Below are 45,378 nucleotides of genomic sequence, written 5' to 3' on the forward strand. Positions count from 1 at the left end.
GGTCCGGGTCCACCGGGTGGCGCAGCGGCCGGCCCGCCAGCGCCAGGAGCACCTCGTCCACCGCGCACGCCCCCAGCCTGGCCAGCTCGTTGCCCAGCGCCCCGGCGACGTGCGGGGTGAGGATGACGTTGGGCAGGTCCCACAGCACCGAGTCGGCGGGGACGACCTCGGGCTCGGTCACGTCGAGCACCGCCGCCAGCCTGCCGGTGACCAGCTCGGTGACCAGCGCCCCGTGGTCCACCAGGGAGCCCCTGGCGGTGTTGATGAGCGTCGCGCCGTCGCGCATCGCGGCCAGGCGGGCCGCGGTGACCATCCCCCGCGTGTCGTCGGTGGCCGGGGCGTGCAGGGAGACGATGTCGGCGGCGGCGAACAGCTCGTCGATCCCGACCAGGCGGGCGCCGAGCGTCCGCGCGCCCCGGGCGTCCAGGTAGGGGTCGGCGATCAGCACGTCCAGGTCGAAGGGGGCGAGCAGCTCTGCGACCCTCCTGCCGATCCTGGAGGCCCCGACCAGTCCGACGGTCCTGCCGTAGTTGCCGTAGTCACCGCGGTCGCCGGCTCCCTGGAACAGGCGGAGATCCTCCTTCCTGGCCCGGTACTCGCGGGCGAGCGCGAGGACGGACTTGCCGGTGAGCAGGATCATCGCCACGGTGTACTCGGCGACCGGCAGGGCGTTGGCCGAGGCGGCCGAGCTCACCGGAATCCCCCGGGCGAACACGGCCTCGCCGACATGGCCCTTGACGCTTCCCGCCGCGTGCACGACGGCCCGCAGGCGCGGCGCGCGCCGCAGCACGGGCTCGTCGATGAGCGGGCAGCCCCAGCCGGTGATCAGGACCTCCGCCCGCTCCAGGCGGGCCAGCGCCTCACCGGACCCGAACTCGGTGAGCGGTGCCGCCAGGTCGGCCTCGGCGACCGCGCGGAGGCGGTCGCCGAGGGCCGGGGGGAACAGCCGGGCGGGCAGCTCCGGATACATCGCCAGCACCACCGACGGCGGACCGCCGGTCACCGGCCGGCCCAGATCAGGCCGCGCCGGGTGAGCTCGTACACGGTGGGGTGCCGCAGGTCCGCGAGCCGGTGGCCGACGGCGGAGAAGAAGACCTTCCCGCTCCCCCACCGGCGGGTCCAGACGACGGGCATGGGCGTCTTCGGGGAGACGAACCGCGTGGTGGCGAGGACCTCGTTGTGGGCGTCGGTGAGCATCCAGTACTGCTCGGTCTCGACGGTGAAGTCGTCCAGCCCGGCGACGATCGGGTGACCGGCGTGCGCGGGGTCGATGACGACGTCGTAGGTGAGGAAGTCCGCGAGGTGGTGCAGGAAGAGCCCGCCGACCATCCGCAGGTAGTCGTGGCTTCCGTCGAAGGTCGCCACCAGGCCGCCGTGCCATCCGGCGAAGCCGGTGCCCGCGCGGACCGCGGACACCAGTCCCGCCTCCTGCTCCGGCGTCAGGACACCGCCCGTCCAGCACTGCACGATCAGGTCGGTACCGGCCAGCAGCGGCCCGTCGGCGTAGACCTCCAGGTCGTCGGCGACGGTCACCTCGAAGCCCGCGGCGGCCAGGTCGGGGATGAACAGCTCGGTCGCCTCGACGGGGACGTGTCCCTCCCAGCCCCCGCGGACGACCAGCGCCTTCCTCATCGGCGGCCGGCCGGGTCGCTCGCCCAGTCGGGCAGGGTCAGCGGGGTGCGCTGGACCCCGATCCACTGTCGCCTGGTGAAGCCCGGCATCTGGTTCTCCGCCCCGTGGCGGGCGTGCGCGTCGTTGACGTGGACCTCGCCCGCCCGCAGCCGCTCGGCCACGTCCATGCCGCGCATCAGGTCGGCGGTGAACACCGAGTCCATCATCATGGGGTGCCGGTTGGCCAGCTCGACGGCCTCGTCCTCGGAGTCGACGACCGTCACCGGGATGACCGGCCCGAAGATCTCCTCGGTGAACGCGGGCATGTCCGTGGTCACGTCGGCCAGCACGGTGGGGCGGTAGAACAGCCCGTCGTAGGTGCCGCCGGTGACCAGCCTGGCGCCCTTGGCGATCGAGGGCGCGACGATCCGCTCGTGGAGCCGGTTCCGCTGGCCCTCGCTGATCAGCGGTCCCAGGTCGGTGTCCGGCGACATCGGGTCGCCCAGGCGCAGGGCCTCGACCCGCCTGGTCACGGCCTCCAGGTAGAGGTCGGCGACCTCGCGCACGACGATGTGCCGGCTGGAGCTGATGCACGTCTGCCCCTGGAACTCCAGCGAGGCGATCATCGCGTGGGAGGCGGCCAGCTCGACGTCGGCGTCCTCCAGGACGATGAAGGCGTTGTCGCCGCCCAGCTCCAGGCGGATCGCGCGCAGGTCGGTGGCGGCGGAGGCCGCGATGGCCAGGCCGACCTCACGGGAGCCGGTGAAGTCCAGCAGGTCCAGACCCCGGTGGTCGGCCAGCGCCCAGCCCGCTTCGGGACCGTCTCCGGTGACCACGTTGAAGACCCCGGCGGGCAGCCCGACGGCCTCGGCGGCCTCGGCCAGCACGTGGCCGCCGACCAGCGGGGTCAGCTCGGCGGGCTTGAGCACGATGGTGTTGCCGAACGCCAGGCCGGGCGCGACCATCCGCATGGCGAGGTTCATCGGGTAGTTCCACGGCGTGATGACGCCGATGACGCCCAGCGGCACCGCGCGCGACAGCGAGAGCTTGCCCGCCTTGTACGGGGGCAGGATGTCCCCGGCGTTCTCGGTGGCCTGGACGGAGGAGATGAGGAGCTGGCGGATGCTCGTGGTCACCTCGTCCTCGGCCTTGGCCCGCACCCCGCCCGTCTCGCGGATGCTCAGCTCGACCAGCTCTTCGTAGCGGCCCTGGAGATGCTCGGCGAGGCCCCGCAGGTATCCGGCCCGCTCGGGTGCCGAGAGGGCGGCCCAGGCGGGCTGCGCGGCGCGGGCGGCGGCGACGGCCCGATCGACGTCGGCGGAGCCTCCCAGCGCGTACGTGCCGATCTGCGCGCCGGTCGCCTTCTCGTGCACGGGGGCGGCGCGTCCTGAGGCGGCGTCCTGGAATGTTCCGTCGATGTACAACCTGCCCACAGCCATCCCCTACATCATTATTAGTCTTAGTACAGAATGCAAAATAAGTGCTGAACCGAGGCCGCGTCAACAGTCGCGGGGACGCGGCGCAGACGGGGCTCGACGCCTCGCCCACGAGGTCACGACGGGCGTGAGGCCCAGCGTGCCCGCGGCCGGGTGCGCGCGAGGCCAGGCGGGCGCGGAATCAGCCGGAATCAGGCGAAACCGGGGCCGGACGGACGCGAGATCAGACGGCCGAGGGATCGAACGGCCGGCGGATCGGGCGGCTGAGGGATCAGGCGGGCGCGTGCCCCGCCGGTGCCGGGGTCGCGACGCGGCCCGCCGGGCGCACCGCGTGGCTGCGCAACAGGAAGTCCTCGACGACCAGGGTGGCCGCGCCCAGGGCGACCGCCTCGGCGCCGAGCCTGCCCAGCTCGATCGACGCCTGCGAGAAGGGCAGGGGCAGGGCGTACCGGGCGGCGGCGGCGCGGATCTCGGGGAGGAACCTCCGCCCGAGGAGGGACCCGGCCCAGCCGCCGAGGATGACGCGCTCGGGGTTGAAGAGGTTGATGAGGTTGGCCAGCCCCGCGCCCAGGCAGCGGATGGCCTCGTCGAGCGCGGGCCGCGCCAGCGGGTCGGTGAGGAGCTCGGCGAAGACGCTCTCCTCGTCGTCACCCCCCAGGTCCCTGCCCGCGCCGGCGAGGATCGCCTCGGCGCCGATGTAGGCCTCCAGGCAGCCCTGGCTGCCGCATCGGCAGGGGCGCCCGTCGAGGACGATCTTCGTGTGGCCCCACTCGCCCGCGCCGCTCGCCGTTCCCCGGTAGGTGACGCCGCTGTTGATGATGCTCGCCCCGGCCCCCGTACCGATGAAGGTCATGACCAGGTGCTGGGCCCCCTTGCCCGCGCCGAACCAGAGCTCGGCCTGGCCCGTCGTCTTGACCCCGTTGTCGGCGAAGACCGGGAGGGAGGTGCCCTCGCGGATGAGCACGCCCAGGGGCACCCCGTCCCAGCCGAACGCGCGGGCGTGGATGAGCAGGTCGGAGCCCTGCTCGGCGACGCCGGGGACGCCCAGGCCCATGCCGAGCACCTGGGACTCCGTGGCTCCGGCGTCGGACAGGACCGCCTCGAGACCGTCGAGGATGTGACGGGCCACCACGGCCGGCTCGTGGTGGCTCGGGTCGAGGGCGAACTCCTTCCTCGCCCGCTCCTCCATCGCCAGGTCGTACAGCTCCACGCGGACGCGCGTCTCTCCGACGCCCACCCCGACCACGTATCCGTACGAGGGGTCGACCCTGAGCATGATCCGCGGCCGCCCGCCGTCGGAGTCGACGGAACCCGTCTCCACCACGATGCCGTCCGTGATGAGGTCACCGATCACGTTGCTGACCGTGGCGGCGCTGAGCCCGGTCAGCTGGGCCAGGTCGTGTCTGCTCAGCTCGCCGGCGAAGTACAGCGTCCACAGGACCACGGACCGGTTGCCCTTGCGCACGTCGCGAAGGGTCCCCCGCTGCGGACGGCTCATGCTTCTCCCCCGGGGAAGTAATTTCAGATGTTAGTACAACTACTCTAGTCACTGTCGGCCCAGGCTTCTCTGCCACGCTCCCACCTGGCCGGGAACGGCCGCCCGTGTCGCGCGTGAGGAGAGTTTCCCAGGTGACGCCGCGCATCGCCACGCCCCGCGGGTGAGAGCCCTCGGCCGCCTGGGCTTGGAGGGCTCCGGTTGTTAGGCTCGGCCACCAAGCAAGTGCTCACTTTAGGCGGACGCGAGGACGGGCGATGGCGGAAGACGGCGGGAACACGGGCCGGATGGACACCCACGGGCACTGCGACCCACGGTTCTCGCGGGTGCGGGAGGTCTTCGACGCCCACTTCGCCGACGGCCTGGAACTGGGCGCGGCGTTCGCGGTCTTTCTGGACGGCGAGCCGGTCGTGGACCTGTGGGGCGGGATCGCCGACCGCCGCGACGGGCGGGCCTGGGAGCGCGACACCCCCGTGCTGGCGTACTCGTGCACCAAGGCGGTGACCGCGACGGCCGCGCAGGTGCTGGCCGAGCGCGGCCTGCTCGACGTCGCCGCCCCGGTCGCGGACGTCTGGCCGGAGTTCGCGCGGCGCGGCAAGGAGCGCGTCACCGTCGAGCATCTCCTCACCCACCAGGCGGGACTGCCCGTGATCGAGGAGCAGGTCCCGGTCGAGGAGTTCGAGGACCAGGCCGCCATCGCGGACCGGCTGGCCGGGCAGGAGCCGATCTGGGAGCCGGGCACCGCGCACGGCTACCACGCGCTGACGTACGGGTTCCTGGTCGGCGAGGTGATCCGCAGGGTGTCGGGCAAGTCCGTGAGCGAGATCGTGACCGCCGAGATCTCCGGGCCCCTCGGCCTGGAGCTCTGGGTCGGCGCCCCGGACGACGTGGCGGCGCGGGCGGCCCGGCTGTCTGCCGGGGAACGCCCCAGGCCCCCCGCCGACGCGCCCGCCGACCCGGCCGCGGACCCGCCCGCGGAGCCCGTGGAGGCGGAGCTGCCGGGACAGGGGCCGGGAGACCCGGTCTACGAGATGGCCAGGGCCGCGCTCGACAGGAACAGCCTGATGAACCGGGCCCTGGGCAACCCCCCGATCCACAGGCTGCCGGGCGGCGCCAACAACCCGGTTGTACTGCGCGCGGGCTGGCCCGCGATGGGCGCCGTCACCACCGCGCGGGGCCTGGCCGGTTTCTACCGTGACCTGGTGGCCGGGCGGATCGTGCGCCCGGAGACCCTGCGCGAGGCGACGCGCAGGAGGGTGAACGGCCCGGACAGGGTCCTGTTCGTCGACAGTTCCTTCGGCCTGGGTTACATGCGCCCGGCGCTGACCTTCCTCACCCCCGCGAGAGGCGTGGAGTCCGCGTTCGGCCACACCGGTATGGGCGGGTCGCAGGGCCTCGGCGACGTCGAGCACGGCCTGGGCATGGCGTACACGATGAACAGGATGGCGGGCGCCGCGTCGGGAAACCTCCGCGCCCACCGCCTGGCCGAGGCCGTCTACGAGTCGCTCCCCCGGACCCACCCGTCCCATTGATCCCGGCTACCCGAGCGGGGCGGCTACCGAGCACGATTCCAGCGTCACCCTCCGCAAAAGTTGACCAATCGTGACAACCAACCGTATGGGTGAGACCGTCGAACAAGTCGACGGCACTCGGAAGGGGACGGGATGGTTCCGGGATACCGCGAGGTTCGGGAACTCGGGGTCGGCGGGGGTGGACGCGTGGTGCTGGCCACGTACGCCCCCACCGGCGCCTATGTGGCCATCAAATACCTCAACGCGACCCTCAAGGACGATCACCGCTTCCTGGCGCGCTTCCGCGCGGAGGCGCGCGTCATGGTGGAGTTGCAGGACCCGAACGTGGTCCAGCTCTACGAGTACTACGAGGACGTGCTCGAAGCCGCGATCGTGATGGAGCTGGTCGACGGGGTCGCGCTCAGGCGGATCCTGTCCGAGCACGGCAGCACCAGCCCGGAGGCGGCGCTGACCGTGCTCAAGGGCTCGCTGCTCGGCCTGGCCTTCGCGCACGCCGCCGGGGTCGTGCACCGCGACTACAAACCGGAGAACGTGCTGATCCAGGCCGACGGCGGCAGCAAGCTGGCCGACTTCGGCATCGCCGCCCACGTCGGGGAGGCGGGGATGACCGCCGGCACCCCGGCCTACATGGCGCCCGAGCAGTGGGAAGGGGCCGCGGCCAGCGCGGCGACCGACGTCTACGCGGCCACGTGCGTGTTCTTCGAGTGCCTCACCGGGCGCAGGCCCTACGTGGCCGACCACCGCGCCGTGCTGATGCACCGGCACCGGACCGCGCCGATCCCGGTGGAGGAGGTGCCCAGCTCGGTACGCGGACTGGTCGCGCGGGGCATGGCCAAGAATCCGATGGACCGGCCGCGGAGCGCGCGGGCGTTCCTGGACGAGCTGGAGACGGCGGCGCTGGCCGCGTACGGACCGGAGTGGGAGCAGCGCGGGCGGCGGCACCTGGCCGAGCTCGCCACGCTGCTGGCACTGGCGTTCCCGCTGGCCAAGCCCGCGCCGAAGGCCGGCTCCTCGGTCGCCCAGACGGTGCTCGGCCGGGTGGGGCGGGTACGCCGCCCCCGGCTGGGCCCCAGGACCCTGGCCGGACTGGGGGTGATCACCGTCGCGATGACCGCCGGCGTGATCGCGGCCAACCGGCCGCAGGACCGGCTCTCCGCCGACACGATCTTCACCCCGCCGCCCAGCTCCGCGATGATCGAGGAAACCCCCGCGCAGCGGCGGCGGAGCCAGGTGTCGGCACCGCCGGAGCCCTCCCCCGGGCCGGGCCGCCCCTCGGGGAGCGCCACCGCCAGGAAGCCCGCGTCCCCCTCGAACGGCGCGAACCCCGGCCAGGTCACCTCGCCCCCCTCATCGGTCCCGTCCCCCGGGCGGACGGTGGCCCCCTCGACTCCCCCGCCGCCCCCGCCTCCCCCTTCGCCTCCCTCACCGACCGGTTCGCAGCCGCCGCCCCCGCTGCCCACGCGCACACGGACCGCGGCCCCCACGCGCCCGCCGACACCGACGCCCCGCCCCACCTCCACCCGCCTGCCGACGCCCGACCCCACGGGGACGGGGGCACCGGGGGCCGTGCACACGGTCAGCGGCCTGAGGGTCGTGGGAATCGACGCGCACGGGACCACGGTCGGCTTCCGCGCCTCCACCGCGGGCAAGGTCGTGGTGACCGTCACCTTCGCCGAGGGACCCGACCCCGACCGTCTCGTCCGGGCGGCCCCGCACACCTCCGTGGTCGGCGGGCTGAGGACCTACTCCCACACCGTCCCGCACACCTTCACCGTCCCCGCCTGCGGGCAGACCCTCTACCGCCGGGTCACGGCCTCCACCTCGCCCCGCTCCTCCGGCGGGACGTCCAGCCGCACGGAGCGGGTCCGCGGCGAGCCGTGCGCGCCGCCCGCCGTCTCGATCACCTCCTTCGACGGCATCACGGTCGGCTTCCGGGTGAAGACCCCCAGCACCTCGGCGGTGACCGTACGGCTCGGGTTCGCCCAGCGACTCGGGGACACGCGCGCGCCTCTGGCCGGGGGCACGCGGGAGCTGGAGCTGTCCGGCGACACCGAATACGAGCGGGAGGTGACCGGGGAGTTTCCCGACCCGCCCCGGTGCGGGGGGTACGTCACCCGGACGGTGACGATCACCACCGTTCCCGGGGGCGACACGCCCTCCCGGACCGTCAGGCTCGACCTGCCCTCCTGCGCGCCCGACCCGGGCACGGACCCGTCCCCGTCCCCGGATACGGGCACGGACCCGGACACCGGCACCGACCCGGGTCCGCGTGAGCCGCGGGACTCGGAGCGGCCCGCCGAGGACGACCCGGGCCTGCTGAACCTCGACCTGGACCTCGACCTGGGCGGCATCCTGTGAGGTGACCGCGCCCACGTGGGAACACGAGGGAGCACGAGGGGAGCACGCGGGAACACGGGTAAAACGGCCTGCACATAATGTGGATGGTGCCGGCCGGATCCGGACATACAGCGATCCGCTCGCCGAAGCCGGCATGAGGCGCTGATGGATGAGGTGGCACCGGCCATCCCGAAGCGGTGGCAGGCGACGGGTCTGCCCCCCGAGGTGACCAGTTTCGTGGGGCGTCGGCACGAGATGGCCGAGGTCAAGCGCCTGCTGTCCGGGGCGCGCGTGGTGACCCTCACCGGCCCCGGCGGGGTCGGCAAGAGCCGGCTGGCCCTGCGCGTCGCCGCCGACGTCCAGCGGGCGTTTCCCGACGGGGTGTGGCTGGTCGAGCTCGCCGGGCTGGAGAGCCCGGAGCTGCTCGCCGGATCGGTGAACGAGGCCCTGGCGATCAGGGACGTCTCCCACCGGCCGCCCGTGGAGGTGCTCATGGATCACCTGCGGGACAAGCGGGCACTGCTGATCCTCGACAACTGCGAGCACCTCCTGCGGGCCTGCGCCGTACTGGCGGGAACCCTGGTGCGCTCGGCCCCCTCCCTGCGAATCCTCGCCACCAGCCGGCAGGCGCTGGGCATCGCCGGCGAGCAGACGATGGTCGTCCCCACGCTGCCGCTGCCGCCACCGCCGGGCCCCGGCGCCCTCAGGCCGTTCGCGGAGCCGCCCGCGCAGTCGGAGGCGGTGCGCCTGTTCACCGAGCGGGCCACCGCCGTCCTGCCGGACTTCACGCTCACCGAGGCCAACCGGCCCGCCGTGGAGCAGATCTGCCGCCGGCTGGACGGCATCCCGCTCGCGATCGAGCTGGCGGTGGTACGGCTGCGCGCCCTCTCCCCCGAGGAACTGCTGGCCCGGCTGGACGACCGGTTCCGGCTGCTCACCAGCGGCTCACCGGCGACGCTGCCCCGCCAGCAGACGCTGCGCGCGCTGATCGACTGGAGCTACGCCCTGTGCACCGAGAAGGAGCAGCTGCTGTGGGAGCGCATCTCGGTGTTCGCCGACGGCCTGGACCTTGAGGCCGCCGAGGCGGTCTGCTCGGGGGAGGGCATCGACCACGAGGAGGTGGTCGACCTGGTGATCGGGCTGGTGGGCAAGTCGGTCCTGATCCGGGAGGATCCTCCCTCGGCCTCCACGGCGACCCGCTACCGGCTGCTGGAGACGATCAGGCAGTACGGCAGGGAGAAACTCGTGGCCTCCGGGCAGGAGGGCACGCTACAGCGGCTGCACCTCGACCACTACCGGCGGCTGGCGGCGGAGGCGTACGCGCGGCGGTTCGGCCCGCTCCAGGTGGCCTGGCTCGGCAGGCTGAAGCTCGACCACGCCAACCTGCGCACCGCGCTGGAGTACTCCCTCACCGAGGCCGGGGACGCCTCCACCGCCCTGGGCATGGCCGCCGACCTGCTCTACCACTGGATCACGAGCCACTACCTCAGGGAGGGGCGCCACTGGCTGGACCTGAGCCTCCTCGGCGGCGCGGGACCGGACGAGGCCCGGGGCCGCGCGCTGTGGTCCAACAGCTGGCTGGCCGTCATCCAGGCCGACGTCGTGTCCGCCGCGACGATGCTGGAGGAGGCCGGGAAAATCGGGGGGCGTGCCGGGCACGAGCCGATCCAGGGCTACGTCGCGCTCTACTCGGGGATGATCGCCATGTTCCGGGGAGACGTCGATCTCGCGATCAGCCTGTACGAGGAGGCGGCGGAGTGCCACCGCGCCGACGACGACCCGGCGGGCCAGGCCCTGGCGCTCGTCCGGCTCTGCCTCGCCCACTCTTTCCGGGGCGACTGGTCGCGCTCCGTCTCGGCCGGCGAGACGTGCATCGCGCTGTGCGACGCCCACGAGGAGGGCTGGCACCGGGCGTACGCGATGATGGCGCTCGGCATCGGGGTCTGGTGCCAGGGGGACGCCCGGCGCGCGGCCGAGCTGGAGAAGGAGAGCCTGAGGTTCAATCGCTCGCTCGACGACCTTCTGGGCATCGGCGTCAACCTGGAGGTGCTGGCCTGGATCGCCGCCGCGGGCGACGACCACCGGCGGGCGGCCAGGTTGCTGGGGATCCTGGAGCCGGTCTGGCAGGTGATCGGGGCGCCGCTGTCCGGTTTCGGGCACCTGACGCGCTACCACGACGAGTGCGAGGACCGTACGCGTGAGGCTCTCGGAAAGCAGGCCTTCGAGACCCTGGTCAGGCAGGGTTCGAAGATGCGGTGCGACGAGGCGATCGCCTTCGCCCTTGAGGAGCGCGCGCCGCGCGGCGAGCCCTCCGGCGAGGCCGAGGAGCCGTCGCCGCTGACCCGCAGGGAGACGGAGATCGCCAGGCTCGTCGCCCAGGGACTGAGCAACAAGGAGATCGCGGCCTCGCTGACGATCGCCCAGCGCACCGCGGAGGGTCACGTCGAGCACATCATGACCAAGCTCGGCTTCCACTCGCGGGCCCAGATCGCCGTCTGGACCGGCGAGCACATCCGGAACGCGGACGGGGACCGCCCGACCGGCACCTGACCGGCGGGACGGAGAAGACGGAGAAGATGGGGCGCCGGAGCCGACGAGTGCGATGATCCCGTCGGCTCCGGCGCCCGGCCGAGGCCGAGACGGGGACTCGGCTCCAGCCCTCGGAGGTGGTACGTGCGCCCGGCCCCCGAAGAGGCCCCGCGGCCGGGGTTTCACGGCCGGGGCGGCGGTGCGCGGTCCTGTGGCTGTGTGACTGTGTGGCTGCGTGGCTGCGTGGTCGTGCTGTCGTGCTGTGGCCTGTGGTTGTCCTGTGGGCCGGTCTCGGGGCGGCGCGGTCGGGCTTCGCGGTGGCTCTCCGGGGCGGCGGATGCGGACGATCTCGCGGTCGGCTCTCGGCGTGTGCGTCCGGCCCTGTGGCCGGCCGTCGCGGAGGCGGCGCGTCAATCGGTCCGCGGTCAGGCCGCGGCGTTCGCCGTGAGCTCGAACCAGACGGCCTTGCCCTCGGAGGTGCGGGCGCTGCCCCAGCAGCAGGACAGGAGTTCGAGCAGGTGCAGTCCTCGTCCCCGCTCCTCGTCGTCGCGTGCCCGGCACGCGCGGGGCAGGAAGGGGTCGGCGTCCTCGACCTCGCAGCGCAGCAGACCGTCCTCGAAGGAGAGGGCCAGTTTGATGGTTCCCCGCGAGTGGCGCAGCGCGTTGGTAACCAGCTCGCTGACGAGCAGCTCGGCGACCGTGCTGTGCTCCTCGCGCAGTCCCCAGTCCGCCAGGTAGGCGCGGGTCAGGTGGCGCGCCTGGGGCACCGATGACAGCTCGGGTGCGAAGGAGTGCGACGTCTCCTGGCCGTACGACTCTTCGAAGAGGGAGTTCATGGCCGTCCACCTACGTGGTCGGCGGCCGTCTCGATCGGGCGCGGCTCGCGCACGCGTCCGCTGCCGGAGGCCGCGGGCCGCCGCGGAGCCATCTGGCCGCGTGGCGCGTTCGGTCCCGGTCCGGCGGGCGCGCGAAGCGAGATCATGCCGCCTGCACCAGGGAGGCTCGATGGAGAGGCATGCCGTGGACGGGAGTGCTGCGGCCGTCAGGCATTAGTGTTCCGGTGTCGTCGAAGACCACCACACCGTTGCAGAGCAGACCCCACCCCTGCTCGGGGTGGAAGGCCACGAGAGACGCGGCTTCGTGATCGGGTGCGCTTGCGAGTGGGCATCGCGGCTGGTGTTGACACATGGCTCGTACCTTTTAACCTTCTCTGGCTGCTGTTGAGCCTTTCGTTGTGTGACCAGCATCTCTCGCCAGCGGTACCCCCATAGCGGGATAAATACCTATATGTCTACCTATTTCGCCGAAAGGTAAAGAAACCGGGCGTCGACGCAAAGGACGATCGACAAGATCAATCGGGTGCGGTTACGGCGGTCCCGGCCGCGCTCCCGGCCGTCTGGTAGATCTTTTTCCCGGGCGTTTTACCAATGAAGATCACGTAGCGGCCTTCTGACATCGACTTTTGTCCGCATATGTGGCGCTGAGCGACTTGACGCGCTCTTTAGACTGTCGTGACCTGTCCTTGGGTGCGGGTAGCCTCCCTCGTCACGGAAGACAACTGGCCAGTGGTGCCGCCACACGCGTCCCTCCACACCTCCCGGTGGGCTCGCGTGAACGCGCCGTCGCTCAACCTCGTCTCCCGGTGGCCAGGTCGCGAGGCGGAGCGACCATGCCCGTACGGCCGCCGGGGGTCCCCCTTGAAATCCCCTATGACACCTGAGATGCGCAAGTTCATCGAACTACTGGAGAGCCAGCTCGGATACTCTGAGAAGAGCGGCGGCTACACCAAGTTCGGCGACTGGTACGGCGAGAACGTCGAGTTCGACGCCGACTACACCGCCGCCCCCTGGTGCGACATGTACCTGTCGTGGGCGGCGGAGAAGCTCGGCTACCAGGAGTGGGTCGGCCAGTTCGCCTACACCGTCTACCACGCCCAGTGGTTCCGGCAGCAGGACGCCTGGGGCACCGTCCCCAAGCCGGGGGCCATCGTCTTCTTCGACTGGAGCGGCTCGAACAGGGTCGACCACATCGACCACGTCGGGATCGTCACCCGGGTCGAGGGGGACAGGATCCACACGATCGAGGGCAACATCGACGGCGGGATCGCCAAGCGCAAGGAGCGCGACACCGGCAAGGTCGTCGGCTACGGGTATCCGGAGAAGATCAAGGCCCGGTTGGACCGGGAGGCCACCGAGAAGCAGACGATCGTCAGGCCCGCCGACGCGGCCGGGGACAACGCGGTGATGGTCGGCCCCGGACCCAACCTGATCGCGATGGTCCCCGCCCCCGCGCCCGCGCGGGAGCTCCGGACGTCCAAGGGAGCGGGCAGGGGCCCGAAGGAGGGGACGGGCAAGGCCAGACCGGCCCCCAAGCACGCCGCCACGACGGCGACCGGCAAGGACGGCGAGGCCGCCTCGGGAAACGGCGGCGAGACCGCGTCCGGGGGGAACACCTCCGTGAGCGACCGGGCGACCGCGGGGGCACCCGTCAGGCCCCAGGCGCAGGCCTCGCCCGGCCGTACCTCCCCCGGCAAGCACGCCAAGGCGTCCACCGCCGGCACCAGCGCGCTCGCCGTCACGCCCACCGCCACCGTCCGCGACCTCGCCGCGCCCGTCCCGGGGTTCGACTCCCCCGCCGTCCTCGCCCCGGTGCTGCTCGCCGCGGTCGCGATCCTCGCGCACGGCAAGGCCAGACAGTCGAGGGTGCGGCTCCTCGCGACCGCCTCGGGGCGTACCGCGCCGGCCCCCTCGCCCGCGTCCCGCAGGACCCCGGGCCGCCGCCGTGCCCCGGGCCGCCGCCGCATGCCCAGGAACGCCCCCGCCTCGGTACGCGCCTCCGGAGACACGTCCGTCTCCCGCGGATTCGCGGAGACGCCCGTCTCCCCCGATGTCACGAACGTCTTCGCCGTGGCTCCACGAGCCGGTTCCCGCGGCCTCGGGGACGCGCCCGTCCCGGCCAGGAAGGCCGTGAACCCTCAGGAACGCGTTCCCGAAAGCACGTTCGCCCCGGCCGAGACCGCGGGGTTCCCCTCGGTCACGACCTCCGTCGCCCACATCGAGGAGTCCCCCGTGCGGCCCTTCGCCCAGCCATCCGCGCCGGACCGTCACGACGACCGTCCCCGCGCTCCCTACCAGGGCAGGCGTCGCCTGCACGAGCAGGCCGTGGTGGAGTCGTCGACCCTGGTCCAGAACATCCCGCCGCGCGGCCGCCGCCACCGCCGGGCCGACCCCGTGATCACCACCACCGTCCCGGCCGTCCCGGCGCGTCCGGCCCGCCCCGCTCGCCCTACCCGTCCTGCTCGTCTCGCCGGGCCGAGAACGGCCGTCCCGGTCCCGATGCGCCAGACCGGGCAGGGTGGTTCCGCCATCCCGGCCGGCTCCGCCGCACTCCCCGCGGAGCCGGGCGACATCCTGGTCCACAGCGGCTACCGGGGACGCCGCCGGGCGGAGGCGCTGGTCTAGGCGCTCTCTCCCCGGAGGCAGGAGACGAGACCTCCGGAGGCAGGACCACCGAAGACACCGAAAACGAGACCGGAGGCCTGGCCGGGCCTCCGCGGGCCGGTCCGGCGCGCCGGCCGGGCGAGGGCGCTCAGCGCTGTTCGGGCGGGCGCTGCCCCATGTTGCGGCGCAACTGCTCCAGCTCCGCCTCCAGGCCCGCGATCCGGGTGTTGGCCCCCGGGCCTCCGGACCCACCGGGACCACCGGGGCCCCCGGGACCACCGTGGGGCTGCGGCGGACCGTAGGGCGAGTGCGGGCGGACCACCCGGGTGTCCTCGGGCGCGGCCGGGAGCGGATAGGGCGCCCGCTGCTGGTACTGCTGCGACGCGCCGTACGGCTGCCCCTGCTGCCCGTACTGCGGCTGGCCGTACTGGACGCCGCCGTGCACCTGCGCCGGATAGCCGGGCTGCGCCCCGTACGGAGCGGGCGGGAACGAGGACGGTCCCCTGGAACGGCGCTTGCCCCTGGCGACCGCGGCGATCGTACCGATCACGAACAGGACGACCAGGCCGCCGCCACCCCACAGCAGCCACGGCAGGATCGGCGTGCCGCTCTCGTCCTTGCCCGCGGTGATGGCCTGCTGGGAGTCGCTGATGTATCTGGCGACGTACGGGTGGTTCGGCTGCAGCGCCTGCACCTCGCGGAACCTGGGCAGGGCGTCGGAGTATTTGTTCTGGAAGAACAGGTCGAGCGCCTCGTTGTAGGCCTTCGTCGTCGTCGACTCGGCCGGCTTGATGTTCTTCTCGTTCAGCTTCTCCTTGACGATGCTGACCGGCAGCACGAAGCTCTCCCCCTCGGTGGAGCCGCCGTCCTGCTGGATCAGGCCGCCGACGAGGATGCCGATGACCTTGCCGTCCTTGCTGAACACCGGACCGCCCGAGTTGCCCGGATAGGAGGGTGCCTGGGTCTGGATGTACGGCACCCCCTCGGGGGTCTGGCGGGCGGCGTTGTAGGGGCCCTCGGTGAACGCCGGGTCGAGCTTGGACTCCAGGTTGAAGATCGAGGTCTGCGTCACCGTGCCGGGGAACCCGCTGATGTAGAGGGTGTCGCCGACGCGCACGTCGGAGTCCTCGCCCAGCGGCACGGTCGGCAGGTTGCTCTGCCCGTTGGCCTTGAGGATCGCGACGTCCTTGCCCGGGTAGACCGTGCCCTTGGCGACCAGCTCGATCGGCACCGTCTTGGTGGTCTTGTCGACGCCACCGCCCGGCAGGCTCTGCAGCAGCGAGAGCGAGCTCTTGACGTTGCGGATCTTGATGTTGTCCGCGTTCCAGACCTGGAAGATCTTCGTCGCCGTCCTGAGGATCTCCTCGTCGGAGGCGATGTCCCCGAGGTCCGCGACCAGGTCGGCGGCGTCCTTCTCGTTGATCTTCGTGAGGGCCTGGGCCGCGAAGGTCTGCGCCAGCTCGGCGTCCTCCTGGCCGACGCAGTGCGCCGCGGTCACCATGTAGCCGTCCGGCGTGACCCACCAGCCGGTGCACAGCCCGCCCGCCGTCGCCTCGACGACCCGCTCCTGCCCGCCGGGCGAGAAGTAGCGGCCCGGGTCCTTGGCCATCTGCTGGACGACCCAGCGGTAGATGCTGTTCTCGTCAGAGGAGATCTTGCCGCTCTGCACGGCGTTGACCCCCTGCTGGGTCAGGGTCCTGATCGCCTCCAGGTTCGCCTCGGGCGTCGGCACGGCCACGTCGGCCGTGTAGGACACCGAGGTCAGCTGGACGGCCGGATGCGTCCTGGCCGCCAGCCACGTCCCGACGGGGACGTCGACCTCCTTGGGTTTCGCCACCGCGGTGCCCGGCAGGGCCAGTGTGCTCGCCAGCGCCAGGCCGGCGACGGCGCTGATTCTTCCCCACATCTTCGTACTCCCCAAAACTCGCTTCCCGAGGCGAGAGCATGGCGGAGGCTACTTGGGGAGGACTTGGAAGCGACTGGGACGTCGGCCGGTGTCACGGCCGACGTCCGGGGCGGGCCCCCGTCCCTCAGCCGTGACCGGCGCCGACGAGCTCCCTGCGCGGCTCCTCGGGCCTCTCCGTCTCCTCGTCCTCCTCGTGGCCCTCGACGGACAGGTCGGGCAGGATGCGGTCCAGCCAGGCGGGGCACCACCAGTTGGCCCTGCCGAGCAGGGCCATGGTCGCCGGGACCAGCAGGCCCCGGATGATCGTGGCGTCCACCGCGATGGCCACCGCCAGGCCGACACCGAAGATCTTGACCATGGGGTCGGGGTAGGCGACGAACGCGACGAAGACCGCGACCATGATCAGGGCGGCGGAGGTGATGACCCTGCCGGTCGACCCCAGTCCCTCGGCCACCGCCCTGCGGTTGTCGCCGTGTTTCAGATACGCCTGCCGCACCGCGGTGAGCAGGAAGACCTCGTAGTCCATCGACAGGCCGAACAGGATCGCGAACAGCATCAGCGGGATGTAGCTGTCGATCGGCACCGTGAAGAACACCGTGTTCAGATAGGAGCCGTCCGTGCTGACCGGCGCGTCCATGCCGACCAGGCCGCTGCCCAGCCCCAGGGAGAAGACCAGCGAGAGCGCGCCGAACGCGGCACCGAGGGAGACCAGGTTCATCAGCGCGGCCTTGATCGCGACGACCGGCGAGCGGAACGCCAGGAGCAGCAACAGCGCGCTGAGCAGGACCACGACGCCGACGACCAGGGGCGTACGCCCGGAGATCCTCTCGCCGGCGTCGGCCATGCCGGCGACCTGCCCGCCCACGTGCACCTGGGCCCCCTCGACGTCGAGCGCGCGCACCGCCCTGACCACGTCGAGCGCCCGGGGGTCGCTGGGAGCGTAGGCGGGGATCGCCTGCACCAGCGCCGCCGTGCCGCCCCGGTTGAGGATCGGGTCGCCGACGTGGACTACTCCCTCGACGTCCGCGACGCGGTCCTTCAGGTTCTGCAGCACGGCCGGGCCCGGCTCCCGGTCGACGACCCTCGTGTCCAGGTCCGCCACCACGACGAGCGGGCCGTTCATGCCGGGCCCGAACCCGGCCTCCAGGAGCTCGTAGGAGCGCCGCGTGTCGGTGCCGCGGTCGGCGTAGCCGTTGTCGAGCGGGCCCAGCTTGAGGGCCAGGGCGGGTGCGGCCAGCGCGGCCAGGAGCGCGACGCTGAGCGCGAGCACGCTCCACGGCCGCCGGGCCACCCAGTTGCCCAGCGAGGCCCAGCCGGAGGAGCCGTGGCTGCCCTTGCGTCCCATGAACGGCAGGCGCAACGCGTTGATCCGGTGTCCCAGCAGGCCGAGCAGCGCGGGGACCAGCGTGACCGAGGTGAACACCGCGCAGACGACCGAGATGCCGGTGATCCAGCCGAGCGTCTGCAACAGGGGGAAGCCCGCGAGCATGAGCGCGCTGAGCGCGATGATCACCGTGCCGCCGGCGAACACCACCGCCCCGCCCGAGCTGGCGACCACCCGGCGGACCGCCTCGCGGACCGGCAGGCCGTCGGCCAGCAGCTTGCGGTGCCTGCTGAGCAGGAAGAGCGCGTAGTCGATGCCGACACCGAGACCGATCATCGTCGCCATGATCGACGCCTGCTTGGGCACGTCCACGACGTGGCCGAGCAGGCTGACCACGCCGAGCCCGGTCGCGATGCTGACCAGCGCGGTGAAGATCGGGATCATCGCGGCGACCAGGGTGCCGAACGCGAGCAGCAGGACCAGCAACGCGCAGATCACGCCGATGATCTCGCTGGTCCCGGTCTTGATCTCCTTGTCCGCCGGGCTGGCCGAGGCCGCGGGCACCGCCTCGATGCCCGCGGCCCGTGCGGGCTCGGCCGCCTCGGAGAGAAGCTTGGTGGTCTCGGCCAGCTTGGCGGTGTCGTTCCCCTCCAGCTTCACCGCGATGATGCCGATCTCCAGGCTGGGGGCGAGCCCGCCCATCGTGTAGGGGGATTTCACCTCCTTCACGTGCGGCACCTCGCGGACCAGGTCCATGGCGCGCTCCACCGCGCGCTTCCTGCTGTCGGAGATGAGAGGGCCGTCGGGCGAGTAGAGGACGATCTGGGCCGAGCCGCCCGCGCCGTACCCGGGGCCGAATCCGTCCTTCATCAAATCGACGGCCCGCTGGGCGTCGGTCCCGGGAATGCTGACGTCGTTGCTGACCGGGCCGGGGAAGAACACCGATCCCGCCGTCAGCAGCACCGCCGCGACCACCCACAGGGCCAGTACGGCCTTACCGTGCCGCGCGCACCAGCTTCCCAGCCGCCCCAGCAAACCAGACATCGGTGACCGCCCCGTTTTGGTATCAAACGTCCTGAAAGGTCGTACTGTACGCTCGTACAGAACCTACGATATGAGAGTAGGGGGACAAATCCGGAAATGCTCTAGAAGGCGTGGGAGTGAGACGATGACCACACTCGAGCACGGGCACGACACGCGCGAACGAATCCTCGACGCCGCCCGCCTGCTGTTCGCCGAGCGCGGCTACGCGGCGACCTCGCTGGCCGACATCGCCTCCGCCGTCGGCCTGACGAAGACGGCCGTCGCCTACCACTTCCACCCCAAGGACCGCCTGGCCACGGAGCTGGCCGCCCCCGCCATCGAGGACATCCTGGCCCTGCTCGAAAGGGATTTCGACGACGACCGCGCCCTCGTCGAGGCCCTGGTGACCTTCGCGGTCAGGCACCGGGCGATCATCCGGCTGATCATGGAGGACATCAACTGCGCCGACGACGCGCCCCCCGGCTCCCCCGGCGAGGCCATCCGCGTCTTCCGCGACGAGATCTACCGCCGCCTGGCCGGACCCGACCCCGACCCCGCCCACCGGGTCTGGGCCTGGGCCACGCTGGGCTCGCTCCAGTACGCGGTGGTCAAGACGATCGACCTCCCCCAGGAAGACGTCAGGAAGACCCTCCTGGCCACCGTCCTGGCCTCCCTCTGAGCCTTCCGCGCCCCCGCCGCCCCCGCCGCCTCGGGCGCCTCACCCTGAAGGAGCGGCCTCCCCGGGAACGGGCACCGGCGGGACCGTGGGGTCGGGAGGCTCGCCGGTCTCCCCCGGCCCCGGTCCAGGGTCCGGCCCGGGACCGCTCTGGCCCTCGACGCCAACCGTGATCACGATCGTCGCGCCGGGCCTGGCGCAGGTGCCGGGCACCATGCTCTGCGCAAGCACCACCCCGTCCTGGGCCTCGTTGGTGACCAGCCGCGCCCGCGTCCGTACGGCGAAACCCGCCCCGGCCAGGGTGTTGGAGGCGTCGGTCGCGCCCTGTCCGGTGACCGGCGGCACCGGGACGCCTCGTCTGGAGACGACGAGCGCCACCGCGCTCCCGGGGGAGACGCGCCTGCCCGCGCCGGGCGTGCTCGCCAGCACCCGTCCCGCCGGCTGGTCCGAGCAGCGCGTGCTGACCGCGCCGGCGACCAGCCCGGCCTGGGTCAGCGCCGCCTGGGCACCTCTCCTGGCGAGGCCGACCAGCGTGGGAACCCGGGTCCCTCCGGAGACCTGCAGATCGACCCTGCCCTTCTTCGGCAGCGCGGTCCCCGGTGCCGGGCTGCTCGCGAGCACCTCCCCGAGCGGCCGGTCGGAGTCGACCTCCTTGACGGCCCCGGCGACCAGTCCGGCCCGTTTGATCAGGCGCGCGGCCTCGGAACGGTCCAGCCCGACGAGCGCGGGCACGACCACCGTGGCGGCGGGGGGCGGCAGGGGGGAGGATTTGACGCCCTCCGCGCGCGGGGGCCTGGCCGGGACCGTCGGCAGGACCGGGAGAGGTTTGATCGGGGCGCTCGTCCTGCCCGCGTGCGGCCTGGTGTCGCCCTGGGGGGTGGCCTCCACCGCCGGGACGACCGGCGGGGCGGGCGCGGCTCCCGGCGCCACACCGCTCAGCGCCGGGACCAGCACCCCCACCAGCACGGCGGCGCTGATGAGCAGCGCGCCGGAGACCGCGACCGAGGCCCTGGTGGCGGCCCGCCCGGGGTGGGTCCGCGGCTCGTCGAAGTCCTCGCCCCCGGTGAGGAACGCGCGCCCGCCGGACCTCGCGCCCGCCGCGGGCGCGCCGCCCGGCTCACCGGACCCGCCTGACCCGCCTGGCCCGCCTGAGCTGGACCGCCAGGCGGCCCCCGGCGCGCCCCGCCGGCCGGAAAGGCCCGGGGCACCGGGATCGCCCAAGAAGACCGAGGGGCCGAAGACGTCGGATCCGCCGGGCGCGGGCGGGAATCCCGGCACCGGCGAGGACCGGGACTCGGCCACCGACCGGCCACCGTCGTCGCCGAGCAGCGCGAGCAGCAGCTCCCGGCTGGTGGGGCGGTTGCGGGGGTTCTTGTCCAGGCAGTCGACCACCAGCGCGCCGAGCAGCCCGTCGAGACGGCCCAGCTGCGGGGCCGCGGTGAGGATCCGGTTCAGGACGGCGGCGATCGAGTCCTGCCCGAAGGGCGCCTGGGCGTTGGCGGCGAAGCACATCGTGGCGCCCCAGGCGAAGACGTCGGCCGCCGGGTTGATCTCGGCGCCCTCCACCTGCTCGGGCGCCATGTAGGCGGGGGTGCCCGCGCCGCGCCCGCTCTGGGTGGCCGCGGCGTCCAGCGCCCTGGCCAGCCCGAAGTCGATGACCCTCGGCCCGTCGGGACCGAGCAGCACGTTCTGCGGCTTGAAGTCGCGGTGCACGATCCCGGCCCGGTGGATGGCCGCCAGGGCGGTGGCCGTACCGATGGCCAGGCGCTCCAGCCTGCCTCCCTCGCGGGGCCCGCTGACCGCGACCTCGCGGTGGAGCGACGGGCCGTCGACGTACTCGCTGACGATGTAGGGCCGGTCGCCGTCCAGCCCCGCGTCGATCACCTGGGCCGTGCAGAAGCGGGCCACCTGCTTGGCCAGCTCGACCTCGCGCAGGAAGACCTCGGGGTCCTCGCCCACCGAACCGTGCAGAAGCTTGACCGCGTAGGGCTCGGAGCCGGTGTCGGGGCGCACCCCGACGTAGACCACCCCCTGCCCACCTTCTCCGAGACGCCCGATGATCTCGTACTCACCGAGCCCCGCCGGATCCCCCGTTCTGAGCGGCTGCGCATACGGCACGCGAGCCTCCCCTCGCCGCCACCCTTCTCACTCAAGAAGAAGCATCGCCGACAGTCAACGGGGATGAAGGTCTTGTCTCCCTCACCGTGACACTCATGTGATGCCCAAGCCAGGGCAAGACACGACACAACCACTCGAATCGCGTCCGTCTTCTCCCCCGATCCGACGAGGACGGGACCGCGGGCCGACCGGGTAGCCTGGCGAGGTGCTTGAAGCGATCAAAGCCACCCGTTACGTGACACCTCTGCGCGAGGGCGGCTCGCTGCCCGGGGTGATGGAGGCGGACGACCTCGGCACCCACGTGGTGAAGTTCCGCGGCGCCGGGCAGGGTCGCCGGGTCCTGGTCGCGGAGATCGTGTCCGCGGGGCTGGCCCGGCGTCTGGGGTTCCGCACACCCGAGCTGAAGGTGATCGACGTCGATCCGCAGCTCGGCGCCCGCGAGCCCGACGAGGAGATCCAGGACCTGCTCAAGGCCAGCGAGGGCAACAACCTGGCGGTCGACTTCCTGCCGGGCGCGCTGGGCTTCGAGCCGCTGGCCTGGCCCCCCGAGCCCGGGTTCGCCTCCCGCCTGCTCTGGTTCGACGCGCTGATCCACAACGTCGACCGGAGCTGGCGCAACCCGAACCTGCTCCTGTGGCACGGTGACACCTGGCTGATCGACCACGGCGCCGCGCTCTGGTTCCACCACAACTGGTCCTCGGCCAACCCGTCGCGCGACTTCGACGCGAGCGACCACGTGATGGCGCCCTTCGCCACCCGGGTGCCCGAGGCCGACGCCGAGTTCAGCGAGATGATCACCAGAGACCTGCTCGACGGGGTGGTCGACGAGGTCCCCGACGAGTGGCTGGAGGACGAGCCGGGGTTCGACGGGGCGCAGGCCGTGCGGCAGGCGTACGTCGAGCACCTGCTGGCCCGAGCCCAGGGGCCGCGCACCTGGCTGCCGCGGCCGCCGGGCCAGGAGCCCCGTCAGGACCAGGAGAGGAAGACCGGCTCGGTGGGCGCGTTCTGGAAGGACAACCGGTGAAGGACGTCTACGAGTACGCGATCATCCGGGTCGTCCCCCGCGTGGAGCGCGGCGAGCTCATCAACGCCGGCGTGCTGCTCTACTGCCAGCCCCGCGGTTACCTGTGCGCCCGCGTGGAGCTGGACGAGGCGCGCCTGCGCGCCCTCGACGCCGGCGTGGACCTCGACGGGGTACGGCACGCGCTCGGCGCCTACCAGCGCACCTGCGACAGCGACTCGGGGCCCCTGACCAAGGAACCGCTGGGCAGCCGCTTCCGCTGGCTGACCGCCCCGCGCAGCACGATCGTGCAGACCGGCCCGGTCCACGCCGGACTCACCGCGGACCCGGAGACGGAGCTGGAGCACCTCGTGACCCGGCTGGTCCGCAGCCCCTGACCAGGCACCCGAGGGGCCCCGGCCTCAGAAGAGCACCGACATGAAGGTGCCGACCTCGACGAAACCGGCCCTGCGGTAGGCGGCCCTGGCGGGGGCGTTGTAGTCGTTGACGTACAGCGAGACCACCGGCGCGAAGTAGTCGAGCGCGTGCTTGATCACCGCGGCCATCCCCGCCACCGCGTGGCCGCGGCCGCGCAGGTCGGGGTGGACCCAGACGCCCTGGATCTGGCAGGCGTGCGGCGTCACCGCGCCGATCTCGGCCTTGAAGACGACCCTGCCGCCCTCGATGCGGGCGTAGGACCTGCCGATCCTGATCAGCTCGGCGACCCTGGACCGGTAGAGGGCGCCGCCGTCGCCGGCCTCCGGGGAGACGCCCACCTCCTCGGTGAACATCGCCACGCAGGCCGGAAGCAGGATGTCGAACTCGTCGGGCCGGACGCGCCGCACCAGCGGGTCGGCGGGGACGGGCGACGGCTCGGCGATCACCATGACCGGCTGCGCCCAGCGGATCGCGCGGGCGGCCCCCCAGTACGGCTCCAGCCGCTCCCAGAGCACCTCCACCGCGTCCGCGGGGCCGACGATCGAGGAGCAGCGGCGGCCCTGCTTGCGCGCGCGATCGGCGAAGGCGTAGACGGCGTCCGTACCGGCGTTGACCGGAACCAGGTTCGCCCCGGCGTAACAGACGGAGGTCAGGCCGCCGCGCGGCCCGAACCCCCACATCTGGCCACCGAGCCTGGCCGGATTGAGCCCGACCGAACGGACCCTGGAGGCGACGAAGACATTGCCGACGGGGTCGGTGTCGAGAAGCGCCAGGACCTCGTCTCGATCGTTGTCGTCGAGCACGCGCGACGCCGTTGTGCGCAGCATCACGTGCTCAGCCTACGCGACCCCCTCGAATTTGGCAGGAACCAACACAGAGCCGCTCATCTACCTGCTTTGGTCACCTCATCCTGCCGTGTGCCCGGCGGGCACACGGACGGTCGCGGGGGCGACCACCGGTACGGGCGCGGGGACTCCCGGGCACCGGGCGTCCGGGGCGGCGGAGTCCTGGCGAGCACCACCGGCACCGGGAAGGGTGCCCTCCCTGAGATAGGCGGCCAGGCGCCGGTCGACACAGGCGTTCCCGTTGAGCGCGACCCCGTGGTTGCCGCCGGGCACGGCCAGCAGCCGGGAGCGGTGGAACAGGGCGCGCATCCGCACCGCCCCGGCGTACGGGGTGGCGGCGTCGCGCTCGCCCTGGATCAGCAGGACCGGCGGCAGCCTGTCGTCGTCCTGGATCCGCACGGGGGTCCCGGCCGGCTGGGGCCAGAACGCGCACGGCGCGTTGTACCAGGCGTTGGGCCAGGTGAGGAAGGGCGCCCTGGCGTTGGCCCTGGTCATGTCGGTCCGCCAGCGCGCCCAGTCGCGCGGCCAGGCGGCGTCGCGGCACTGCACCGCGAGATAGACCGCGTAGCTGTTCTCGTCCTTGGCGTCGATCACCGCGTGCTTGCGGTAGATGTTGACCAGAGGGGTCGCCTCCCCCCTCTTGACGTAGGCGGAGAAGGCCTTGGCCAGCTGCGGCCAGACGGCGTCGGAATAGCCGCCCAGGGTGTAGACGTCGTCGAGCTCGCTCGGGCCGACCACCCCTTCGGCCGGGCGGTCACCCAGCCGGTCCCGCATGGCGTTCCAGGCGAAGGAGACCGCCCTCTCGGTGGCGCCGAGCCGGTAGACCTGGTTGTGGCGGGCGATCCACCTCAGGAAGTCCTCGTGCCTGTCCTGGAAGGCGATGCTCTGGTCGAGGTTCGAGCGGTACCAGATGCCGCGCGGGTCGACCACGCTGTCCATGACGAGCCGCTTGAGCCGGTCGGGGAAGAGCGTCGCGTAGACCGCGCCGAGGTAGGTCCCGTACGAGTAACCCAGGAAGCTGATCTTCGACTCGCCAAGCGCCGCCCTGATCATGTCCATGTCCCTGGCGGAGTTCTCGGTGGTCATGTGAGGCAGCATCCAGCTCCACCGCTCGCCGCACGCCTGGGCGTACTTGCGGGCCCTGCCGATCAGCACGCTCTCGTCGTGCCGGGTGACCGGCACCTGGTCGGGGCGGGGCGCCTGGTAGTACCTCTTCGGATCGACGCATTTCAGGGCGGGCTGGCTGGACCCCACCCCGCGCGGGTCGAAGCCGATCACGTCGAACCGGTCGGCCAGGCCGTCGGGAAGCCCCGCCGCGACGCCCTTGACCAGCTCGCGGCCGGACGCCCCGGGGCCACCCGGGTTGACCAGCAGCGCGCCGAGGCGATCGTGGGTGGCCCTCCCCTTGATCCGGTTCAGGGCGATGCCGATGGTCTGGTACGGGTTGGCGTAGTCGAGCGGCACCCTCAGGGTGGCGCACTCCATCGGGTTGTCCACCCGCCCGGCGGGAGCGGGCACCGCCCCGGTCACCGGGGCTTCGCCCTCGCAGGGCCCCCAGTCCAGCCCCTCCCGCTCCTGGGCCACCGCCCCCTGCGGCACCCCCAACGCCGCGGCCAGCATCGCGATGCTCGCGGCGATCCCGACGACCCTCTTCTTCACTGTGTGATCCCCCTACTCGTACGGCAGAGGCGATGGTCTCCCGGGGGCGGCGCGATCACCCGGAACACAGCCGGATGTCTAGCAAAGTGTAGTCAGATGATTGCTAAGTGTAATGACACCAGGTCGGGCGGCGGCACGACGGGAAGCCGTGAGCGCCCTCCGGAGGTCCCGGCGCCCTGCCCACGTCTCGGTACGGGCGGCGCGGAGCTCGGCACGGGAGGGACTTGGGAGTACGGCCCCACCCCGCCGGGCGCGGGAGGGACGCGCGGGTGCAGACGCGAAGGCGCGCGGATACAGACGCGGGAGAGACGCGCGGGTACGGGCGCGCCCGCGCCTCGACGCGATCCCGCGCGGGGAAGACCACCCTAAGAACGAACCCGCCCGCCCCCGGGCGCGGCACGGCGCGATCCCGGAAGCGGGCGGAAAGACTTTTCGGCCGGAGTGCCGGGCGGCCCGGCCGTCGAGCGCTCGGCTAGCCGACGACGACCTGGGGACCGGGGGCGTCGTCGTCGAGATCGACCTCAACGCCCATCTTCTCGGCGAGGATCAGGGCCTCCTCGATCAGGGTCTCCACGATCTGCGACTCGGGGACGGTCTTGATGACCTCGCCCTTGACGAAGATCTGGCCCTTGCCGTTGCCGCTCGCGACGCCGAGGTCGGCCTCGCGGGCCTCGCCGGGACCGTTGACGACGCACCCCATCACCGCGACGCGCAGCGGGACCTTCAGTCCTTCGAGCCCCGCCTGGACCTGCTCGGCCAGGGTGTAGACGTCGACCTGGGCGCGCCCGCAGGAGGGGCAGGAGACGATCTCCAGGCCGCGCTCGCGCAGGTTGAGCGACTCCAGGATCTGGTTGCCGACCTTGACCTCCTCGACCGGAGGGGCGGACAGCGACACGCGGATGGTGTCGCCGATGCCCTCGGCGAGCAGGGCGCCGAACGCGACCGCGGACTTGATCGTGCCCTGGAAGGCCGGGCCCGCCTCGGTGACGCCGAGGTGGAGCGGGTAGTCGCACCGGGCGGCGAGCAGGCGGTAGGCCTGGACCATCACGACCGGGTCGTTGTGCTTGACGGAGATCTTGATGTCGCGGAAGCCGTGCTCCTCGAAGAGCGAGCACTCCCAGAGCGCCGACTCCACCAGTGCCTCGGGGGTGGCCTTGCCGTACTTCTGGAGCAGGCGGGGGTCGAGCGAGCCGGCGTTGACGCCGATCCGGATCGGCACGCCGCGCTCGCCGGCGGCGCGCGCGATCTCACCGACCTTGTCGTCGAATTTCTTGATATTGCCGGGATTGACCCGGACCGCCGCGCAGCCCGCCTCGATCGCGGCGAAGACGTACTTCGGCTGGAAGTGGATGTCGGCGATCACCGGGATCTGCGACTTCTTGGCGATGATCGGCAATGCGTCGGCGTCGTCCTGGGAGGGGACGGCGACCCGGACGATCTGGCAGCCCGAGGCGGTCAGCTCGGCGATCTGCTGGAGTGTGGCGTTGATGTCGGCGGTGACCGTGGTGGTCATCGACTGGACGGAGACCGGCGCGTCCCCGCCCACGGGGACGGAGCCGACCATGATTTGACGGGATACGCGTCGCTCGGCGATCGGCCTGGTCCTTACGGACGGGATTCCGAGAGCAACAGAAGTCATTTTCAGCCCTTGAAGAGTCGACGACACTCATCAGTCTAGGCAGTCCCAGTGAGCTCGCGTGCCCGTATCCGCGCCCAGGAGTCGGCGTCGAGCACCTCGGCGACCGAACCGGCCTCGGTCACGGTGTGCTCGGAGACCACCGCCGCCACGGTGTCGACGATGCCGGGGAACGGGAGGCGCCCGGCCATGAAGGCCTCGACACAGACCTCGTTGGCGGCGTTGTAGACGGCCGGGGCCGTGCCGCCGGCCTCGCCGACGTGGCGGGCCAGCGCGACGGCGGGGAAGGCCTCGTCGTCGAGCGGCTCGAACGTCCAGGTGTGGGCGGTGGTCCAGTCGACCGCGGGGGAGGCGTCGGCGACCCGCTCGGGCCAGCCGAGGGCCAGCGCGATGGGCAGGCGCATGTCCGGCGGGCTGGCCTGGGCGATGGTCGAGCCGTCGACGAACTCGACCATCGAGTGGATGACCGACTGCGGGTGGACGACGACCTCGATGCGGTCGAAGCCGATGTCGAAGAGCAGGTGGGCCTCGATGACCTCGAGGCCCTTGTTGACGAGTGTGGCGGAATTCACCGTGATGACCGGCCCCATCGACCAGGTGGGGTGGGCGAGGGCCTGCTCGGGGGTGACGTCCGCGAGGTCCGCGCGCGACCTGCCGCGGAAGGGGCCGCCGCTCGCGGTGACGACCAGGCGGCGCACGGCGGAGGCGTCGGGGCCGGTGGGACCCGCGGCCCACAGGCACTGGGCCAGCGCGGCGTGCTCGGAGTCGACCGGGATCAGCTGGCCGGGTTTGGCCAGGCGCTTCACCAGCGGCCCGCCGACGATCAGCGACTCCTTGTTGGCGAGCGCGAGCACCCGGCCGGCCTCCAGCGCGGCCAGCGTGGAGGTCAGTCCCAGCGCCCCGGTGATGCCGTTGAGGACGACGTCGGCGGGCCAGGCCGCGGCCTCCGCCACCCCCTCCGGCCCGGCCAGCACCCGCGCGCCCACCCCGTACGCGGCCAGGGCCTCGCGCAGCTCCGGCACGGCGGAGGGGTCGGCGACGGCGACCACGTCGGGCCGGAACTCGGCCGCCTGCCTGGCCAGGAGGTCGATCCGGCCACCGTAGGCGGCCAGCGCGACCACCCGGAACCTGCCGGGGTTGCGGGCGATGACGTCGAGGGACTGGGTCCCGATGGACCCGGTCGAGCCGAGCAGGACGACGGAACGGACGGTGTCTGGCTGCACCGCCCCATTCTCCCGGCTCGGACCGCGCTGTCGAATCGGCCGTAGCGGGCCTGGCCGGTCTGGATCAGGGCTGATCATGGCGAAAATCTGTTAGGCGTGGAACAGGCGATAAAAGGCGTTATTTAAGTCCGAATTTAGTCATATCAATAGTTGTAAAGCCTGGGAAATGCGCACGTACGGCGCACTAGCTTCCCGGAACAGCAAGCAGCCCCTCGGGAGGTACATATGCGGCGCACGGCACGGCTCGTCCCTATTCTCACCGCCATCGCGGGAAGCACCCTGCTCCCCGCGACGATCGCGCACGGCGCCACGGCGGACACCGCGGCGAAGGCGAACGCTGCGGCGAACACCGTCGCGGGCGCCACAGCGGGCGCGGCGGGCGCGAGCGGGGGCGGCGTCACCGCGGCGCGGGCCGTTCCCCAGCCGGTCGAGAAGGAGGCGGCCGACACCAGGAAGGAGCAGCAGACCGTCCAGCGCTACTGGACCGAGGAGAGGATGGAGACGGCCCGGCCGCTCGCCGCCCTCGTCCCCGAGAAGGACGGCGCCCGGCTCACCGCCGGGGCGATCGCGGCCCAGACCGCGGCCGACCCCGTCTCCGTTCCCGCGACCGAGCCCGACGGCGACGCCGTCATGGCCACCAGCGGCTCGGCGGCGGCCCGCGCCTCCACCGGCGCGGCGTGGACCCGCGGCGGGGCGATCGTCAAGACCGCGGGACGCGTGTTCTTCACCTACCAGGGCCGCAACGCCTCGTGCTCGGCGAGCGCGGTGACCAGCGAGAACAAGAGCACCGTGATCACAGCGGGGCACTGCGTGAGGATGGGCGGCGCCTTCCACGGCAACTGGGTGTTCGTGCCGGGGTACGAGAACGGCGAGCGGCCCCACGGCACGTGGGTGGCGACCACCCTCTACACGACCCCGCAGTGGAACAACTCCGAGGACGTCAACTACGACGTGGCCTCGGCGGTGGTGGCCCCGCTGAACGGCAAATCCCTGACCGACGTGGTCGGCGGCCAGGGCGTCTCCTTCAACCAGGCGCGCCGCCGGCAGATGCACTCCTTCGGCTACCCCGCGGCCGCCCCCTACAACGGCTCCAAGCTGATCTACTGCGCCGGGCGGGCGTTCGACGACTTCCTGATGTCCCGCGACATCGGGCTGAACTGCAACATGACCGGCGGATCGAGCGGCGGGCCCTGGTTCCTCAACTTCAACGAGAGCACCGGCCTGGGCACCCTGAACTCGGTGAACAGCTTCAAGTACGGCTTCGCCACCGGCTGGATGTTCGGCCCCTACTTCGGGACCGAGGCACAGGCCGTCTACGAGGCCGCCCAGACCACCGGCACCCCCTGATATTCACCAAAAGTAATCACAACAACACCACACGTAGTGCAAACTCGGGTTTCATGACCTCAAGCCTCCCCCTGCTTGCGGCCGCCTCACTCGTCGCCGGGCTGCTGATCGCCCCGACGACCGGCGCGACGGCCATCCGGCAGACGGCCACCGAGTCCGGGCGGCGGGCCGCGAAGACCCCCGTCCAGCCCTTCACCGAAAAAACCGAAACGACCGAAACAACCGGGAAAACTCAAACAACCGGGAAAACCGGGAAGACCGCGACAGTCGCGGCGACCGGCATACCGGACGTCGTCGAGCACGCGACCGCTCCCACCGCGTCGGAGCGGGAGCGCGTGCTCGGCTACTGGACCCCCCGCCGGATGGCCTCGGCGCTTCCCATCGACCGGCTCGCCAAGGTCACCGGGGTGCTCAGGCGGCTCTCCGCCGCCGGGCAGGGGGTGACCCCCCGCCGGAGCCCGCAGGGCGCCGCGTCCCGCACCGCGGGCGCCCGCTGGACCTCCGGCGGGGCGGTGGGGCGCACCACGGGACGGGTGTTCCTGACCATCAAGGGCAGCGACTTCGTGTGCTCGGCGAGCTCGGTCAGGAGCGCCAGCAAGGACCTGGTGGTGACCGCCGGCCACTGCGTCAAGGACGGCACCGGCGCCTGGGCCGACAACTGGACCTTCGTCCCCGGCTACAGCCAGGGCCGCCGCCCGTACGGGCAGTACACCGCGCGCCGCATGTTCGTCGCGGGCCCCTGGTCACGCGAGGGCGACGACAGCCACGACATCGGCATGGTGGCGGTCGGCACCAGCGGCGGCAGGCACCTCGGCGACGTCGTCGGCGGCCAGGACATCGCCTTCGGCGCTCCCCGGGGACGCCACGCCAGCGGCTTCGGCTTCCCCGCCGACGCGCCCTACGACGGCGAGCACCTGGTCTACTGCGCGGGCCCGCTCCGCGACGACCCGAACGGGCAGACCGGCGACCAGGGCATGCGCTGCGACATGACCGCCGGATCCAGCGGCGGCCCCTGGCTGAGCGGCTTCGACGCCTCCACCGGCCGGGGCACGATCGTCTCGGTCAGCAGTTTCAAGTACAGCGACGACCGCCGCACCATGTACGGCCCCTACTTCGGCGACTCCGCCAGGGCCCTCTACACCACGGCCTCCGCGTCGTGACACCGGCGCGGAGGCGTCCCTGACCCGCTGCCGGTTCAGAGGGTCAGGCCGGTGAGGACCATGACCTTCTCGTAGGTGAAGTCGGCGATGGCCGAGCGAAGACCCTCGCGGCCGACGCCGGAGTCCTTGACCCCTCCGTAGGGCATCTGGTCGGCGCGATACGACGGCACGTCACCGATGATCACACCGCCGACCTCGAGCTCGCGGTTGGCCCGGAAGGCGTTGTCGAGGCTGCGGGTGAACACCCCGGCCTGCAGCCCGTACCTGGAGTCGTTGACCGCGGCGAACGCCTCGTCCACCCCGGACACCTTCTGGACGACCATCACGGGGCCGAAGACCTCCTCGCGGGAGACCTTGGCGTCGGCCGGTACGTCGGCGAGCACGGTCGGCGCGAAGGTGGCGCCCTCGCGGGTGCCGCCGGTCAGCAAGCGGGCGCCCGCCGAGACGGCCTCGCCGACCCACCGCTCCACGCGCTCGGCGGCCTCGGCCGACACGAGCGGCCCGACCTGCGTCTTCTCGTCGGCGGGGTCGCCGGTGACCAGGGCCTCGACGGCCGGGACGAGCCGGGCCACGAAGTCGTCGTGGACCGACTCCTCGACGATCACCCGCTGGACGGCGATGCAGCTCTGACCGGCCTGGTAGTTGGAGAACAGCGCGATCCGCGAGGCGGCCCAGTCGAGGTCGGCGTCGGCGAGCACGACCGCCGCGGCGTTGCCGCCGAGCTCCAGGGTCACGTGCTTGCGCGGGACCCGGTCGATGATCGCGTACCCCACGGGGGCCGACCCCGTGAAGGAGACGACCGGCAGGCGCGGGTCCTCGACCAGCGCGCCGGCGCGGTCGTTGGGCACGGGGAGCACGGAGAACATGCCCTCGGGCAGGTCGGTCTCGGCCAAGATCTCGCCCAGGACGAGCGAGGAGACCGGCGTCGCCGGGGCGGGCTTGAGGACGATCGGGGCACCGACGGCGATGGCGGGGGCCACCTTGTGCGCCACCAGGTTGAGCGGGAAGTTGAACGGGCTGATGCCCAGGATCGGGCCGTGCGGGACCCGCGAGACGTAGGCGAGGCGACCGGCGGAGGCGGCCTCGGTGTCCAGGCGCACGGTCTCGCCGCCCAGGCGGCGGGTCTCCTCGGCCGCGAACCTGAAGGTGGAGACCGCGCGGCCGACCTCGCCGCGGGCCCAGAAGATCGGTTTGCCGTTCTCGGCGGTGATCAGGGCGGCGATCTCGTCGGCGCGCTCGGCCAGGCGGCGCGAGACGTGCGCGAGGGCCTCGGCCCGCACGTGGATCGGGAGCGCGGCCGCCTGTTTCCGCACGGCCGCCGCGGCGGCGACGGCCTCCTCGACCTGGCCCGCGGTCGGCACGGAGCAGACGGCGACGACACGGCCGTCATGTGGGTTGGTCACGGTGAGCTCGCTCTCGCCCGTGGCGGGGCGTCCGGCGAGCCAGAAGGGGCGCACGTCCATACCCCCGACGCTATGTCACCGGCGCGGGAGCGGCCTTACTCCACTCCGCACAACAGCCCCAAATCGGTACGCCGTTCCGCATAAAGCCCGCTCACACCCTCCCCTGTAACGAAAACAGGGGTATTCGGGGATATTCCTTACAAGGTGCCGGTTTGAATGATCCGCACCGTGGCTAAGTCACCGGATGGACGATCAGAGTGGAAGGGCGTGGGCGCATGACCTCCTCGGCGCCGCGCGGCCTTCAGGGTGCCTATCTGGTGGGTGAGCGGGCATCCCAGGACGAGCTCCGTGGCAGGCTGCTCGACGTCGCCAGCCAGCTGCTGGTCACCATCGGGCCCGAGAGCCTGTCGATGCGCCGCATCGCCACCGAGGCGGGATGCTCGACGACCGTCATCTACACCATGTTCGGCAGCAAGGAGGGCCTGGCCGAGGCGCTGTACCTGGAGGGCTTCGAGCGCTTCCGGCGCCGCCTGGAGGCCGTGCCCTCGCGCAAGGACGCCCTGGAGCACCTCATCGCGCTGGGCCCCGCCTACCGGGAGGCCGCGCTGGACGAGCCCGGCTACTACGCCCTGATGTTCGAGCGGGCGATCCCCGGCTTCATGCCGAGCGAGCGGGCCAGGACCCTCGCCCGCGCGGCGCTGAACATCGTCGACCGGGTGATCGCCGACTGCATCTCGGCCGGATACATCGTGCCCACCCAGCCCAGGAAGATCGCCGACGCCGTGTGGGCCGCGGCCCAGGGCGCGATCAGCCTGGAACGTGCCGGGCACCTGCGCGACAGCAGCACCTACGACACGGTCACCTACGCCGTCATCTCCCGCTACCTGGTCGTCGACCGCGACCGATCCTGACGGCGCCCTCCGGACGGGACCGCCGCCCCCACTTCGACGGCACCCCCACTCCGACGGCGCCCTCCAGCGGAACCCCCGCCACCGGTCCCCCGATCCCGGCCCCCGGCCCCGGTCTCCCGTCCCGGAACCCCCGGCCCCGGTCTCGCCGCCCGAGCCCCCGGGAGCCCGGCCGTCACCTGGCGACGGCCAGGGCGACCCAGAGTTCGGCGCGGACGGCGGGATCCTCAAGGTCACGGCCGACCAGCTCCGCGACCCGGCGCATGCGATAGCGCAGGGTGTGGCGGTGCACCCCCAGCCGCTGCGCCGCCGCGTCCCAGTGACCGTTGCAGTCCAGGTACGCGCGCAGGGACCCCAGCAGGTCCGCGCGCGAGCCGTACTCCCTGAGCGGGGCGAGCAGCGCCGAGGAGAACGCCTCCGCCACGTCGGGGTCGAGCAGGGCGAGCAGTCCCTGGCCCGCCAGGTCGGCGAAGCGCACCACCCGCGCGCCACCGCGCCTGGCCGCGGCGAGCGCCTGGTCCGCCTGGTCGAGCCCCGCGCGCAGGTCACCGAGACCCGCCGGATCGCCGACCCCGACGGGGCCGTGCTCGCCGAGCGCCGCGGCCACGGCACCGGCCCGCGAGACCGGGACCAGCAGGACCACCCTGTCGCCGTCGGCCGCCGCGAACTCGCTCCCGGCGGCCTCCAGCACCGCCTCCGGCTCACCGGCGCAGGCGACCGCGACCAGCGGCTCGCCGTCAAGCCGCTCCCCCAGCCGCTCCAGCGTCTCGCACCCGGCGTCCACCTGCCCGGCCAGCAGCAGCCGCAGCACGGCGGAGCGGACCCGGCGCTCGGCGGCCAGGTACTCCCCGCCGTGCTCGACGGCGAGCGTCAGCAGGGAGGCGGCGGCGTTGACCACGGTGTGCGCGACCGGGGTGAAGGACCGGCCGATGCCGACGGCGAGAAATCCCCTGACGCGGCGGGCCCCGAGCGGCCGCACGATGACGTGCTCGTCGGGCGAGGAGAGGGCCACGCTCGCGGGAGCGCCCCGGCTCGTGATCCTTCTCAGCCGCTCCAGCTCGGGGCCGAGGTCGCCGGCGGCCGCCGCCGCGCCCCTGCCCGCCATGTGCCGTACGGCCCCTGCCTCGTCGAGCAGGATCGCCCAGCCGCCCAGCTCGCGGGCCAGGCGGTCGATCACCGCGCGGGGGCCCTCCGGGCGCAGCGCGGCGCGGGTGAGGCGGCCCTGGGCGGCGAAGGCCCTGCTGAGCTCGTCGTACTGCTCGGCGGCGATCAGCTCGCTGACCGTCTTGCCGATGGCGACGAACGGGGTGTCGCGCGGCACCTCGACCAGCGGCAGCCCGGCCCGCGCGGCGGCCTCGACCAGCGCCTCGGGAATCGTCTCGTGCCCGAGCCCGACGCCGAACCCGAGCCCGGCGACCCCCCTGCCGACCAGGCGCTCGACGTAAACACCGGCGTTGCGGGCGTCCAGGCGCATGCCCGTGGTCAGGACCAGCTCGCCGCCCTCGAGGAAGGGGGTGGGATCCTCCAGCTCGCTGACCGCCACCCAGCGCACCAGCCGGTCGAGCGCCTCTCTCCCGGCGAGCACGGTGAGCCCGAGCGGCAGCCGTCGTACGACGGTGCTTAGCGTCGGCGCCACAACCACCCCCGTTTTATACGTTATGTCTATTCTGCTCCCTGCAATTTTGCCATAGTGCATCATCGGCACACCGGCATTCGCGACATAGCTTCACATCATGAGCACCGTCACCGAGGGCGGCCCCTCGCTTCCGCAGAAGCGCCGCCTCATCACCGAGATTCCCGGCCCGAAGTCCCGCGAGCTGCTCGCGCGCAAGCAGGCCGCCGTGCCTCCGGGCATCGGCACCACGCTGCCCGTCTTCGTGACGCACGCCGGGGGCGGTGTCGTGGTCGACGCCGACGGCAACTCGCTGATCGACTTCGGGTCCGGCATCGCGGTGACCGGTGTCGGCAACTCCGCCCCCCGCGTCGTCGAGCGGGTGCGCAGGCAGGTGGCGGACTTCACCCACACCTGCTTCATGGTCACGCCGTACGAGTCGTACGTGCGGGTCGCCGAGAAGCTCAACGAGATCACCCCCGGCGACCACGAGAAGCGCACCTTCCTGCTCAACAGCGGCGCCGAGGCCGTGGAGAACGCGGTCAAGGTGGCCCGCCACGCCACCGGCCGCCAGGCGGTCGTCGTCTTCGAGCACGGCTACCACGGCCGGACCCTGCTCACGATGACGCTGACGGCCAAGAACATGCCGTACAAGCACGGCTTCGGCCCGTTCGCCCCCGAGGTCTACCGGGTGCCGCTGGCCTACCCGTTCCGCTGGCCCACCGGCCCGGAGAACTGCGCCGAGGAGGCCGCCGCCCAGGCGATCGACCAGATCACCAAGGAGATCGGCGCCGAGAACGTCGCCGCCGTGGTGATCGAGCCGATCTCGGGCGAGGGCGGCTTCATCGAGCCCGCCAGGGGCTTCATGCCGAGGATCCTGGAGTTCTGCCGCGACAACGGCATCGTCTTCGTCGCCGACGAGGTCCAGACCGGCTTCTCCCGCACCGGCCACCTGTTCGCCTGCGAGGACGAGGGCATCGTGCCCGACATCATCGTCACCGCCAAGGGCATCGCGGGCGGCCTGCCGCTGGCCGCCGTCACCGGCCGCGCCGAGATCCTGGACCGGGTCCACGTGGGCGGGCTGGGCGGCACCTACGGTGGCAACCCGCTCGCCTGCGAGGCGGCGCTGGGCGTGATGGAGACCATCGAGGCCGACGACCTGACCGGGAAGGCCCGCCGCATCGGCGAGACCATGCTTCCCCGGCTCCGCGCCATGGCGGAGGGGAATCCGGTGATCGGCGACGTGCGCGGCCGGGGCGCCATGATCGCCATCGAGCTGGTCGTCCCCGGCACCAAGGAGCCGCACCCCACGGCGGCGGGCGAGATCGCCAGGAGGTGCCACGCCGAGGGCCTGGTCGTGCTGACCGCGGGCACCTACGGCAACGTGCTGCGTTTCCTGCCGCCGCTGGTCATCCCCGACCACCTCCTGGAGGAGGGGCTCGCGATCCTGGAGAAGGCCGTAAGCGAGCTCTGATCGTTTAGAACGCACCAAAAGGGGCACCCGGCTTGATGCTGAGTGTCCCTTTTGCCGTTATGCGGCCCGCATGTAGGCCGTGATTTAACCACCGCTTGACATCCGCCACAGCGATCACGGGCCGTGACCGCGTTATAACGGTTCCGATATGAAAGTGCGCGATCAAGACAGGAAACGTGTCGACGTCCTCCCCGCGGCCGAGCCACGGGACAAAACAAGGAGTCTCCACGCCGGAGGTATTTAGATGAACTGGGGGCCGCCCAGAACGGCACACGTCACGACGACCTTCGATCCAGAGGGGCTGACCCGCACCCAGCGTGAGGGCGACGCCTGCGTGGCCTGCCACAAGAAGTGGCCCCGCCCGCGAATCAAGATCGGCCGCCTTCCCGACGGCACAGCCCTTTTCGCCTGCCCGGAGTGCGCCGACGCGCTGCTGCCGCAGCAGGACGACACCCGCTCCTTTCCCAGGCGCGTGGCCTTCTCCTGAGCCCTCTTCCCGACCTCCCCGACCTTCCTCCCCGACCTCCCGGACCGCCGGTGCGGGCCCACGGGCCCCGCGCCGGCCACCGGAACCGGCTCACCCGGCAGCCCCTCCGAAGCGACTCCCCCAAAACGGCCACTCCGGTAGTTTCTTCACACCGAACCACCGAACCACCGAACCACCGAATCACCGGAACATCGGAGCGCGCCCGCACGCACGGGATCGAACCGCCGTACGGCCGGGGCGGCGCCCGCGCCCCGGAAGGCGAGAACCGCCTCTCCTGCGCGAACGGATGTCGAGACCGGGCACCCCGCTCCGACCTGCCTGTGAGAGGGGCCCGCACCGGGCGCCGCGAGCACGAGGAGCGAGACCGTGAAGTACATGCTGCTGATCTACAGCAACCCCGCGACCTGGGAGACCCTGTCCACGGAGGAGCTCAACGGCCTGATGGGCGAGGCCGGGGCCCTCATGAAGGAACTCACCGACTCCGGGGAGTGGGTCGGCGGGGAGGCCCTGGCCCACCCGTCGCAGACCAAAACCGTGAAGGTGCGCGACGGCGTCCCCGCGACCACGGACGGGCCCTTCCTCGAGGCCAAGGAGCACCTGGCCGGATACTGCGTGATCGACTGCGAGACCCCCGAACGGGCGGTCGAGATCGCCGCGCGCTGGCCGGACGCCCGGCTGTGCGCGATGGAGGTACGGCCGCTCATGGACGCCACCGGCACCGAGGCGTGACCTCTTCCACCGGGGCCGAGGACCTGCTGCGCGAGCTGGCGCCGCAGGTCCTCGGCGTGCTCGTCCGGCGCCACGGGCACTTCGACGCGTGCGAGGACGCGGTACAGGAGGCGCTGCTGGCCGCCGCGCTGCAGTGGCCCGAGCAGGGCACGCCGGACAATCCCCGAGGCTGGCTGATCACGGTCGCCTCCCGCAGGCTCACCGACGAGCTGCGCAGCGAGTACGCGCGCAACCGCAGGGAGAGCATGCTCGCGGCGCGGGCGCCCGCCGACGAGTTCCTGTCGCCCGCCGCCGACGCCGAGCCCACCGGCGGGCAGGACGACACCCTGACCCTGCTGTTCATGTGCTGCCACCCCGCCCTGACCCCCGCCTCACAGGTCGCGCTCACCCTGCGGGCCGTCGGCGGCCTGACCACCGCGCAGATCGCCCACGCGTTCCTCGTCCCCGAGGCGACCATGGCCCAGCGCATCAGCCGGACCAAGCAGCGGATCAAGAGCACCGGCATCCCCTTCGCACCGCCTCCCGAGCCCGAGCGGGCCGAGCGGCTGCGGGTGGTCCTGCACGTGCTGTACCTGATCTTCAACGAGGGTTACACGACCACCTCGGGCCCGGACCTGCAGCGCCGCGAGCTGACCGGCGAGGCGATCAGGCTCACCCGCGCGGTCCACGGGCTGCTGCCCGACGACGGCGAGGTGACCGGGCTGCTCGCCCTCATGGTGCTCACCGACGCCCGGCGGCCGGCACGCACCGGGCCGGGTGGCGCGCTCGTACCGCTCGCCGAGCAGGACCGGAGCCTGTGGAGCGGGGAGTCCGTCGCCGAGGGGGTGGCGCTCATCACCGGCGCGCTGGCACGGGCCCCGCTCGGCCCGTACCAGCTCCAGGCGGCGATCGCCGCGGTGCACGCCGAGGCGGCGCGCGCGCAGGAGACGGACTGGCCGCAGATCGTCGCGCTGTACAGGCTGCTCGAACGTCTGGCCCCCAATCCGATGGTCACGCTCAACCACGCCGTCGCGCTCGCGATGGTGGAGGGCCCGGGGGCCGGGCTCGACCTGCTCAAGACCCTGGAGGCCGACGACAGGATGGCCGGGCACCACCGCCTGCACGCGGTGCGCGCACACCTGCTGGAGACGGCCGGCGACCGCGAGGCCGCCCGCGCCGGCTACCGGGAGGCCGCGCGCCGCACCACCAGCCTCCCCGAGCAGCGCTATCTGGAGGGCCGGGCCGCCCGGCTCGCGCGTCCGGAGCCCTGAACGGCCCCCGGACGACCTTTACGAAGTAAGCCCACGGATGTCAGGCCGACAGGAGCGCCTTGGTGGTCTCCTCGCGCATGCCCCACGGCGAGCCGTAGGCGTTGAGCAGCTCCAGGAAGGGCACCGCGTCGAACGCCTCGGGGCCGAGCACCCCGCTGCCCGACCAGGCACCGGTGGCCAGCAGCTCCAGGGCGACCACCGGGTGCACGGCCGTCTGCCAGACCACGGCCTGGCAGCCGTACTCCCGCATCGACCACTCGTTGTCGACCACGTGGTAGAGGTAGACCTCGCGCGGCTCGCCGTCCTTGCCCACGCCCTTCACCCAGGTCCCGGCGCAGGTCTTGCCCCGCATCCGGTCGCCGAGCGTGGCCGGGTCGGGCAGGCTGGCCGCGACCATGTCGCGCGGCGAGGCCTCGACGCCACCCACCTTGATCTTGTCCGCGCTGTCCAGGCCGAGCTTGTGCAGGGTCTTCAGGACCCCGATGAACTCCTCGCCCAGGCCGTACTTGAACGTCACCCGCTTGGCGTCGATGTAGCGGGGCACGAGGAGCACCTCCTCGTGCTCGACGTTGACGCACTCGACGGGCCCGATCCCCTCGGGGAAGTCGAACATCTCGGGCTCGCTGAACGGCTCGGTGGTGTGCCAGTCACCGTTCTCCCAGATCACCGGCGGGTTGAGGCACTCCTCGATGGTCGTCCAGATGGAGAACGTCGGCGCGAAATCGTAGCCGTCGACCACCAGGTTGGAGCCGTCGCGGATGCCGATCTCCTCGATGCTCTCGAACAGGTGCTCGGAGGCGTAGCGCGCGAACACGTCGGCCAGCCCCGGCTCCACGCCCATGCCGACCAGCGCCAGCCCGCCCTTTTCCCGCCAGGCCTCGGCGAGGGCGAACTGCTCGTCGCCGAGCTTCACCCCGGTCAGCTCGTACGGCCTGCGGGGGTGGGGCCGTGACAGCGACATCGCCATGTCGAGGTAGTGGGCCCCGGCGTTGAGCGCCGCCTCGAACAGGGACATGGTGAAGCGGGGGTCCACCGCGTTGAAGAGCACGTCACAGCGGTGCTCGGCGAGGGCGGCCTCGACCGCCCCCCGGTCGGAGGCGTCCAATCCGATGGCGCTGAAGCGCGGGTCGGCGATCTTGGCCACGACGGCGGCGGCCCGGTCCTGTTGGGAGTCGGCGACCACGATGTGTTCGAAGAAATCTCGGCGCGCGGCGATCGGCACGACGGCGGAACCGACGCCGCCGGCTCCAACAAGAAGGATTCTCATGGCGACCACCCTACCCACTGACTGGTCAACCAGTCGATAGAGAGGCCATGATTTTCCCACCGAATCCATCGTCAAAGGTGATCATGGCAACGAAAAGCGTGGCGATACGCGAGTTATACGGGCATGCAGGATGAAGAGCGCCCCCACGAGGAAGGGGCGGGCCCCGCGGCCCGTCAGGCCGGGGCCGGAAGGCGGCCGGTCACTTCACGAGCTGCTTCCAGCGCTCCGCCCAGTCGGTGTAGTCGGCGCATTCCCCGCCCCGGCCCCCGCAGTCGCGCGTCGGGCGGGTGGCGAAGAAGACGTCGCGCAGCCCGCGGCCGTCACCCACGCGGTAGACCTCGCACATCCGGCGGGCGTTCCCGCCGCACGCCTCCGGGTTGGCCGGGGCGAGCCCGGTCCAGGCCGCGGCGGGGCGCTGCGCCGGCGCCGAACTCACCCAGTTCAGCCACCGGTAGGCGCAGTTCGGGCTGGCGGGCCTGGCCGCGAGCATCCACGAGTCGACCCACCCGGTCGTCGGCACCCCCTTCAGCGCCTTCACCGGCCGGTCCGCGCGCCGGAAGAGGTCCAGGTGGTACGGGAGGGCCTGGGCGATCCGCACCGGCCCCGTCGACAGGGCCCTGACCAGGTCGAGCGCGCCGTCCCAGTAAACCCGGTCGGGGCCGTCGTTCTCGGCGACGAGCTTCACGGCGGCGTCGAGCTGGGCGGAGGTGAGCTGGAACGGGTCGTCGGTCTCCAGCTCCGGACGCGTCGCGCCGACGGCGAGCGCGGCGTCGGCGATGCTCAGCGGGCTGTTCCTGATCGCCGCCGGAGACGCCCCGTACAGCGCCGACGGCCCCTCGGGCCTGTCCCCCTCGTAGACCACCTGGTTGACCCCCCACAGGTAAGGGATGCCGTAGACCCTGCCGTCCTCGCGCAGTCCGGGCAGCTCGCGCAGGCGCTTGGGGATCCGCCGGTAGTCCTCGACCAGCGCCGTGTCGAGCGGCGCCACCTTCCCCTGCTCCACCAGCAGCCCGGCCAGGTCGGGCGCGGGCGAGACGGCGTCGTAGGCGCCGGCGGCGAACCTGGTGGCCATCTCCTCGCTCGTACGGACCTGGTCGAGCTTGACCACGCAGCCGGTCTCCCGTTCGAAGGGCGCGAGCCAGTTGACCCGCGAGCTGGTCCCGCCGTATTCGACGTAGCCCTGGAAGGTGAGCACCCGGAGCGTGCCCTCCCCCTTGCCGATGGACGCCGACGGCGTCGGGACGGGGGTGGCCGCGGGGGTCGCGCCGGGACCGGAGGTGGGTGTCACGGCGGGGGTCACGGGCGTGGTGGCGGAGGGAGAGGGGCCGCGCACCGGCCTCGCCGCGCTCGCGGCTCCCGCCTGGGCGCAGGCGGCGAGCGCCAGCCCGCCCACTCCCAGCAGCGCTCCGAGACGCGCTCGGCGGAGCCTGTCCCTGCCCACGAGGCCCACGAGGTTTCCTCCCGACGTCGCCACCGACCTGCCCGGGAGCCTACCGGCCCGCACCCGCCCCGGGGCCCGGCGGACGCGCGGCGTCCGCACGCCGCGCCAAGGGAACCGGACACGCCGGAGAATACGCGAGGCCCGCGCCCCGGCAGGAGGGGCGCGGGCCTCGCGGGCCGAAGGCTACCCGTTGGTGGGGAAGCCGAGGTTGACGCCGCCGTGGCTCGGGTCGAGCCAGCGGGAGGTGATGACCTTGCCCCGGGTGTAGAAGTGCACGCCCTCGGTCCCGTGGACATGGGTGTCGCCGAAGAGCGAGGCCTTCCAGCCACCGAAGCTGTAGAAGGCCATCGGCACCGGGATCGGCACGTTGATGCCGATCATGCCGACCTCCACCTCGTTCTGGAAGCGCCGGGCCGCGCCGCCGTCGTTGGTGAAGAGCGCGGTGCCGTTGCCGTACTCGCCGGCGTTGATCAGCTCCAGGCCCTCCTCGTAGGAGGAGACGCGGACGATCGCCAGGACCGGGCCGAAGATCTCCTCGCGGTGGACCCGGGAGCCGGCGGGCACGTGGTCCAGGACCGTGGGGCCCAGCCAGAAGCCGGGGGCCTCCTGGGCGGTGGCGCCGCCCAGGACGGGGGTCAGGCGGCCGTCCACGACGAGTTTGGCGCCCTCGGAGACGCCCAGGTCGAGGTAGGAGACGACCTTGTCGCGGTGCGCCTCGGTGACGAGCGGGCCCATCTGGGAGGACGGGTCGTCGCCGGGGCCGACGGTCAGCGCGGAGACCCGGGAGACGATCTTGTCGACCAGCTCGTCGCCGACCGGGTCCACGGCGAGCACGACGGAGATCGCCATGCAGCGCTCGCCCGCCGAGCCGAAGCCGGCCGACACCGCGGCGTCGGCGACCAGGTCGAGGTCGGCGTCGGGCAGGACCAGCATGTGGTTCTTGGCCCCGCCCAGCGCCTGGACCCGCTTGCCGTGGGAGGTGCCGGTCTCGTAGACGTACCTGGCGATGGGGGTGGAGCCGACGAACGAGACCGCGCGCACGTCCGGGTGCTCCAGCAGCCGGTCCACCGCGACCTTGTCGCCCTGGACGACGCCGAAGACGCCGTCGGGCAGCCCGGCCTCCTTCCAGAGCGAGGCCATCAGCAGCGACGCGGAGGGGTCCTTCTCCGAGGGCTTGAGGATGAAGGCGTTGCCCGCGGCGATCGCGATCGGGAACATCCACATCGGCACCATGGCCGGGAAGTTGAACGGGGTGATCCCTGCGACGACGCCCAGCGGCTGCCGGATCGAGTAGGAGTCGACCCGGGTCGAGACGCCCTCGGAGAAACCGCCCTTGAGCAGGTGCGGGATGCCACAGGCGAACTCCACGACCTCCAGGCCCCGGGCCACCTCGCCCAGCGCGTCGGAGTGCACCTTGCCGTGCTCGGACGAGATCAGCCGGGCGAGCTCGTCACGGTTGGCATACATCAGCTCGCGGAAGCGGAACAGCACCTGCGAGCGCTTGACCAGCGAGGAGTCCCGCCAGGCGGGGAACGCCGCGACGGCGGCGGCCACGGCCGCGTCGACCTCGTCCACGGACGCGAGGTGGACCCGCCCGGCGACCTTCCCGGTCGCGGGGTCGAAGATCTCCGAGGTGCGGCCGGAGCCCTCGACGGGGCCGCCGCCGATCCAGTGGGTGACGTTCTTCACGAGACGACCTCGGCGTTGATGGTTTCGAGTGCGCTGACGATGATCCCGAGCCCCTCGGCGGCCTCGTCGAGGGTCAGGGTGAGCGGCGGGGCCATGCGGAGCACGTTGCCCTTCAGGCCGCCCTTGCCCGCCAGCAGGCCGGACTTCCTGGTCTCCTCCATGAAACGGGAGGCCAGGGCCGGTGAGGGCTCGCCGGTCGCCGGGTCGACCAGCTCGACGGCGAACATCAGGCCCTTGCCGCGGACGTCGCCGACGATCGGCAGGCGCGGCGCCGCCTCGCGGAGCCCGTCGATGATCAGGGTGCCGGTCCTGGCGGCGTTCGCCTGCAGGTCGCGGTCGAGGACGTAGTCCAGGGTGGCGTTGGCGGCGGCCATGGAGATCGGGTTGCCGCCGAAGGTGGCCAGCCCGACGGCGTGGAGGTTGTCCATCAGGTCGCCGCGGGCGACGACGCCTCCCACCGCGAAGCCGTTGCCCAGCCCCTTGGCGAAGGTCATCATGTCGGGCGTGACGCCGTGGTTCTGGATGCCGAAGAAGGCCGAGCCGGTACGGCCCCAGCCGGTCTGCACCTCGTCGGAGATGAACAGGATGCCCTCGGCGTCGAGGACCTCCTTGTAGGCGGCGAACAGCCCGTCGGGGGCCATGGTGAAGCCGCCCACCCCCTGGATCGGCTCGGCGATCAGCGCCGCCACGTCGCTGGAGACGGCGGTGGAGAGCACGTGGCGCAGGTCGTCGACGCAGGCCGCGATGTAGCCGTCGTCGGAGAGGCCGCGGAACTGGGCGAGGTGGCGGTCGGCGCCGTGCAGGAAGTGCACGTTCAGCGGCGACAGCGAGTTGTTCTTCCACGCGCGGTTGCTCGTGACGCTGACCGCTCCGAAGGAGCGTCCGTGGTAGCTCTGCCGCATGGCGAGCACCTGGTCGGACCTGCGCGCGTAGGTCGCCAGCAGCAGCGCGGTCTCGTTGGCCTCGGTGCCGGAGTTGGTGAAGAAGACCTTCGCGTCCGGGATGCCGGAGAGCCTGGCGATCTTCTCGGCCAGCTCGACCTGGCCGCGCAGCAGGTAGACCGTGGAGGTGTGCACCACACCGGTGGCGATCTGCCGCTCGACGGCCTCGCGCACCTCGGGCACGTCGTACCCGATCATGTTGGTCAGGATGCCCGCGAAGAAGTCGAGATAGCTCTTGCCCGACGCGTCGACGACGCGGTTGCCCTTGCCTGAAACGATCTCGATGGGCTCGTCGTAGTAAAGGGCCAGCCAGTTTGGCATTACCGCGCGATGGCGCGCGAGGAGGTCCGACATACATCGAGTATCGCCTCTCGACGCCATCGCTCACACCTGCAACATGTCGGCATATTCCCGCCGAACCCATCACAGTGTCAGGTCTCGCCGACGAGGATCGCGCCCCGTGACGAAGCCTGTGCGGCTTGCGCCACGCGACGGAGCCTGTGCGGCTTGCGCCACGCGACGGATGGCGCAAGCCGCACAGGAGGGTCGGGCGGAGCACCCCCCAGGTTCCCCGCCCGGGCTTCGATGGTCATGGGGCTGTACTGAATCCAGCATCGCCCACATTTCCCATCAAAGCAACCGGGAATACATGGATAATGCGTTTTCAGTCTTTGATGTGGCTGCGCGCACGCCCTGCGGGCGTGAAAATCGGGGGTGGTTGCCCGCCGACGTCGAGTCCGCCTGGTGCCTGGTCGAGGCCGGTTTTCAGTCTGACGCCGGGAGCCGCCCAAGGGGCCCTGAATTGTCGCTTCGAGCACGAGAGCCCGGCTCTTGATCTCCCCTTACGGCTCCCCGGGCAACCGCCCCTGCCCACAACGGAGGAGACGAGGGAGACCTGTGCAGGAAAGCGATGAGCCACTGGAGTTGGTGGAACGGGTCGCGGCGATCGACATCGGCAAGAGCGGCCTGGTGGTGTGCGTGCGCGTCCCCCACGACGACAAACCCGCACGGCGCCGCCAAGAGGTACGCGAGTACACCACGCTGACCGCCTCCCTGCTCGCCCTGGCCGACTGGCTGCGCTGCCAAGCCGTCACCCTGGTGGCGATGGAGGCCACCTCCGACTACTGGAAGCCGGTCTACTACCTGCTGGAAGCCGAAGGGTTCACCTGCTGGCTACTGAACGCCAAGCACGTCAAGAACGTCCCCGGCCGCCCGAAAACCGACAAGCTGGACGCGGTCTGGCTGGCCAAGGTCGTCGAACGCGGCATGTGCCGGCCCAGCCTGGTCCACCCCAAACCGATCCGCCAGCTACGCGACCTGACCCGCTATCGGCGCAGCCTGGTGCGCGAACGCACCCGAGAAAAACAGCGCGTGGAAAAGCTGCTGGAAGACGCCCAGATCAAACTGTCCAGCGTGATCAGCGACATCTTCGGCGTCTCCGG

At 71.9% G+C, this 45,378-nt stretch carries 34 protein-coding genes (1 of these 34 cut by a window edge); 15 read left to right on the forward strand and 19 right to left on the reverse strand.

The window, feature by feature from the left end; genetic code table 11:
* The 4 genes from ACSDR0_RS03555 to ACSDR0_RS03570 all read right to left on the reverse strand — a co-directional run.
* On the reverse strand, positions 1-1,003 hold the 5' portion of the coding sequence (locus ACSDR0_RS03555; RefSeq protein WP_435287250.1) for a hydroxyacid dehydrogenase. It extends 20 nt beyond the left edge of the window; only the first 1,003 of its 1,023 coding nucleotides appear in the window; its start codon is at positions 1,001-1,003; the stop codon falls past the left edge of the window.
* On the reverse strand, positions 1,000-1,632 hold the full coding sequence (locus tag ACSDR0_RS03560; protein WP_435287251.1) for a ThuA domain-containing protein: 633 nt from the start codon (positions 1,630-1,632) through the stop codon (positions 1,000-1,002). Before ACSDR0_RS03560 ends, ACSDR0_RS03555 begins: the two co-directional genes overlap by 4 nt.
* Positions 1,629-3,050, reverse strand: a complete 1,422-nt coding sequence (locus tag ACSDR0_RS03565) for an aldehyde dehydrogenase family protein (RefSeq protein WP_435287252.1) — start codon at positions 3,048-3,050, stop codon at positions 1,629-1,631. Before ACSDR0_RS03565 ends, ACSDR0_RS03560 begins: the two co-directional genes overlap by 4 nt.
* 268 nt (positions 3,051-3,318) lie before the next feature.
* Positions 3,319-4,545: an ROK family transcriptional regulator gene (locus tag ACSDR0_RS03570; protein ID WP_435287253.1), complete on the reverse strand. Its 1,227-nt coding sequence runs from the start codon at positions 4,543-4,545 to the stop codon at positions 3,319-3,321.
* A 254-nt stretch (positions 4,546-4,799) separates the two neighbouring features.
* On the opposite strand from ACSDR0_RS03570, the gene ACSDR0_RS03575 reads away from it, so the two are divergent.
* The 3 genes from ACSDR0_RS03575 (at position 4,800) to ACSDR0_RS03585 (ending at position 10,961) form a co-directional block, all read left to right on the forward strand.
* Positions 4,800-6,074 carry a serine hydrolase domain-containing protein gene (locus ACSDR0_RS03575; RefSeq protein ID WP_435287254.1) on the forward strand — a complete coding sequence of 425 codons (1,275 nt, stop codon included), beginning with the start codon at positions 4,800-4,802 and terminating at the stop codon, positions 6,072-6,074.
* 132 nt (positions 6,075-6,206) lie between these two features.
* Positions 6,207-8,432 carry a protein kinase domain-containing protein gene (locus ACSDR0_RS03580; protein WP_435287255.1) on the forward strand — a complete coding sequence of 742 codons (2,226 nt, stop codon included), beginning with the start codon at positions 6,207-6,209 and terminating at the stop codon, positions 8,430-8,432.
* Positions 8,433-8,576: 144 nt separating this feature from the next.
* Complete coding sequence (locus ACSDR0_RS03585; protein WP_435287256.1) at positions 8,577-10,961, forward strand: ATP-binding protein; 2,385 nt, start codon at positions 8,577-8,579, stop codon at positions 10,959-10,961.
* A 404-nt stretch (positions 10,962-11,365) separates the two neighbouring features.
* Here ACSDR0_RS03585 and ACSDR0_RS03590 read toward each other — a convergent pair whose 3' ends face one another.
* Both ACSDR0_RS03590 and ACSDR0_RS03595 read right to left on the reverse strand, forming a co-directional pair.
* Positions 11,366-11,776 (reverse strand): ATP-binding protein, encoded by a 411-nt coding sequence (locus tag ACSDR0_RS03590; protein WP_435287257.1) that lies wholly within the window; start codon positions 11,774-11,776, stop codon positions 11,366-11,368.
* 142 nt (positions 11,777-11,918) lie between these two features.
* Positions 11,919-12,128, reverse strand: coding sequence for a DUF5999 family protein (locus tag ACSDR0_RS03595; RefSeq protein WP_435287258.1), 210 nt, complete (start codon positions 12,126-12,128; stop codon positions 11,919-11,921).
* 533 nt (positions 12,129-12,661) lie between these two features.
* Here ACSDR0_RS03595 and ACSDR0_RS03600 point away from each other — a divergent pair.
* Positions 12,662-14,401 carry a CHAP domain-containing protein gene (locus ACSDR0_RS03600; protein ID WP_435287259.1) on the forward strand — a complete coding sequence of 580 codons (1,740 nt, stop codon included), beginning with the start codon at positions 12,662-12,664 and terminating at the stop codon, positions 14,399-14,401.
* A 127-nt stretch (positions 14,402-14,528) separates the two neighbouring features.
* On the opposite strand, the gene ACSDR0_RS03605 is transcribed toward ACSDR0_RS03600, so the two are convergent.
* Complete coding sequence (locus tag ACSDR0_RS03605; RefSeq protein WP_435287260.1) at positions 14,529-16,286, reverse strand: trypsin-like peptidase domain-containing protein; 1,758 nt, start codon at positions 16,284-16,286, stop codon at positions 14,529-14,531.
* A 124-nt stretch (positions 16,287-16,410) separates the two neighbouring features.
* On the reverse strand, positions 16,411-18,654 hold the full coding sequence (locus ACSDR0_RS03610; protein WP_435287261.1) for an MMPL family transporter: 2,244 nt from the start codon (positions 18,652-18,654) through the stop codon (positions 16,411-16,413).
* Between the two features lie 124 nt (positions 18,655-18,778).
* Here ACSDR0_RS03610 and ACSDR0_RS03615 point away from each other — a divergent pair, with 124 nt between their 5' ends.
* Complete coding sequence (locus ACSDR0_RS03615) at positions 18,779-19,312, forward strand: TetR/AcrR family transcriptional regulator (protein ID WP_435287262.1); 534 nt, start codon at positions 18,779-18,781, stop codon at positions 19,310-19,312.
* Positions 19,313-19,351: 39 nt separating this feature from the next.
* Here ACSDR0_RS03615 and ACSDR0_RS03620 read toward each other — a convergent pair whose 3' ends face one another.
* A complete protein-coding gene (locus tag ACSDR0_RS03620) occupies positions 19,352-21,427 on the reverse strand; it encodes a protein kinase domain-containing protein (protein WP_435287263.1) in 2,076 nt (691 codons plus the stop codon).
* 205 nt (positions 21,428-21,632) lie between these two features.
* On the opposite strand from ACSDR0_RS03620, the gene ACSDR0_RS03625 reads away from it, so the two are divergent.
* Together ACSDR0_RS03625 and ACSDR0_RS03630 are read left to right on the forward strand one after the other, a co-directional pair.
* Positions 21,633-22,451: a HipA family kinase gene (locus tag ACSDR0_RS03625; RefSeq protein WP_435287264.1), complete on the forward strand. Its 819-nt coding sequence runs from the start codon at positions 21,633-21,635 to the stop codon at positions 22,449-22,451.
* The gene (locus ACSDR0_RS03630; protein ID WP_435287265.1) at positions 22,448-22,825 is read left to right on the forward strand and encodes a DUF3037 domain-containing protein; all 378 of its coding nucleotides are present in this window, start codon (positions 22,448-22,450) and stop codon (positions 22,823-22,825) included. Before ACSDR0_RS03625 ends, ACSDR0_RS03630 begins: the two co-directional genes overlap by 4 nt.
* Positions 22,826-22,849: 24 nt before the next feature.
* On the opposite strand, the gene ACSDR0_RS03635 is transcribed toward ACSDR0_RS03630, so the two are convergent.
* The 4 genes from ACSDR0_RS03635 to dxr all read right to left on the reverse strand — a co-directional run bounded on the left by ACSDR0_RS03635 (position 22,850) and on the right by dxr (position 28,228).
* Entirely contained in the window at positions 22,850-23,692 is an 843-nt protein-coding gene (locus tag ACSDR0_RS03635) for a GNAT family N-acetyltransferase (RefSeq protein WP_435287293.1), read from the reverse strand.
* A 78-nt stretch (positions 23,693-23,770) separates the two neighbouring features.
* Positions 23,771-25,369: an alpha/beta hydrolase gene (locus ACSDR0_RS03640; protein WP_435287266.1), complete on the reverse strand. Its 1,599-nt coding sequence runs from the start codon at positions 25,367-25,369 to the stop codon at positions 23,771-23,773.
* A 472-nt stretch (positions 25,370-25,841) separates the two neighbouring features.
* The gene (gene ispG, locus ACSDR0_RS03645) at positions 25,842-27,008 is read right to left on the reverse strand and encodes a flavodoxin-dependent (E)-4-hydroxy-3-methylbut-2-enyl-diphosphate synthase (RefSeq protein WP_435287267.1); all 1,167 of its coding nucleotides are present in this window, start codon (positions 27,006-27,008) and stop codon (positions 25,842-25,844) included.
* A gap of 35 nt (positions 27,009-27,043) precedes the next feature.
* Positions 27,044-28,228 carry a 1-deoxy-D-xylulose-5-phosphate reductoisomerase gene (gene dxr / locus ACSDR0_RS03650; protein ID WP_435287268.1) on the reverse strand — a complete coding sequence of 395 codons (1,185 nt, stop codon included), beginning with the start codon at positions 28,226-28,228 and terminating at the stop codon, positions 27,044-27,046.
* Between the two features lie 225 nt (positions 28,229-28,453).
* On the opposite strand from dxr, the gene ACSDR0_RS03655 reads away from it, so the two are divergent.
* A complete protein-coding gene (locus ACSDR0_RS03655; RefSeq protein WP_435287269.1) occupies positions 28,454-29,575 on the forward strand; it encodes a trypsin-like serine peptidase in 1,122 nt (373 codons plus the stop codon).
* Between the two features lie 53 nt (positions 29,576-29,628).
* Positions 29,629-30,735 (forward strand): trypsin-like serine peptidase, encoded by a 1,107-nt coding sequence (locus tag ACSDR0_RS03660; protein ID WP_435287270.1) that lies wholly within the window; start codon positions 29,629-29,631, stop codon positions 30,733-30,735.
* A gap of 35 nt (positions 30,736-30,770) precedes the next feature.
* On the opposite strand, the gene ACSDR0_RS03665 is transcribed toward ACSDR0_RS03660, so the two are convergent.
* Positions 30,771-32,198, reverse strand: a complete 1,428-nt coding sequence (locus ACSDR0_RS03665; protein WP_435287271.1) for an aldehyde dehydrogenase family protein — start codon at positions 32,196-32,198, stop codon at positions 30,771-30,773.
* A 215-nt stretch (positions 32,199-32,413) separates the two neighbouring features.
* On the opposite strand from ACSDR0_RS03665, the gene ACSDR0_RS03670 reads away from it, so the two are divergent.
* Entirely contained in the window at positions 32,414-33,049 is a 636-nt protein-coding gene (locus ACSDR0_RS03670; RefSeq protein WP_435287272.1) for a TetR/AcrR family transcriptional regulator, read from the forward strand.
* A 172-nt stretch (positions 33,050-33,221) separates the two neighbouring features.
* Here the strand turns inward: ACSDR0_RS03670 and ACSDR0_RS03675 are convergent, their stop codons facing one another.
* Complete coding sequence (locus ACSDR0_RS03675) at positions 33,222-34,688, reverse strand: PucR family transcriptional regulator (RefSeq protein ID WP_435287273.1); 1,467 nt, start codon at positions 34,686-34,688, stop codon at positions 33,222-33,224.
* 91 nt (positions 34,689-34,779) lie between these two features.
* Between ACSDR0_RS03675 and gabT the strand changes: the two genes are divergently transcribed.
* From gabT to ACSDR0_RS03695, 4 genes are all read left to right on the forward strand, one after another.
* Positions 34,780-36,132: a 4-aminobutyrate--2-oxoglutarate transaminase gene (gene gabT / locus ACSDR0_RS03680; protein WP_435287274.1), complete on the forward strand. Its 1,353-nt coding sequence runs from the start codon at positions 34,780-34,782 to the stop codon at positions 36,130-36,132.
* Positions 36,133-36,376: 244 nt separating this feature from the next.
* The gene (locus tag ACSDR0_RS03685; RefSeq protein ID WP_435287275.1) at positions 36,377-36,619 is read left to right on the forward strand and encodes a hypothetical protein; all 243 of its coding nucleotides are present in this window, start codon (positions 36,377-36,379) and stop codon (positions 36,617-36,619) included.
* Between the two features lie 375 nt (positions 36,620-36,994).
* A complete protein-coding gene (locus ACSDR0_RS03690; RefSeq protein ID WP_435287294.1) occupies positions 36,995-37,348 on the forward strand; it encodes a YciI family protein in 354 nt (117 codons plus the stop codon).
* Entirely contained in the window at positions 37,345-38,598 is a 1,254-nt protein-coding gene (locus ACSDR0_RS03695; RefSeq protein WP_435287276.1) for an RNA polymerase sigma factor, read from the forward strand. The genes ACSDR0_RS03690 and ACSDR0_RS03695 overlap by 4 nt, the downstream gene beginning before the upstream one ends.
* A 40-nt stretch (positions 38,599-38,638) precedes the next feature.
* Here the strand turns inward: ACSDR0_RS03695 and ACSDR0_RS03700 are convergent, their stop codons facing one another.
* From ACSDR0_RS03700 to ACSDR0_RS03715, 4 genes are all read right to left on the reverse strand, one after another.
* Positions 38,639-39,865 carry a saccharopine dehydrogenase family protein gene (locus tag ACSDR0_RS03700; protein ID WP_435287277.1) on the reverse strand — a complete coding sequence of 409 codons (1,227 nt, stop codon included), beginning with the start codon at positions 39,863-39,865 and terminating at the stop codon, positions 38,639-38,641.
* Between the two features lie 199 nt (positions 39,866-40,064).
* Positions 40,065-41,315 carry a hypothetical protein gene (locus ACSDR0_RS03705; RefSeq protein WP_435287278.1) on the reverse strand — a complete coding sequence of 417 codons (1,251 nt, stop codon included), beginning with the start codon at positions 41,313-41,315 and terminating at the stop codon, positions 40,065-40,067.
* Between the two features lie 174 nt (positions 41,316-41,489).
* Positions 41,490-42,995 (reverse strand): CoA-acylating methylmalonate-semialdehyde dehydrogenase, encoded by a 1,506-nt coding sequence (locus ACSDR0_RS03710; protein ID WP_435287279.1) that lies wholly within the window; start codon positions 42,993-42,995, stop codon positions 41,490-41,492.
* Positions 42,992-44,290 (reverse strand): aspartate aminotransferase family protein, encoded by a 1,299-nt coding sequence (locus ACSDR0_RS03715; RefSeq protein WP_435287280.1) that lies wholly within the window; start codon positions 44,288-44,290, stop codon positions 42,992-42,994. Before ACSDR0_RS03715 ends, ACSDR0_RS03710 begins: the two co-directional genes overlap by 4 nt.
* A gap of 543 nt (positions 44,291-44,833) precedes the next feature.
* Here ACSDR0_RS03715 and ACSDR0_RS03720 point away from each other — a divergent pair.
* Positions 44,834-45,378 (forward strand): IS110 family transposase (locus tag ACSDR0_RS03720; protein ID WP_435287281.1); only part of this gene is annotated, 545 nt, incomplete at its 3' end.

The organism is Streptosporangium sp. G11, from assembly GCF_051192615.1.
In the GTDB taxonomy this organism is placed as follows: domain Bacteria; phylum Actinomycetota; class Actinomycetes; order Streptosporangiales; family Streptosporangiaceae; genus Streptosporangium.

Excerpts from the sequence above, each read along its gene's own strand:
- ACSDR0_RS03665 (WP_435287271.1), bottom strand. The coding sequence starts at position 32,198 with ATGGACGTGCGCCCCTTCTGGCTCGCCGGACGCCCCGCCACGGGCGAG.
- ACSDR0_RS03660 (WP_435287270.1), top strand. The coding sequence starts at position 29,629 with ATGACCTCAAGCCTCCCCCTGCTTGCGGCCGCCTCACTCGTCGCCGGG.
- ispG (WP_435287267.1), bottom strand. The coding sequence starts at position 27,008 with ATGACTTCTGTTGCTCTCGGAATCCCGTCCGTAAGGACCAGGCCGATC.
- ACSDR0_RS03575 (WP_435287254.1), top strand. The coding sequence starts at position 4,800 with ATGGCGGAAGACGGCGGGAACACGGGCCGGATGGACACCCACGGGCAC.
- ACSDR0_RS03605 (WP_435287260.1), bottom strand. The coding sequence starts at position 16,286 with ATGTGGGGAAGAATCAGCGCCGTCGCCGGCCTGGCGCTGGCGAGCACA.
- ACSDR0_RS03685 (WP_435287275.1), top strand. The coding sequence starts at position 36,377 with ATGAACTGGGGGCCGCCCAGAACGGCACACGTCACGACGACCTTCGAT.
- ACSDR0_RS03570 (WP_435287253.1), bottom strand. The coding sequence starts at position 4,545 with ATGAGCCGTCCGCAGCGGGGGACCCTTCGCGACGTGCGCAAGGGCAAC.
- ACSDR0_RS03595 (WP_435287258.1), bottom strand. The coding sequence starts at position 12,128 with ATGTGTCAACACCAGCCGCGATGCCCACTCGCAAGCGCACCCGATCAC.
- ACSDR0_RS03690 (WP_435287294.1), top strand. The coding sequence starts at position 36,995 with ATGCTGCTGATCTACAGCAACCCCGCGACCTGGGAGACCCTGTCCACG.
- ACSDR0_RS03585 (WP_435287256.1), top strand. The coding sequence starts at position 8,577 with ATGGATGAGGTGGCACCGGCCATCCCGAAGCGGTGGCAGGCGACGGGT.
- gabT (WP_435287274.1), top strand. The coding sequence starts at position 34,780 with ATGAGCACCGTCACCGAGGGCGGCCCCTCGCTTCCGCAGAAGCGCCGC.
- ACSDR0_RS03615 (WP_435287262.1), top strand. The coding sequence starts at position 18,779 with ATGACCACACTCGAGCACGGGCACGACACGCGCGAACGAATCCTCGAC.
- ACSDR0_RS03565 (WP_435287252.1), bottom strand. The coding sequence starts at position 3,050 with ATGGCTGTGGGCAGGTTGTACATCGACGGAACATTCCAGGACGCCGCC.
- ACSDR0_RS03590 (WP_435287257.1), bottom strand. The coding sequence starts at position 11,776 with ATGAACTCCCTCTTCGAAGAGTCGTACGGCCAGGAGACGTCGCACTCC.
- ACSDR0_RS03580 (WP_435287255.1), top strand. The coding sequence starts at position 6,207 with ATGGTTCCGGGATACCGCGAGGTTCGGGAACTCGGGGTCGGCGGGGGT.
- ACSDR0_RS03635 (WP_435287293.1), bottom strand. The coding sequence starts at position 23,692 with ATGCTGCGCACAACGGCGTCGCGCGTGCTCGACGACAACGATCGAGAC.
- ACSDR0_RS03655 (WP_435287269.1), top strand. The coding sequence starts at position 28,454 with ATGCGGCGCACGGCACGGCTCGTCCCTATTCTCACCGCCATCGCGGGA.
- ACSDR0_RS03610 (WP_435287261.1), bottom strand. The coding sequence starts at position 18,654 with ATGTCTGGTTTGCTGGGGCGGCTGGGAAGCTGGTGCGCGCGGCACGGT.
- ACSDR0_RS03700 (WP_435287277.1), bottom strand. The coding sequence starts at position 39,865 with ATGAGAATCCTTCTTGTTGGAGCCGGCGGCGTCGGTTCCGCCGTCGTG.
- ACSDR0_RS03560 (WP_435287251.1), bottom strand. The coding sequence starts at position 1,632 with ATGAGGAAGGCGCTGGTCGTCCGCGGGGGCTGGGAGGGACACGTCCCC.
- ACSDR0_RS03600 (WP_435287259.1), top strand. The coding sequence starts at position 12,662 with ATGCGCAAGTTCATCGAACTACTGGAGAGCCAGCTCGGATACTCTGAG.
- ACSDR0_RS03670 (WP_435287272.1), top strand. The coding sequence starts at position 32,414 with ATGACCTCCTCGGCGCCGCGCGGCCTTCAGGGTGCCTATCTGGTGGGT.
- ACSDR0_RS03715 (WP_435287280.1), bottom strand. The coding sequence starts at position 44,290 with ATGTCGGACCTCCTCGCGCGCCATCGCGCGGTAATGCCAAACTGGCTG.